Genomic DNA, 57,671 nt, shown 5'->3' on the forward strand with positions numbered 1-57,671 from the left:
AAGTTATTGACTTCAGGTTTCACTCGATTCTTTAAATCTTATTTTGTGCTGTACAACATTATGTCAATGTACGTGTTGTTTCTTCTTGCAAGAGCACTTATCGTCTCATTTGCGGGTGCAAAGGTACGGCGTTTTTTTAATTCTGCAAATTTTTTAGCACTTTTTTTTCAAGTTTTTTTGAGGAGAATAGTTAAGTGGTTGGAAATCAATGGTTAGGGAGATGAAGATTTTTTGGCAGATAGCGTGATTTATGCCCATTATAGCTTATTATCACTGTATGAGGCATACTAAAAAAGTGTATTTTGTAGGCTATAGCACATTACTTTTCTAGCTCTTTAATAGTTTCAGTATTAAAAAGCGCGTGTCCTCTTTCTTCTAAGGTTGCAACAATACTGCGTATTTTCTTTTTTAACGCTAAGGGGAGTTTGTAATAAGAGCGATCTATTTGAGTATGTCGCCCATCATCTAAACTAGAATTTTGATGACGAATGGCTGTTTTTTTTCCTAAGTAGTAAATAATGAATTTGAGTCGGTTTTCTTCGTACAGTTCTCCGTACTGAGATTCTGTACCATATAGTACAATAGGGTCTACATAGCCATCGTTATTCAGGTCGGTAAGGCTTATATAGCGCGTATAGAACCACATTGCTTTTTCAGTATCATTAATAGCATCTGTAATTGTCCAGAGCACTTGGGGCGGTGTTTCTTCTTTTAGAAGCACGTTGAAAGCTTTTATAGAGGTTGCCTTATCAGGGTTGGTATTATTTTCAGAAATGATAAGATACTGCTTACCCAATCTATCTTTAAAAGCATACACTTTCCTGATAGGGAATGTTACCCCTATTTCTTTAAGCGTTTCGTAGGGGAAAAGCATTTGTACTTGTTTGTCTGTAAGAAGTGTTGCTCCTGAAGGGTCTGTTTGTGCTTGTAGTGATAAGAAACCAAAAAGCAAAAGTAGATAAAGATTTTTCATAAAAAGTAAACGAATTAAAAAAGCTGCTCCATTTTGCAGAAGCAGCTTTTTTTATTTATTGTTTTTTTGTCATTAAACCACTCCTTGGTCAAGCATAGCGTGCGCTACTTTCATAAAGCCTGCTATGTTAGCCCCTTTCACGTAGTTAATATAACCATCTTCTTGTCCGTATTTTAGACAAGCGTTGTGGATAGACTCCATAATATGGTGCAATTTAGCATCTACTTCTTCAGCTCTCCACGCAAGGTGTGCTGCATTTTGGGTCATTTCAAGACCTGAAGTAGCTACCCCTCCTGCATTCACCGCTTTACCTGGGGCAAATGGCAATTTAGCATCTTGGAAAGCTTTGATAGCTTCTGGTGTACAACCCATATTCGATACTTCTGCTACCAATTTCACACCGTTAGCGATAAGCATCTTCGCATCTTCTTCGTTCAATTCGTTTTGGAAAGCACAAGGCAAAGCAATATCACAAGGGATTACCCACGCTTTTTTACCAGCGGTAAATTTACTTTCTTTTGCAAATTTCTCAGCAAAAGGAGCTACGATATTGCGGTTAGAAGCGCGAAGCTCTAATAAATAGTCTATCATTTCGTGAGTCATACCATTAGGCACTTCCACACAACCATCAGGACCTGACAGACCAATCACTTTAGCCCCTAACTGAGTAGCTTTTTGCGATGCTCCCCAAGCTACGTTACCAAAGCCCGATACTACCACGCGTTGTCCTTTAAGGTCTTTACCAAGTTTTTTAAGCATATGGTCTACGAAGTAAAGCGCTCCATAACCAGTAGCTTCCGGACGGATAAGAGAGCCTCCCCAGTTAATACCTTTCCCAGTAAGTACTCCTGTGTTGTACTCGCGAGCCAATTTTTTGTACATTCCGTACATATAGCCTATTTCGCGACCACCTACACCCACGTCTCCGGCAGGTACATCGGTATCAGGACCTATATGTTGCCATAGTTCAAGCATAAAGGCTTGGCAGAAACGCATAATTTCAGCGTCCGATTTACCGGTAGGGTCAAAGTCTGAACCTCCTTTAGCGCCCCCCATAGGTAGCGTAGTAAGAGCATTTTTGAAAGTTTGCTCAAAGCCGAGGAATTTAAGCATCGATAGGTTTACAGCTTTATGGAAGCGGATACCTCCTTTGTAAGGACCTATGGCAGCGTTAAATTGCACGCGGTAACCGAGGTTGCTTTGTACTTCGCCTTTGTCATCTACCCAATCTACGCGGAAGGTAAAGATGCGGTCAGGCTCTACGATGCGTTCCACAATTTTAGCTTTAGCAAATTCAGGGTGCTGATTATACACCTCTTCTACCGACTCAAGCACTTCGTGTACTGCCTGTAAGTACTCTTTTTCTCCTGGGTGTTTAGCCTCCAAAGAGGTCATAATTTTTTTTACATCCATAATATATTAATTCGTTATGTAATTATTTGGTTATTTATACTAATGAGCGACAAAGGTAGTTAATATTATTGAACCGCGCAAAGAAAACGAAAGAAATTTTTATAAAATATTTTTATTTCAAAAGAAAATGAAGTTTTTACCTAACATACAAAAAACCATTTTGCCTTTCTATCTTGCCATTTTTGCTGTAACTAACTACATAGAAATAAGTGCCGTGCAACGCTTTATTATTATTTATAAAGTTTTTAATATTAGCATATCCTCTAAACCAATCACCATTTTTGCCATAATCCTTGTTCTCATATACTTTCAAGCCCATTTCATCAAAGATAAGAAGATGAATAGGCGTAGTAACATCTACCCCCTCTACTGCAAAATAGTTCTGAGGGTTAGCTGACGAAACTCCGTTATAGATAACGACCCTCTTTTCTGGCTCTTGCGGAAGTGGATTAGGCTGGGGCTCTGGTTTAGGTTCTGGTTTAGGTTCTGGTTTAGGTTCGGGCTTAGGTTCGGGCTTGGGTTCTGGTTTAGGCTCTGGCAATTCTGCTTTCTTTTTAATTTTAAAACCACCATTAGGCACTAACTTCCCGTTAGATGTTTTATAAGGAGCCACATTGGTAGTAGCAAAAGCTATATGGTCTATCACCTCTACCTTGATAACTCCTGCGGGAAGTTGTATCTTCTTTTGTTTGCCCCATTCTACAGTACCGACCTCTATATTAGGGAGGGTAATCTCGCAACTACCATCGTTTTCGGTGCTTTCCACCAAAGTATATTTAAAGGTTTTCCCAAAATCATCAGAAAGAAGAATGCGCACTTTGCTATTCGCATCAAAGAAATTAGGGTCTACTTGCCAGTTTAGCGTGAGGGAAGCGCCCCCTTCATACTCATCATTCATTCCATTAGTGATAGCGAAAGTCTTACCCTCTGCAATAATCACTTTTACAGTCACCATATCGTAATTCACAAAGTGCTGAGGCGCAGGATTCGAAGCCGCTAACCAAAAAAGGTGTTCACCTTTTGCATTTGTGCGTGTGTAGTTTATAAATCCACCCAAATCACTGTATTGGGTCTGAAAAGTAATAGGTTCTTTACCCGTTTTCCCTTTACGAGTGAGGAACTTAGGGTCATTTACGCCTGCCTTGCTGGTCAGTTGCGCTGTGTAATAAATCGGAATACCATTAGTATTAGTCGCATTGATATAGAATTGGAAGTAAGTATCCTTAGGAATTGTATAAGTTTCTTGCAACTTAGTGCGGTTTATCGTAGGGAAAGAACTTTCAGTTTTGATGCCGTAGGCGTAATTGAAGTTACTCACATCATTCCCATTGCGGTTTACTAACTGAGTGCGTTCAGGGTCTTTAAAATAAGAGCGATTGACAATCCCACCGCGTATTTGATAAGCTGTAGGCAGCGAAAAGAAAGCCCCATCAGGAAAATTATTGCTATAGCCCATTAGCGATTGACCATAAGCGGGCTCTGTATAGAGAGAGTTACCCGAATAAGCATTCTTAAAAGTGTGGTCGGCGCCAAATAAGTGTCCTATTTCGTGGGCTATGGTAGCATTGTCAGCTATTGCCGAAGCCCCTCCTTTTCGTATAAGGCGGAACCCTCCAGAAAAGAAAGCAAGCCCCGATAAGGTGGAATCAGTTCCAGGCGCAATCACTATTCCCAAATCATATTGTTTATCGCCTATAAGTTCATTTATTTTTTCAGTAGAATTTTCAATAATATCTCTTCGCGAAGTTTGGTCGTATAGCTGCTTCGTAGCCTCCTGAATAATAAGCCGGTCATTAGCCACTATACTAAATTTTACCCCAATATCACGTACATACACCTCATTGAGAAAAACTTCAAGGTTAAGTAAAAAATCTTTTACTTGTTTTATATCACTGCTGAAAGTATTAGCGAAGTCGTGATAATCAATAAGTACTGCCAACCGGTAGAGATACAAGATACCCTCAGGGTCGTTAGGCATTATAGAAGTAAGAGAGGTAATAGGACGAGCTGTGTGGCTGCTTTGAAGAGAGGTGCCACATTTATTATTAGGGTTGTGGTGAAAGCGTACCTTTGCCGATAGCTCACCTTGTGGAGTGCTTGTCAGTTGGTAAGTCGTGCCTTCCCATTGCAAACTGCCAGAAGCCTCCTTGTTAGGGTGTATTACCAAAGTGGCGACAAACTGATTTTGGTAGTAACCTACAAAGGTATGGATACCTTTATTTTGCTGCGAGTTCTCCCGTTCTTGCCACTCCAAAGTAAGAGTTTCATCAGTAGGGAGAGCTATATTCCCACTTAGGGTCGATTGTGCATAAGTTGTCTGTAAGCTAAAAAATAGCCATAAAAACAAGAGGTGGATAATGTGTTTCATTGCAAAAAAAAGCCTCCACACTTTCACGCGGAGGCTTAGTATTAACTTTAAAAATCTAATATTATGACCTTATTACGATTACAAAGCTACACGTTTGAAGCCAGTAATTTCTACGTTTTTAGATTTTACAAAATCTGAAACTTTTTTGCTTTCGTCATAGATATACACTTGGTCAAGAAGAGCTTTCTCTTGGTCAAGGGTAGTGTTATCAGAGATAAAGCGTTGTATTTTACCAGGAAGGATTTTATCCCATATTTGTTCAGGTTTACCTTCTGCTTTTAGTTCAGCTTTAGCATCAGCTTCAGCTTTAGCTAATACTTCAGCAGTAAGCTGAGCGTACGATACGTACTGAGGTACGTGTTTTAGCGGTTTGCCCAAACGGTGTAGTTCTTCGTTTTCTTTTTCAATAATAGCGATACGAGCTTCAGTTTCTTTAGCTATATACTCAGCGCTAAAGTCTTTGTATGAAAGAGTTTCAGCACCCATAGCAGCGATTTGCATCGCTAAGTTTTTACTTACTTCAGCAGCATCAGCGATAGCGCTTGATAGACCTACGATAGCAGCAATCTTATTACCGTTGTGAATGTAAGAACCTACAAAAGGAGCTTCAACTTTTTCAAAAGCACCAAGTTCTATTTTCTCACCTATCACACCAGTTTGCTCGATAAGTTTCTCAGCTACGGTGATACCTTTATAGTTAATAGCAAGAAGTTCTTCTTTGTTGTTTACGCCAAGAGCAAGTTCAGCCAAATCTTTAGCAAGAGCTACGAAATCAGCATTTTTAGCTACGAAGTCAGTTTCGCAGTTAAGCGAGATGATAGCACCTACTGTATGGTTTCCGTTTACTTGAGCGATAACAGCACCTTCTTTAGAATCGCGGTCAGCGCGCTTAGCAGCTACTTTCTGACCTTTTTTGCGCAATACTTCTATTGCTTTATCAAAATCGCCTTCGGCTTCTATAAGGGCTGCTTTACAGTCCATCATACCAGCACCAGTGGCTTGTCTTAGTTTATTTACGTCTGCGGCGGTAATATTTGCCATTTTATTAAAATTTTAATGTGAATGACAAATGACAAATTTATGGTTTGTCATTTGTCATTAAGTAATTATTCATTAGTTTCTTTTTCTGCTGTAGCGGTTCTATTAGCAAGACCTTCATTCACAGCTTCAGTGATGTATGAAAGTACTTTGTCGATAGATTTTGAAGCATCGTCATTAGCAGGGATAGCAAAATCTACCTCACGTGGGTCAGAGTTTGTATCTACCATTGCAAAAATAGGAATGTTTAATCTTTGAGCTTCTTTTACAGCAATGTGTTCGCGTAGGGTATCAACCACAAAGAGGGCACCTGGTAAGCGCGACATATCGGCTATCGAACCTAAGTTCTTTTCTAGTTTTTCTCTCAAACGTTCTACGTGTAGTTTTTCACGTTTTGAAAGGGTATCAAAGGTACCGTCTTTTTTCATTTTGTCGATTGACGACATTTTTTTCACAGCCTTGCGGATAGTCACAAAGTTGGTAAGCATACCACCTGGCCAACGTTCTGTGATGTAAGGCATTTTCACTGATGTAGCTTTTTCTGCTACTACATCTTTAGCTTGTTTTTTTGTGGCTACGAAAAGTACTTTCTTGCCAGAAGCTACTATCTTCTTAAGCGCTTCAGCAGCTTCTTCTATTTTAGCAGCGGTTTTGTAAAGGTTTATTACGTGTATACCGTTGCGTTCCATATAGATGTAGGGAGCCATATTAGGGTTCCATTTACGCGTAAGGTGACCGAAATGTACGCCTGCATCTAATAATTCTTTAATTTCTATGTTATTTGCCATTTTTGTTTTTTAAATAGTTTACGTTCCTACAGCGTCAGCAATGGCTTGGAGAGGCTTTTCTTATCTGATAAACAACCGCCTGAGCCATTTGGATGCTAAACTAAGGAGCAAATTTAATTTTGAATTTTAAATTTTGAATTAAGAACTCAAAATTCATAATTATCCTAACGTTTAGAGAATTGGAATCTCTTACGTGCTTTCTTCTGACCGAATTTCTTACGTTCTACCATACGAGGGTCACGAGTTAACAGACCTTCTGGTTTTAGGGTAGCGCGGTTTTCAGCGTCTAATTGGCAAAGCGCACGTGCTATAGCCAAGCGAGTTGCTTCTGCTTGTCCAGTGATACCTCCTCCGTATACATTTACCTTCACATCATATGCGTCTTCAGCTCCAACTAAAGCAAGAGCTTGTTTCACTTTATACTGAAGGGTAGGAGTAGTAAAATAATTGTTAAGTTCGCGTTTGTTTACGGTTATGGTACCGTTGCCTGCTTTTAGGTAGATACGCGCTACGGCGGTTTTTCTTCTACCGATAGTGTGAATTACATCCATTATTTAAGATCGTTTAAGTTAATGGCAGTAGGCTGTTGTGCTTCGTGTTTGTGCTCAGTGCCTACATACACTTTTAGGTTACGTAATACAGCTGCACCCAATTTTGTTTTAGGCAACATACCTTTTACAGCTTTTTCAATGATACGTTCTGGGTGTTTAGCTAGTAGGTCTTTCACGCCTACTGTGCGTTGTCCGCCTGGATAGCCAGTGTGGCGAAGATATGTTTTATCTTCCCATTTGTTACCCGTAAGGTTGATTTTCTCAGCATTTACAACTATTACGTTGTCGCCGCAATCAACGTGAGGGGTGTATTCAGGTTTATACTTACCGCGAAGTAGCTTAGCCACTTTAGAGGCAAGTCGACCCAAAGTTTGTCCGTCAGCATCTACCAAAACCCACTGTTTGTTTACAGTAGCTTTATTGGCAGAGATGGTTTTGTAGCTTAATGTGTCCACTCTTTGTGATTTTTATTATAAATTAAACATTCCTTTTAGTGCCAACAAAGGGCACTCCTATTTTTAGGGCGCAAAAGTACAACTTTTTTTTGAAACAGCAAAAAAAATTAATTAACAAATTTCAAAATCGCCAAATTGGCAAATCGGCAAATCGACAAATTAGCAAATTAGCTAATTGGCAAATCAAAACTTATTTTGCTCTATAATTTCTTTGTTAGCGCATAAGTAAGTCAGCCAAATATAATCAAAAAGATGTTTTTTACCATTGTGCTTCCCTCTATTTTTCTTTTGCTTAGCAAGGTTCACTATATATTTATTAGGCATTTCTGGCTGAAAGGTCAAAACGCCTTCTTTGTTGGTAATACCAGTAATGCTTTTATCTACTGAAAAATCAAAGGTAACTTTCTCTTTCTTTAGTCCTCTTTTTTTGTAGAAGGCTCTATACTCCTGTGCGTCTCCTTTAGCGGGAGCCACCCCCAATCTAAAAAACGACTTATCACCCAAGACAACCGTTTCAGTCAGCGGTTTCGTACTCACAAAAGCAACGGACTGATACCTCAAGCGCATCCTTTTGTATACTTTAGCCACCAAATGATTAATATTCAATTTGTAAACGCCCTCTTCTTCTACCTTAAAATGAGCGTAATAACACCATTCTGACTGCTTCTTTTCCAAAACAGTCTCTTTCCCCGAAGGGGAGATGAGTGAAAGTGAAAGCGTATTCAAGTCAGAATACCATTTAGCGGTAGGTGTAGGCTTATTGGTTTCATTCGGTTCACCGAAGAAAATGCGCACCTCGTGCCAATCGCCTATCTTTGCCTCTGTGTTGGTTTCAATCCAAATAGCGTGTCCCATAGCCTGCTGAGCCAGCAGAGCTAGCAATATCCATAAATACCTCATTTTCATATTAAAAATTTTCATTATCACTTAATTTATATCTAAAACTAGGATAGCCTCCTTTTAGTCTTTCATTCACATAGTCATAAAACTGTATTTTCACAAACTTACCTTTAGCTGTTTTCAGCAAGTAAACCTCATTTCTATTTTTGTATTTCCCTCCACTGATGTAGGTTACATAAAGCGAAGCCTCTTGAGAGAAAGTACCTTCTTTTTTAGTTTCAACGTTTTTTACTACGTCCCAACCGTTTAGCGTTCCTATCGCATCTACTTTATAGCCTGTGGGAGGAGCTATAACCACCTTATCCCAATCTGTTTTTTTAGTGTTAATAGCACCCCCCTTTCCTTTGCCGGAGGTACCGCTATTGGTTTTCACATACCAGCGTTGGAAAGCTATATCCCACGTAAGGTCAGTTTCAGGCGAACTCACCTCTACAATAGCTCCTTTTTCAAGCGAGTAATACACCCATTTTTCATACGATGTCGCATTTAGCATCTTTACATCATTGGTAACAGACAAGGGTTCTGCCTCATCTTTTTCTTTTTTACAAGCAATCAAACTCAGACTGCCCACTACTGATAAAATAAATACTTTGTAATTCATAGTTTTGTTATTTGAGTGGGCAAAGGTATAAAATATTTTTAGATAAACCTAAAAATAAAGTTTTAATTTATATTAAATTATTTTTAACGATATTTAAATTATAGAGAATTCAATATAAGATACATAGTCCATTATGATGTTCGTGTATAAGCTCCCCCTTTGAAGGAAGTCCGCGAGCTGGCGCAGCGGAGTATGTGTAAGGAGGGGGGTACATATACACTTAATAATCAATATATTATAACAAAATCTTATATACAGAAGACTTCATCACTACTAACACAAAAAAACACTGTTTTATCAGCCTGCAACAGCCTCTTAAAACAGTGTTTTTTATTCTTTTTTAATCTTCTCATCGACAAATCGCCAAATCGACAAATTGGCAAATCGGCAAATCGCCTTTTTTCTCCAACTGACGGAGCTTTTTGATGTGTTTTGCTACTGCTTCGGTCATATTATTTGTCAATTTAATTAGTTGTGTAGATGCCCTTTTTATAATCCAAAAATAGCTAACTTGATGGCAATAAGCCTTTGGCTTTTAATTCATTTATTCAGCTTCTGAGACTTCTTGAAAATCATCGTCATCATCATAGGAAGTGTAATCCCATTCTAAGCCAAAGTTTTCCATAGCGTCTAAAAGAGTATCAAATAACTTTTGTTGAGTGCTACCTGTAAAAATAGCAGTGGCTCGGTTTGAGTCTTGATGTATGGCAAGGGTAATGACTATTTGAAAATCGGTATCGGTAAAGGTGCGTTGTCCTTCCCAACTGAGAGAGGTGAGTTCGGTATATTGTTTTTCTATATGGGCAACTGCTCCTGTGGGTACTTCAAAGTCTTCCATTTTCCAACCGCCCATTGCATTAGCATTGTAACGCAAGCCTCCCATCACACCGTTGTAAATAGCTATGTACAGCCAAAAGTCCGAGAGACTTTGAGTTTCTTGTATCCAATTGGGGTCGGTTTCGGAGCCGTAATTACCCCAAACGGGTGGATTAGGGTTGGTTAAATCTTCTTTGCGGATAGCCCACATCACTACTCCTTGGTTTTCTTCACAAAAGCATAAGTAATCGCCTGCAAAATACAATTGCTGAGGTGTTGCCAACGAGTTATAGGATTGGTTTATACTTTTGGTTGCCCCTAACTGTAGGTAATACGCTCGGAACTCCTCAGGCAAGGTGATGCACAAGCGTTTTTCAGCTTTTAACAACTGTGCTTCCGAGAAGCCTTTGCAGTCCTTGGGTGTGAGATTGTATAGTTTTTTAATGTTTTCCATATTAATATTTCAATAAATAAAAGCCCCATATCATATTGCTAAACTCTCCTGCTACAAAGCTGTGTGTCTCGCCGTTTATCACTACTTCATAAAGGGTAAAAGATTTTTCGGCGTGGTAGAGAGGGTCTGTTACTTTTACATATTCTCCCGTTTCTTGCCATTTGTAGTCAAATATATTTACGCCAAAGAGTTTTACCTCGCCTTCTACTCCCGAGGTTTCAAACTGCCACGTTTTTTGCTTGAATAATTTCATTCTTTAATTATTTTTCTACCTATAAAATTCATTTGAAAGCTATCTTTTTCTTTAGTGAGTATAAGCTGTTGTTGCTCAAAGAACATTAAGAGTCTTTCGTTTTCTGGTAATGTGAATTTGCTTGCTATCTCATTGTTCTCTAATGAAAACTTACAAAAAGTATTTGTTTTTTCGTAACAATCCATTAAAAAGAGATATTTTTCATCTTTAGAAAGCTTAAAATCGTCAAATTTTATATTGAAAGGGCTTAAATCATAATCTTTATAAGTGCCATCGGGAGCCATTTTACGGATAATGGATAGAAGTTTTCTGTTGTTATCACATAAATTCATATAAATATTGCCTTTACTGTCTTTTACTACAGACCTATAAGGGGCAGTATTGAAAAGTATCTCTATTTTATCTTTTACCAAATCGTAACGTTGTATTGCTGTAGGCGCATAGATAAGGAGGTGGTTATCATCTTCAAAATCAAGAGATAAACACCCCTCCACCTTGGTTACTTTTCTTTTTTTAGTGCCTTCAATACAATTGAAAGCAAAGAGATTTTTATCAGCTGAATTCATCAAGAAAAAAATAGGCTGATAATTAAAAGCCATACAGCTAGCGGTTTTAGGGAAATTCTTATCATATATATCGGTGATAAGCAGGTTTTCACGTTGTATTCTTAACAAATAGTCGTCAGATAGAACTAATATGAATTGTGTATCGGGAGTAAAGTATATTTCCTTAATATTATTTTTTAAAGATACAGAAGCTTCTTCCTCACCTGTAGCAAACGACAAGCGGCGTAGATGTGTATATCTTCCATAATCATCTTCGGCTCCACCCCCTACATAAAAGCAATTAGGGTTAAAAGGGTCGGCTATAGGGGTAATATTAAAAGCGGACGATTGTTTAAACTGTTTCTTCCAAATGATTTCTGTTTGCATAGTAAAACTCTGATGAATATTTCCCTCTTCTCTTTATTTCTCCAATCTTCAAAAAACATTTTTTCTCATCTTCAAATCGCCAAATCGCCAAATCGCCAAATTGGCAAATCACCTAATTGGCAAATCGACTAATTACTTCCGGAAAATGCTGATACTCTAATTGGTGTATTTTTTCAGCCAAAGTATCAGCAGTATCGGTGGGGAGTACCTCCGTTTTCGCTTGGAAGATAATATTCCCCTCATCGTAATGCTCATTTACGTAGTGAATAGTGATGCCACTTTCCTTTTCGCCGTGGTCAATCACCGCTTGGTGCACATAGGCGCCATACATACCCTTACCGCCGTATTTAGGTAACAGCGAAGGGTGTATGTTAATAATCTTATCAGGGTAAGCCTCAGTCAGGTACGCAGGCACTTTCCAGAGGAAGCCCGCCAATACTATAAGGTCAGGCTGCAAACTTCTAACGATGTTAAGCACTATATCCGAATGGTAAAACGCCTGCCTATCGAATACTATCGAGGGGATAGCCAGCCGTTTGGCACGCGCTAGCACACCCGCTTGCGGATTGTTAGATAGGATAGCCTGCACTTGTGCAGTACCTTTTTCAGCGAAATAAGTAGCGATACGTTCGGCGTTAGAGCCCGAACCAGACGCAAAAACAACTATTTTTAGCATTTTTTATAGGGGTTAGTTAGGGTTAGTGTCATTTATACAAAAGTGCTTTTTCGTATAAATGATAGAGTCCTCATTTATACAAAAGTGCCTTTTCGTATAAATGACAACACTATTTAAGAAATAAATTTAATAACGGTTCATTAATATAGTAACTAGTTTTCCACTTCTGAACTTTTGTCAGATAACCTTCCTTTGTCAGTATTTCTAAGTACTTACGCGCTGTTTGATAACTTACATTCAAATCAGCCTCTAAAAACTCAATTTTAGTGTAAGGGTTTTTAAAAAGGTTATTAAGCAAATCCTGACTATATACTTTAGGCAAGTTAGTACGTAGGCGTTGTTTAGTTTGCTGCATCAGTACTTTGATGTTTTCTACCAAACTTATAGTTTCAATAGCCGTTACTTCTACTCCTTTTAACAAGTACAATATAAGCGTTTGCCAGTCACTGTCAGTTCTTACCCCTTGCAAAGCCTTGTAATAATCGTCTTTGTGCTGAATAATGTATCTACTGAGGTATAGTACGGGTAAGTCTAAAAGACCCTCTAATACCAAGTACAAAATATTGATGATACGCCCTGTACGCCCATTACCATCATAAAAAGGGTGAATACTCTCAAACTGGTAGTGAATAATAGCCATCTTAGTAAGTGGGTCAAGGTCTGAGAAATCTGGGTCGTTAATAAATTTCTCTAAGTTTGCCATAAAATTTTGTATCTCATCTTTGTCTTGAGGTGGAATATAGACTACCTCATTCTTGCTGTTGATGAGTTTTGTACCAGCTTGTGTTCTAAAACCAGCTTTATTTTCTTCTAACTGCTCCTGAATAAGCAATATATGTTTATTGAGTAGTAATTTCTGATTGCGCACAATCTCAAAGCCCATTTTCAAACCTTTGGCATAGTTTACTACCTCTTTGCTGGCAGGGTTTGTTTCTATCATAATATGCTCTTTATAGAGGTCATCGTGGGTAGTAACGATATTTTCTATCTCGCTACTACTCTTCGCCTCTTGCAGCGAAAGCGTATTAATAAGTATTTGCTCATTCGGAATAGTTTTAACAATCCCTTTGAGTTCTGCCAGATGTCGGTGCGAAAGCGATAGCTGCTTAAGTACTTCGCGAGTTTCTATTTCAGAGGGTGGTGGCAGTAGTGCTAAAGTAAAGTTATTTATCATATATCAGCTAATTTTCTAATTGACAAATCGGCAAATCACCTAATCGTCTCATTAGTTCTCCTACTCTCTCATAGATAGCCTGATAGGGCAGTTCTTCTTTACCTATATATATAAGAGCCAAAGCACAAGGCTGCTTAGGGGGCGGCAGCAAATGCTTTTGCAAGCGGTAACACTCCCGAATAAGGCGTTTAAGCCTATTCCTATGCACTGCTCGCTTAAACTGACGCTTAGGCACACTTATCAGCAGCTGATAGGGCGCCTCCAAGGCAGGCATGGGCGCATAAAGCAACCGCAGCGGATAGCTACTTAAGCTATCCGCTTCGGCAAAAAGCTGCTGTATATGAGTGCGTTTGCAGAGTTTTTCTCTTTTAGGAAATGTATACAAAATAGAAAACTATTAATAATCGGCAAATGTACTACATAATTAGCAATTTAGCAAATTAGAAAAAATTTCTACCACCACCTACCCTATACAAATGATATAGGAACGATATAGGAAGAGCGAACGATAAGTGAAGGATAAGCGAAAGATGAGCGAACGATAAGCGAAGAATCGACGAAGTACAAACATCTACTAACCGACTAAAAAATAGAAAAATATACTTCTACCGCCTTTTTTAATTTTTGCTTATTAAATAGCTGTCTTTTTAGCCCCTGCTGAAATATATTCGTAACAAAAAAATATTTAATACTGATTATCAACACTTTAAAAATACAACTTTACATATAAAACTATCAAAAAATCATTTACATTTTTGACATATTAGCAACATTTTGCAGTATTATAACAGAAACACCATACCATTTTAACAATTTCATTACATTATCAGCAAAACCTCTTGTATAGGTTACTTTTGCTATAATATCATAGGCAGTATGAAAAAAAATTCTTTTTATATTTGCATTGTAGATATTTTTTATTTAGTTTTGCCCCCGTTAATAAAATAATAGTAATAGCGATGAGACAAAAACTGACGTATGTACTGCTATGGGTGCTATCGGCGGTAGGACTTTCCTATGCCCAAGAGCTCACCATCACAGGGGTAGTAAAAGACAGCGATGGCACTCCACTACCCAGTGCCTCTGTAGTTGTTAAAGGCACCTCTCACGGGGTAGCTACCGACTTAGATGGTAAATATTCCATCAAAGTCCCTAATAACAAAACGGTGCTCGTTTTCTCTTCTTTAGGAGCTAAAACCGTTGAACGCACTGTTGGTGCCAACAAAGTAATCAATGTTACCCTTCAAGACGAAGCGCAACAGCTCGAAGGGGTAGTGGTTACCGGCTACCAAGAGTTCGACCGTTCTAAATTTACCGGTAATGCCCAAACCCTCAAAGCCGACAATATCAAAATGGACGGCGTTGTAGACGTAGGGCGTATGATTGAAGGTCGTGCAGCCGGTGTAAACGTACAGAACATTTCAGGTACTTTTGGTACTTCACCTAAAATCACCATTCGTGGGGGTTCATCTATCTTTGGCGATACCAAACCGCTATGGGTAGTCGATGGGGCTGTACAAGAAGAGGTAGTACCGCTAACCTTCGAACAGCTCGCCTCTGGTGATGCTTCTACCTTAGTAAGCTCAGCTATCTCAGGTATCAATGCCAACGACATCGAGAGCATCGAAATCCTTAAAGATGCTTCAGCGCTTTCACTCTATGGGGCACGTGCGCTCAACGGTGCAGTGATTATCACCACCAAAGGGGGCAAACGCAATATGAAAACCCAAGTGAATTACCAGTTAGAGGAATCAGTGCGTATGGTGCCTACCTATAGCCAGTACGACATTATGAACTCTCAAGAGACAATGGACGTATACCAAGAGTTAGAGCGCAAAGGCTACTTCTCACTCTCTTCACACACCCAAGGCCGTTATGGTGGGGTATACAATATTATGTACCGCGCTATCGATACTTACGACCCTGCTACAGGCAAGTTTTTACTCGAAAATTCCGATGCAGCGCGTGCAGCTTTCTTGCGCAAATACGAATACGCCAATACCGATTGGTTTAAAACCCTATTCCGCCCTTCACTTACCCAAAACCATACCGTGAGCCTTTCTGGTGGAGGCGAAAACGCTTCTATCTATGGTTCAATAGGTTTCTTTGCCGACCCAGGTTGGACAATAGCCGACCGCGTACACCGCGTTACAGGTAACTTAAAGACAAGTTATACCCTTTCTCCTAATGTGAAGATAGGAATCCTTACCCAAGGTTCTATCCGTACTCAAAAAGCACCGGGTACTTTTGCTCGTTCAGAAAACACTGTTAGTGGGGGTTACGACCGCGATTTCGATATCAACCCTTTCAGTTATGCGCTCAACACCAGCCGCACTTTGCGTCCGTATGACGATAATGGCAACCTCGAGTACTACCGCTATAACTACGCTAAGATGAATATCCTTAACGAGCTAGCTAATAACTACATCGACCTGAATGTTATCGAGTTAAAACTACAAGGCGATTTAGAGATAAAATTGGCTAAAGGATTAAAATATAACTTCTTAGGGTCTGTGCGCCACGTAAAGAGCAGCAGCGAACACTCTATCACCGAAGATTCTAACGTGTCAAATGCTTACCGTGCTGCCGAAACTACTATAGTAAGACAGCAAAACCCTTTCTTATTCACCGATCCTAACGACCCAGAAGCTATTGCCAAAGTAGTAATGCCTGAAGGAGGTATCTTTAAGCTAAGCGAAAACAACTTGCAAAGCTACTATTTCCGTAATGCATTAGAGTTCAAAAGACTACTCAAAGATGTACACGACATAAAGATATTCTTAGGGCAAGAGTATCGCCATACCGACCGCGATAATAATAACTTCACAGGTTATGGCTATCAGTTCAACCGCGGAGGCACCGTTTTCACCGATTACCGTGCCGTACAAAAGGCTATTGACGAAAGCAACCCTTATTATGGCAAATCATACACCAAAGAGCGTGGTATAGCTTTCTTCTCTCAAGGTACTTACACTTACGACAACCGCTACGTATTGGCAGGTACACTCAATTACGAAGGTACTAACCAATTAGGCCGCAGTCGTTCAGCGCGTTGGTTACCTACGTGGAATATCAGTGGCCGTTGGAATGCTAGCAACGAGAAGTTCTTAGAAAACAATAGCACCATCTCTAACCTTGCTTTCAGAGCCAGCTACGGACTTATCGCAGGCTTAAGCCCTGCAAGTAATGCCTTGCCTATCTTCAGAAATGCCGTAATGGAGCGTTACAGAAGTGGCGATAAAGAAAGTGCTATCCGAATCTCTTCTTTGCAAAACAGCGAGCTTACTTGGGAAAAAGTATATGAAAGCAACCTAGGGCTTGAATTAGGGCTATTCAAAAACCGCCTCAACCTTTCTGCCGACATATACCAAAAGAACTCTAAAGACCTGATTGACTATGTAAATACTTCTGGTATCGGGGGGCAACGCATTAAGTTAGCCAACAATGCCTCAATGGTAACCAAAGGTATAGAGTTGGCATTAGATACTAAAAACATCAAAACAGACAACTTTAGCTGGAGTACCGGTATCAACTTTGCCTATTTCAATCAAGAAATTACCAAGCTTTCCGATGAGCCTAACGTTTACAACTTAGTACGCGATTTAGGAGGAAATGTATTAGGAGGCGCGCGCAATACCCTTTACTCATACGATTTTATCGGTCTTAGCGATAAGGGAATGCCGCTCTTCAACCTGTTAAACGGCAGTACAGCTTACCAAGATATTAACTTCCAATCAATTACTAATATCTTAAGCTATCTGAAGAAAGAAGGAGCTGTAGAGCCTAACATCACCGGAGGTCTTTCTAACACCTTCCGTTATAAAAACTGGGAACTCAGCGCCCTTATCACCGTACAAGCGGGTAATAAGATACGCAAAGCGCCTCAGTACAGTGTTGATTATAATGACCTAAGCGTTTTCCCTAAAGAAATGCGCAACCGTTGGGTAGCTGCTGGCGATGAGCAAACCACTAACATCCCTGCTATTCCAAGCAAGAGAACCATTACCGAATTAGGCGAAAACACTCTCCGAAGAGTGTATAACGCTTACAACTATTCTTCTGCAAGAGTAGTAGATGGTTCGTTTGTTCGTATGAAGAGTATAAGCCTTTCTTATACTTTTGGAAAAGAGGTACTCGATGCTTTACGCGTTAGCAACTTTAGCTTACGTTTGCAAGCTACCAATCCTTTCTTAATATATGCTGATAAAGACCTCAACGGACAAGACCCTGAGTTTTTCCGCTCTGGTGGGGTTGCTTACCCTGTTACTTCTCAGTATACATTCACTATCAATCTCGGAATTTAAAAAATGCTAACAATGAAAAAGATATATATACCTTTAGTAAGTTTAAGCTTATTTGGCTTAAGTTCTTGCGATAAATTTTTAGATGAATTGCCTGACAACCGTACTGAAATAGACACGGTCGAAGAGGTTCAAGAGCTGTTAGTAAGTGCTTACCCTAACGGACTATATATGGATATAGCCGAAACTATGAGCGATAACGCTAGCGATAAGGTTACCCTACCCGAATCAAGCCCCCTCAACACCGACTTGTATACTTGGAGAGGAAGCAACGAAACCACACGCGATACCCCAGTATTCTATTGGACAGCCGCTTATAATGCCATCGCTTCTGCTAACCAAGCCTTAGCGTCACTCGAACAGATGAAAGGAGGCAACACTCAAAAATTTCTAAAAGGCGAAGCTTTAGTAGCGCGTGCTTATGCTCACTTTATGTTAGCATATTTGTGGTGCAAACCTTTCAATCCAGCTACAGCGGCTACCGATTTAGGCTTACCTTATGTTGATAAGCCCGAAACTGTAGTGTTTGGCAAATACAAACGCATATCGCTCGAGGCTTTTTATAACGCTATCGAAAAAGACCTTAATGAGGGCTTACCTTTGATTGACAATACTAAGTACAGCAAACCCAAATTCCACTTTACTAAAGAAGCGGCTCACGCTTTTGCCACTCGTTTCTACCTATACAAAGGTGATTGGGATAAAGTTATCGAGCACGCCGACGCGATTTTGGGCAGCAATCCTCAAAGCAAATTGCGCAATGAAAAGGTGCAACAAAAGTCCCTTACAGCTTTGCAAAAACGCGAACAAAACAGCAGCAGTGCCGAAGTGTCTAACCTGTTGATAGCGGGCGTACTCTCTCAGTATCAATTCAGACAGACTTCTAACAAATACGGTATGACTTACGACTTGATGAACAACCAAATTATCAATGCGCGTACTCACCCATTAAATTTAAGTTGGGCTTATACCGTATATGGTGCTACTGTCAATAACCAAAACCTGCTAAAATTCCAACCTTATTATACTGATATGAATGTATCAGCAGGAACAGGTGTCCCTCATACTATGGTTACCCTACTATCGTATGACGAAGTTATCCTAAACCGTATGGAAGCCTACTTGATGAAAAACGAATACACTAAGTTCTTAGATGATCTAAAAGTATTCTTGCCTGTCAAAACAGAAGCTGACTTCAATAATAGCCGTCTTACCGAGAGTGTGATAGAAACCAAATACAACGGCAAAGGCACTGATCTCGACCCTGCCTATACTCTTAACTCTCGCCAACGTGTATGGTTAGCTTGCTTGTTAGATTTGCGCCGTGTACAATTCGCTTTCGAGGGGCTCCGTTGGTTCGATAACAAACGCCTCGGTATGAAGATTACCCACCTCAAAGATGGGGCTACTATCGAGTTACCTAAAAACGACCCAAGACGCGAACTACAATTGCCCGACTACGCTATAAAGCAAGGGCTTACCGCTAACCCAAGATAACAAACTTATAAAATAGCAACTATATGAAAAAGATATATATATTAGCAATGACTGTAGCACTAACTACAGCTTGCCAAAAAGAAAAAGCACTCGATACCGAAAAGAGTGTAATCGAAGAGCCAGCAGCTCATACCAAAAATAATATTGAGCAGTATATATATGATAGTATCCAAAAACCTTATAATGTAGGAGTACTTTATAAGTTTGTAGATAATGATTTCAGCAACGAAAATCAAAAAAAGTATCTTTATCCCGCTACCGAAAGCAATGTTATACCCATACTCAAAAAGCTAAAAAGAATATGGATAGACCCTTACAACAGAATAGCAGGCGAAGACTTTATCAAAGGCGCTGCTCCTCGGCAAATATCTCTTGTCGGTAGCTGGTTAGTAAATGAGGAGAATGGTACTATCACCTTAGGTTTTGCCGATAGCGGTATGAAGATAGCCCTTTTTGGGGTAGATAAAATAGACCTAACCGACCGCGATAGAGTGCGCGAGTACTTCCATACTGTGCACCACGAATATTGCCACATCATCAATCAGAAAAAGCCTTATAGTGATGAGTTCGCTAAGATTACCCCTACAGGCTACACGGCTGTGTGGAACAACCATACTGATGCCGAAGCCTTAGAATTAGGGTTCATCAGCGCTTACGCTCGTGCTAATAACATCGAGGACTTTGCCGAGATGACCGCTCATATGCTTATAATGGGCAAAACTGCTTGGGATACCAAAATAAACGCTATCACCAGTGCAACTGCAAAAGAATCTTTGCGCAAAAAAGAGGCATTCGTAGTGAATTATTTCAAAAGCGAATGGAATATCGATTTCTATGAACTACAAGCTGAAGTACAACGTAAAATACAACAGTAATGACTATGAAAAAATTATTATTCCTTTCTATACTCGTTCTTTTAGTCAGTTGCCAAAAGAACGAACCTAACGATGTCTTTGGCAAAACGCCCTCTGAGCGTTTTGAGCAAAGCCAAAGCGAATTGCGCGCTGCCCTTACGGCACCTCAGCAAGGGTGGAAGTTAGCCTATGCCACCAATAAAGAGAAGTTCGGTACTTTCAATGTCCTAATGAAGTTCTCTGCCGAAGGCACCGTCACTATGACCTCTGATATAGGGGGTAGCTACACCCCTACCAATAGCCAGTACACCATACAAGAAGCACAAGGTACCCTATTGGTATTTTCAACCTATAACCATATTCATAAGCTGGGCGACCCTCAAAACCCAAGCGATTTGAATGGTAAAGGCTTAGAGGGCGAATTCCAATTCATCTACTACGGCAAAGAAGGCGACAAACTCAAGTTCCGTACCCAGCGAAAAGATACCGAACAGTTTGTGTATTTCGAGCCTGCTACTGCCAATGATTGGGCTAATGTAGAAACGTGGGGCGAAAATATCAACCTCATCGAAGACAATGCCGATAATTATTTCTTTACCGTTAGCAATACCGCTACCAGTACAGGCTATGAAATGAGCTTTGCACACCGCTTCCTAACGTTAAAATCAATTACAGGGAATGAAACAGTAAAAGCCAATGTGGTGCCTACCGATAACGGAATCGCTTTTGAGCCGGCTCTTAGCCTTCTCGGCAAAAACTTCACCGGTTTAGTCAGAGATAACAGCACAAACCCTCCTACCTATAAGGCTACTGTCGAGGGTACTACTGCCAAGCTAAGCTATTCATTAGTGCCACCTCAAGAGCTTATAAACGATGATTATAAGCATATTAACACCAGCATATCAGGTTTAGTGATAGTGCCAAACCCTATGGTAAACCATCCTTTGATGTCTGATACGTTCAAAGAACTTCTCGAGCTCGGAGGGGGTAAAACCTTCGCCATCTTTAGATTAGATTTCGAAGATGACGGCACTTGCTCTATACAAGTAGGATACAAGTTCGACGGCGATAGCAGAAACTCTTGGATTTACCTCGATTGTAACTATGAGCTTAACAACAAACGCTTGTATTTAAACAATCCTACCCCTCTAAACGTACAAAACAGTTGGAGACGAACTCAAAATGCAGCTATTCTTGCCAAAGGTAGAGTTCTAATACAAAAAATATTAGACCTCGGGGCTGGAGGCTTCTATGTGAAGAGTAGTGGTACCTACTCAGGCTATAAACTCTACAGATTACAAAGTTTTAGCGCCCCTGAGTACATCGCACCATTCCTCGGTATAGATAAATAATAGCTTTTATAACCTTAAAAAATTATTGCTATGAAAAAAATACTATTCTTAGCTGCACTTACCCTACTGGCAAGTTGCCAAAAAAACGATGACGACACCTCTCAAGATGAGGACAGAAAAGAGCAAAATAAAGCCTTACAAAACGAGCTTACTAGCAATAAAGACGGCTGGAAACTCACCTATATAGCCGAAGATGGTTCTACAGGGGGCTATCAGTTTTTGATGAAGTTTGGCGATGACGGTACCGTTACTATGACCTCCGACATCTCATCAACTACTACCCCTACAGCTACTAGCTACAGCACCCAAGAAAAAAATGGGGCTCTTGTATTAAGCTTTATAGGGCAAAACTACCTCCACCAATTAGCCGATGCCATCAAAGGCAACGCCGCTAATGGTTTATCGGGCAAGGTATACCAATTTCAATACGCAGGCAAAGAGGGCAACAACCTCAAGTTTCTAAACCTATTGAAGAGCAGCAAACCTACCCTTGTTTTCGAGCCCGCTACCGCTAATGATTGGTCAAATATTGATACTTTCGTTGCTAACCTCAACCCTATAACAAAACTTACTGACTATTACTATCTAAAGGTAACAACGGCCACACAGTCAGTTACCTATTACAATGTGAGTTTTGATAGCAGAGTCTTAGCCCTAAAGGATACTAACATCAAAGCCCCTGTAGCAGCTACTCAAGAAGGTATCGCTTTCTTAAGCCCTCTTACTATCGAAGGCAAGAGCTTCACCTCGCTTACCCGCAGTGGGGGTACCGTTACTCCTACCTACAGTGCTACAGTCGATGGGGTTACCGCCAGCTTATTCTTTTCTTCAATAAGCCCAGAGTTCTTAAGTTCTAATGATTACAGAGATATCAATACAAGCATCGAAGGATTGTCTATAATGACGCAACACTTCAAAAACAATAAGTTTATGTCTAAAACTTTCTATGAAGATGTTTTAAAGGTAAATAACAGCATCGACTTGTTTATGCTTAAAATCAACTTCGTAGATGCAGGAGAATGCGAAATACAAATAGGTCATATTTTCGCCGGAAGCGGTTTCTCTATCATTCAAGTAAATTGCGAATATGAGTTGAAAAACAATCGTCTTTACCTCAAAAACTTAGATAGCCGATTAAGATCAAGCAATGCCACTGCTTGGAATGACGCAAAGAATGCTGCCGTTTTAGAGAAAGCAAAACGCGCGTTAGGGGCTGTATACAGCTTGGGCGTACAAGGCTACTATATCAAGAAAAAAGATATAGTTATCGAACCTCTTACCGACAACCCTGTATATTACCTACAAAGCCACGAGTATCCTTTGTATACCTTCCCTGCTTGGGGAGTACCTCTATAGCATATTTACACTATGAAGAAGATTTTATTTTTATTTTTTTTAGCAACCTTTGTTAGCTGCCAGAAGAACGAACCCGAAGACCTCTTTGGCAAAACACCTGCTGAACGTTTTGAGCAAAACAAAAACGAACTCCTTGCAGCCCTTACTGCCTCTGAGCAAGGGTGGAAGCTCTCCTATTTTACTAATAGCGAAACATTCGGGGGCTATACCTTACTGATGAAGTTCGACCGAAACGGAAGGGTCGAAATGACCTCCGATATAGGCGAAGAGTTCACCTCTACCCAAAGTCAATATACTATACAAGAGGCGCAAGGCACCCTATTGGTATTCTCTACCTATAACCATATCCATAAGTTGGCTGACCCTCAAAACCCAAGCGATTTGAATGGTAAGGGTTTAGAAGGCGAATTTCAGTTCATCTACTACGGCAAAGAGGGCAATAAGCTCAAGTTCCGTACCCAGCGCAAAGATACCGAACAGTTCGTGTATTTCGAACCTGCTACCGCCCAAGAGTGGAGTACTATGCAAAACCTTTGGGGAAGCATAGAGGCTTTAGAGAGCGAACCCATTAGGCACTATTTCAAAGTAACCGCTAATGGCAATGTCGAGAATTACAGCCTATCACTATCGCATAGGTATCTAACCCTTACCTCTACAAGCAATAGCGGCAAAGTGCTAAAAACAGGCGTACTCCCTACTACTGAAGGACTCAAATTCAATCCTCCATTAGAGATTGAAGGCAAGACTTTCACCGAATTGCCTTGGGACAATAATGCCTCACCTGCGCGCTATATTGCTACCGTCGAGAACGTTACTGCTGAGATAAGGTTCACCCGTAACCCTACCCCCGATCAGCTCAGCAACGACTATGCCGAGCTCAACAATATCAGCCAGTTAGTGCTGCTCAACAGCTATGTAAAAGAGGCGCCACAAACCTCTGACCTATTCTATAACACCGTGTTCAAAATCGATGATACTAAGTCTTTTAGCCGCATCGACATCATTTTCCAAAGGGGAATTTGCGGTATCTTTGTAGAATACAATTTTAATGGTACAGCAGCAAGTCTTTATTCGGTATCTACCTTTTCCCTAAGAGACAAACGCCTCTTTATCGACACCCCGCTAAGAGACCTAAGCTCAAGCAATATGGCTATTTGGCAAGCTGCCGAAAACAGTGCTATTTACGCCAAAGCTCAGCAAGCCATCTATGCTATCTTAGCCCTTAGCCGCAACGGACTGTATGTGAAGAACCTACAAACCAAATATGGTAACAGATTCGACACCTACCTATTCCAAAGTTATAGCTTACCTATCAAGTTCCCTGCTATTGCAGTTCCTAACAGATAATCTTTTAAACCTTATTCAAAATGAAGAAAATACTTACCTTTTTATGCGCTGCAGCCCTTGTAGCTTGCGGCAAAGACGATAAAGGAGGAGAGAACCCCACTCCTACCCCCCACTATGACAATCTAAGCGTGGCTACCAATACGGTTAGTTTCACTACCCTTAGCAGCACCCAGTCGGTAGGCATTACCGCAGGTTCAGGTAGCTATACCGCCACCACGGCACTACCTATCGTTAGTCTAGAGGTGGTAAGCAATACGCTACAGCTCACCAGCGTAGCCACCGGCACTACTACCGTAACCGTAGTCGATACCAAGAGCCAGCAAAAAGCTGAAATAACAGTAAGCGTAAAAGCACTCTATAGTGTTGAGAGTGAAACCATCACCCACTCCGATCGCCACAATTTTGCTGACGACACCCATTTGGTGCTTACAGGTGTAAAAGCCGTAGGCGACAACGTGTTCAAAGGTTTTGGCGAGTTTATCTCTGTCACTACCAAAGGCGTAGAGACTTTTGGCAATAATGCTTTTCATAGCTGCCAACAGGTAGAGTACATCAACCTAGAGGGAGTAAAGAGTATCGGTATAGGAGCCTTTCAGTCTAATGCTTCAGTCAAAACAGTTACTATCACAGGGGTAGAGGGCAGTCCGCTAAAGATAGGCAAAGAAGCCTTTGCTAATTGTGCCGAACTAAAGAGCGTTAGCCTACCTGTTCAAACTACTGAGATAGGAGCTAGTGCCTTTAACTTTTGTCGTCAGTTAGCAAGCCTACGTATCGCCGCTACAGAGCCTCCAAAAGTATTCCGCAACACCTTCCCTAGTAAAGTAGCAGGCGCTAACCGAGTGCTATACGTCCCTAAAGGAAGCAAAGCCAAATACGAAGCTGTAGCCTTTTGGAAAGACAAATTCAGCAGCATCGAAGAAACCGATTTTTAAATACAAAATCCAACAGACCAAAGACGAAGCCATACTTTTAGCTTCGTCTTTTTTTTGCCTCTCGCATTTCGTCTTTTGTCTTTAGTTTCTCGTCTTTAGAATATTTTTCTTTCACCCCTCCCCTATACAAACAATATAGGAAGGATATAGGAACGATACAGGAAGACTGAAGAATAACCGAAAAAACCACCCAAGTACAAACGTCTACTAATCCGCCTCAAAGCAGAAAAATATACTACGCACAGCATTTCACTTTCTCCCCTTTGATAATTTTTTTATTGAATTATTATTTGCCAATTCATTTTTATTTTGTATCTTTGTAGGGCAAAAAACAATTGCACCATTCTAATAACTAACAACCAATTATGAACGAAGTTTCTTTAATAGGCTATCACGGAACAGATTTTGCTAATACTCATACAATACTTAGTGACAATTACCAAATATCAGAAGGAGATACACACTGGTTGGGAGATGGCGTTTACTTTTTCGTAGAAAGTGTGCTTACTAATGCCGAAAAAGCCATTGAGCTCGCTGAAAAATGGGCTATTGCCCAGTCTTGGGATAACGATACTAAAAAGTATAAGTATAACCAATATACCGTTATGGCCTCTAAAATAGAGGTAAAAGAAGAAAACTTTTTAGACTTAACCACTGCCGATGGCATAAAAACATTACTTTATTTAGCAGAGAATTTTCTGCATTTGATAAAGAATGTGCAAAGAAATAGAAAAAGGGGATTAAAATTCTATGACGGACTTTTACTAAACTGGGCAAGAAAAGCTAACATCTTTTCTTTTGATGTAATAAAAGGTAATTTTTACATTAAATTTAAAAATGAAAGGGTTAATAAAATTGAACTTAGAACGTGCAACTGCACTATTTGTTCTGTTTACAACCCTCAAAAACACATTAAGTTCAACAAAATAATAAAAAAAGGAGCAATAGTATGAAATTTTCAGAAGTAAAAGAAATAATAGATAGATACTTCAGTCAAGCAGACCCCGAAGAGCTTTATAATTTAGCTCTTTCTTGCGGGTTTGAAGAAGTCGATATAGAAGAAGGTGATATGGAGGAAGACGATGTTAATAGAAGAATTGACGAAGTTGGTGACCTCCCTTATTACCGCAAAATAAGCGAAGACCATAGCAAACTCTTAGCAAGCTAATAACTAACGACTAATAACTAAAAAAAACTAATATGAAACAAAGAGTCCCCGTATCACAGATTATGAGCAAGGAGCTTATCACCCTTACTCCTACGCAATCGCTTTACGATGCCGAACGCCTTTTCAAGAAGCACAACATTCGCCACATTCCAGTAGTCGAAGGCGATAAAATAATAGGCATTGTTAGCTATTCCGACCTTTTGCGCATCAGTTTTGCTGATATGACTGACGGCGAAGACGAAGTAACCTCAGTAGTGTACGATATGTACACCATACCACAGATAATGGCTAAAACTCCTCTGACGGTAGCCGCCGATACCTCTATCAAAGAAGTAGCCGAAATCCTTGCCAAACAGAGCTTCCACTCTATACCCGTAGTCGAGAATGGAAAACTCGTAGGCTTAGTCACCACCACCGACCTTATCAAATATTTATTAGAACAATACTAAAAAATTGATGAACGAGCTTACCCTACACTTAGACGTCAACCCGCAGCTTTTTTATGGCGAAGACGATACCAATATCAACCATATACGTACCCTCTTCCCTAAACTCAAAATAGTAGCCCGAGGCACCAAACTTATCGCTTTTGGCGAAGAGCACCTTTTAGCTGACTTTCAACAGCAACTCGAAAAACTCATAGCCTACACCACTAAGTACAATCGCCTCGACCACCGAGCTATTGATAGTATCCTATCGACCACCGAGAGTGAAAATAGCGAAAAAGAAAGCGAAACCGACATTATTGTGCACGGAGTAAACGGCAAAGTAATACGCCCGCAAACCAAAAACCAAGTCAAATTGGTCAGTCTAATGCACAAAAACGATATGGTTTTTGCCATAGGACCAGCCGGTACGGGCAAGACCTACGTAGGGGTAGCCTTGGCGGTAAAAGCGCTAAAAGAAAAACAAGTAAAACGGATTATCCTAACCCGTCCTGCAGTAGAGGCGGGCGAGAATTTAGGCTTCCTCCCTGGCGACCTAAAAGAAAAACTCGACCCCTATATGCAGCCCCTTTACGATGCTTTGCGCGATATGATACCTCACGAAAAGCTCAACGCCTTCATCGAAGCTGGCATTATCGAAATTGCGCCCCTTGCCTTTATGCGCGGACGTACGCTCGACAATGCTTTCGTAATACTCGATGAAGCGCAAAACACCACCCACGCCCAGATGAAAATGTTCCTTACCCGTATGGGGCGCAATGCCAAGTTTATGATTACGGGCGACCCTGGGCAGGTAGACTTACCGCGCAAAGTATCATCAGGTCTCAAAGAGGCAATGCTCATACTGCAAAATGTAAAAGGAATTGCCTTCCTACATTTAGACGATAAAGATGTGGTGCGTCACCCTTTAGTACGTAGTATCATCGATGCTTATAAAACAGCTGAAAACAATCAATAATATTGATATAATAATTTTTTCTTTCGTTATGCTTGCTTTTTATAAAAAAAGCGCTATCTTTGCGCTCGGAAAGAAAAATTAAAGAAAATCAATGTTATGGATTTAATTCTAAGTGTACTACCTATTGTACTACTTATTTACCTAATGGTAAAGCGCAATGCTTTGCCCTCATACGTAGCCTTGCCACTAATTGCGGGCTTAGTATACATTATTCACCTTACTTATTTTGACGGCTCGTTTTTAGAATTAAATGCTAACTTTATATCAGCTATTATTTCGGTAATGACCCCTATTACCGTTATTTTTGGGGCGGTACTTTTCAATAGAATGATGGAAATGACAGGAGCAATGGACGTATTGCGCCGTTGGTTGGGTAATATCAGCCCAAATCCTGTAGCCCAACTGATGATTATAGGCTGGGCATTCGCCTTTATGATTGAAGGGGCAAGTGGTTTTGGTACACCTGCCGCTATTGCAGCCCCCCTATTAGTGGGCTTAGGTTTCAAACCGCTACAAGTAGCTATTTTGGCGCTTATTATGAACTCTGTGCCAGTATCATTTGGGGCAGTAGGTACCCCCACTTGGTTCGGCTTTGGCGAGCTTATTAACAAAGGGTATATAAACGACGGGCAGCTGTCAGAAATCGGGCAGATTACCTCAGTAGTGCATTTGTTCGCTTCGCTAATAATACCTATATTAGCTTTGCGCGTTATCGTATCGTGGCAACAAATACGCCAGAACTTATTGTTTATCATCATCAGCATACTAGCTTGTACATTGCCTTATGTAGCCATCGCGTGGTTTAACTACGAGTTCCCTTCTTTAGTAGGAGGGGCTATAGGGCTATTCATCTCAGTAGGCGTAGCTAGCAAAGGCATTGGGCTATCAAAAGTAAAAGAAGAGAGCGAGGTACATCAAGAAAAAGTGAGTACTCCTCAGTTGCTAAAAGCCCTCTTCCCTACTGCCTCGCTTATTATTATTTTGGCTATCACGCGCATTCAGCAATTGCCATTCAAAGCTATGCTCAATGATAGTTCAGAGCTTTTCAGCCTCCATTTAGGTTACCTTGGTAACTTCCACCTCAGCAAAGGACTTATCTTCTCACTCACCGATATTTTCACCACCACACAAGCGGCAAGCTATAAGATGTTGTACGTACCAGCACTTATTCCTTTCGTTATCACGGTGCTTATTTCTATCCCTATTTTCTCTCTGAAGTGGAAGAACACTCAGAGTCTATTCACAGCCAGCTTCAAGCAAGTACAAAAACCATTTTTAGCCTTAGTAGGGGCACTTATTATGGTGAATGTGATGCTAATGGGGGGTGAGAACTCAATGGTGCAAATCATAGGTAGAGGGTTAGCCAGTGCTACAGGCGAGTATTGGACGATGTTTGCCTCTTACCTCGGAGCCATAGGGGCATTTTTCTCAGGTTCTAATACCGTATCCAACCTTACTTTCGGGGCAGTGCAGTACTCTGTAGCCAATGCTACAGGCATATCAGTACCGCTTATTTTAGCCCTACAATCAGTAGGAGGAGCTATGGGTAATATGGTGTGTATCAATAATATCATAGCCGTTTGCTCAGTATTGGGCATAGACAAGGCCGAAGGACGCATCATTAAAACCACGGCAGTACCGATGTTCATCTACGGGGTGATAGCCGCCCTAGTAGCCTACTTAGTCATTCCTCTATTATTCTAAATATTTTATTAACAACAAAGAAAGCGTTGCTCTGTGATAGAAGCAACGCTTTTATTTTTATTTTGTTATTTACTAAAAAAGTAGTACCTTTGTCCTTTGTAAAAGGCAACATAATTTTGAAGTTTTTGGACAGAGTTATGTGAAATGTCATATTATCTCAGGAAATACAACAAGAGATATACTTCGGAAAATAGGATATATCAAGAGTCCTTATTTTGAAGAGATAAAGAAAAAAGTTATTAAGGCTATTTTTTAATGAATATGGCAAAAACAAGATATTTTATCGTGATACTATGGGTAGCTTTTTCTTTTGCAATGCGAGCCCAAACCAAAGTTATCGACCTGAAAAGCGATGAAGTAAAACAATTCCCTTTATGCGAAAATGCTAATCTTACTTACGAAAAAGGAGAAGATAAACGCCTGTTTGCCAATTGTATTGATAGAAAAGTAATGCTTGCTTTCTCATACCCAAAAGAGGCTATAGAGAAAAACATTCAAGGTAAGGTATTAGTCCATTACCTCATTGACAAGAATGGCAAGATTATTGTAGAAAAGGTAGAAGGAGAAGCTATCTTGGCAGCTGAAGGCAGACGCATCTTTGAATCCTTGCCAACATTTAGCCCTGCTAAAAATCATAACAACGAACCCATAGCCGTAAAGGGCATATACCCTATCAATTTTAAATTGCAACAATAATATTTAATTTGGTAAATTATGAACGCAAATGCACAATATATTAAAGATGCTCAAGGGAATGATATCTTAGCCGTTATTCCCATAGAAGCCTATAATGAATGGCGTTTTGAAAAAGCCGATTTAAATAACACTCAAGAGATTACTGACTGGCAAAAAGAGATTTTAGATGAAAGTCTAAGAGAATTAGAACTTACTGATGAAGCAGAAGATTGGGATGTATTGAAATTTAAAATCAAACAGAGATATGGCTTCTGATACATTCAAAATCAGTAAAAAAGCAGAGGAAAATCTGTTGAAAATATTAGATTATTATACTGATATTGATGAAACTCTTGCTAAACGTTTCTTTGAAGAAATTAGCAAGTGTTTTGAATATATAAGAGACAACCCTTATCTATTTGCTAAGCGATATAAAGAAATTAGAGTTTGTTTTACTAAAGTATTCCCTTATGGCATCTTTTATATAGTAAGGATAACTCCTAAAAGAAAAATTACAGCGATTACAATAATAAACATTCTACATACAAGTAGAAGAGTGAGGTATAAAGAATAAAAACCGTGAGTAAAGAACATTTAAAACAATTAGAAGCTGAAAGTATTTATATAATGCGCGAAGTAGCAGCGCAGTTCGAGCGTCCTGCCCTACTGTTTAGTGGCGGAAAAGACTCTATTACCCTTGTACACTTGGCTATCAAAGCCTTTGCCCCAATGAAAATACCTTTCCCTTTGGTGCATATCGATACAGGGCATAACTTCCCTGAAGCACTACAATACCGCGATGCTTTGGCCAAACGTATAGGAGCCGAGCTTATTGTACGCCAAGTAGAAGACACTATTAAAGCTAAAGGACTGACAGAGCCCAAAGGCAAGTTTGCTTCGCGCAATTGGCTCCAAACCCATACATTATTAGATACCATCGAAGAATTTCACTTCGATGCCTGCATAGGGGGTGCCCGCCGCGATGAAGAAAAAGCACGTGCCAAAGAACGTTTCTTTTCCGTAAGAGACGAGTTCGGTCAGTGGGATCCTAAGCTACAACGCCCTGAGCTGTGGAACATCTACAACGGACGCATACAGAAAGGCGAAAACGTACGTGTATTCCCTATCTCTAACTGGACAGAGTTGGACGTATGGAGCTATATCGAGCAGGAAAATATCGAACTTCCTTCTATCTATTTTGCCCACAACCGCGAGGTTATTGAGCACGAAGGCAGACTAATAGCAGTATCCCCTTTTATACAAATAGATGAGAGTGATACTATCCTTACCAAGCGCGTACGCTACCGTACTGTAGGCGATATGACTTGTACAGCGGCTGTAGAGAGCAATGCCGCTACCCTACAAGAGGTAGTTTCCGAAATCACAGCCTCTCGCATTTCAGAGCGTGGCGAAACCCGTATAGACGACAAAGTAACAGAAGCCGCTATGGAAGACCGCAAAAAAGGCGGATATTTTTAAAGAGTATAGAAAACAAATAAAACGTTATACCAATGAAAAAGATTAAACTATTATTGTGGAGCACCGTAGTAGTTACACTTAGCGCTTGCAGCAGTTCCTCTCCAGAAGCCTTAGAAGGCAGTTGGCAGCTAACCCATATCGATGGCAAACCCGCTGCTACGGGTACCGTATTACAACTAAACCTAAAGGACAAAAAGGTAAATGGCAATGACGGCTGCAATACCTTTATGGGTATGATTGAAAAAGCTACGGACAAGGAGCTTATTTTAAGTGACTTGGCAACCTCTCTAATGTTATGCGAAAATATGGAGCAACCTGACTTATTTCACGCTGAAATACAAAAGGTAAAAGCTTACCATATAACACAAAAACAATTAGTGCTCTTAGATGCACAAGGACAAGAGCTTTTAACATTTGAAAAAAGTACCCAAAGATAAAGATAATAATCTTAATCTTTGATAATGTTGAATTAGTAGTATGTACTTAACTTAACGAAATACGGGTAATACCCGTATTTCGTTTACTATAAATATGGTTGATAAGTAAATCTAACTGGAACTTATCTACTACTATCATCAGTTCGGGTTCTTCACAGTCGAGTTTGCACTCTTTCATTAAATAGTCACGGTAGTCTATAGCAGTGGTTTTGCTTGGGGGTACTAGTATGGCTTTGAAACCTTCGTTTTGTATCTGTAGCAGCTTTCTCAATAGGTAGATTACACTTGTAGCAGTAGTGGCATAACTCGCACTATTTACCGCTAAAGCCAATAGCAGTTGCGAATATTGACAGCTCGCGTATGCCATCGTTGCCTGCAAGGTGAGAGGGGTTAAGACCTAAATTGAGGAAACTTTATTGTTCACTCATCCTTCGCTTGAGCTATATAATTCTACACAGATATTTTCTTGTTTGTTTGGTTTAATTGACAAGATATCCTTATATTTGCTGCCGAAAAACACATACTTATGAAGTATTTATATCTGTTTTTAGCTTTTTTATGCATATCACAAGGGCAAGCGCAGCTCAAAAGTTACCATTATCGTCAGGAGCTACAAGGGGTGCAACCCAACCATTGGCATCAGCTTTCCCTACCGAGTACCGTCTTTCAGCACTTAGAGAGCGGCTATGACGACCTGCGTATTTATGGCGTATCGGCTACCGACACTATCGAGGTGCCCTATAGTATCGATAAGACTAACTATATCAATACTGAGTCGCGCACTTCATATACCGATAGTGTAGCCCAAAAGCTATCAGTGCCTTTCAATGTACAACAGCTCAAAAAAGAGAAGCAAACCCTTATCAGCATTGCGCTACCCCATACGTTGCGGCTCTCCAAAATAGCTTTTACTATCAATGCCAACTACGATTATTTCAGAAAAGTAAAAGTGCTCAAACGCTATAGCTCTTCGCAAGAAAGTGACCCTTATTATGAGGACAGTACCTTGCTTTTCTCTGATGTGCTCAGCTCTAAAACGCCCAATGCGTTCTACTTCCGCACCCAACTCATTAAATATATACAGATAATTATTGATAATGCTGATAATCAGCCCCTACCTATAGATGAGATAGTAGTCAGTGCAGTGCCTTATACCCTCAAGGCGCGCTTTGGTAGTGCCGACTATACCTATTATTTGGCTTATGGCAAAATGGGAGACTACGCTCCTGTGTACGACATCACCTATTTCCCTAAAGATATTCCTACCCACCCTACTAGTGTCACTTTTGGCAAAATCACCGACCAGCAATCTCTTGCTACAGTCCCTCATACGGCTACCCCTACTACTCAAAAGACAGACAACAAACAGTTGCTTTGGTGGGTAATGGGCGGCATAGTAGTCCTTATTTTTATTTTTGCTACGAAAATGATAAAATCGCGTTAATTATCAATTCTTAGTTGTTTATTGTCAATTTTTTTGTATTTTTGCCGGACGTTTTTACCAAGAACATTCATAAGAACAGATGACTCCTATATATAATCAACTATTAATTCCTTTTATCACAGCGATGGCATTGGCTATCACTATGGGGGGGAGTGGTACAGCACCTGCATTCTCGGCTGCTTACGGGGCTAATGTTATCCGCAAGTCGATTATCCCAGGGTTATTTGGTATAGTAGTGTTTGTAGGGGCGTTTTTGGCAGGCAAAAAGACAGCAGGCACTATGGGTAGTGGCATTTTGCCATCGGAGTATATGACCTTTATGGTCGTATCGATTGCCTTGTTTTCTATAGCTGTTACAATGCTGATTTCTAATATATCAGGCATACCACAGTCTACCAGCCAAGCTGCCGTATTAGCTTTGGCAGCCCCTGCGGTATATTTCGGTAAGCTCGATACGCAAGTGCTTTTTGCTGAGATTATCCCTGCGTGGTTCATACTGCCTGTTATATCCTATTTTTTGAGTTATTTCTGCGGAAAATACATCTACCAGCCTATGCGGCGACGCGGACTTACCATACAGCGCGCTCAGAATGAGAACAGAAAGCATATTTGGGATATAGTGTTAGTGGTGATGGCTGTCTACGTATCATTTGCGATAGGGGCTAATAACGTAGCCAATGCGGCAGGCCCTCTCTACACGATGACTATCAACGAGCTCAACATACGCGAGAGCGACCATATAGTTATACTGATGCTTGCCACTCTTGTAGTAGCACCTTGTTTTGGTATAGGGGCATCGCTTTTCGGACATAAAATATTAAAGAACACTGGTAAAGAGATTATTCTTTTTGGTAAGTTCGAAGCGGTAATTATCGCTTTTATATCGGGTAGCTTACTGCTTCTGGCATCACTCATCAAAGGGATACCTACCTCTTTGGTACAGGTGAATGTAGCAGCTATATTGGGGATAGGTGTTGCCAAAATGGGGCATAAAAATATATTCAGAAAAACGCAAGTGAAGCGCTTTTTCACTATGTGGATGATAGCCCCTATTATCTCTTTTTTCTTGTCGCTATTGCTCATTTTTTTGGCTGATATGCTCAAAATGCTCTAATAGAAGACTTAAAGAATTGTTAAAATGTAGCGTATTTTGCTTTAGTTACTCAAGAAAAATGCGAGGCAAAATATAATTGTATATAGCTGATTTACAGCCGTATAAAACAAAGTTTGTAAAAAAATAATATTAAATATAGCGTTAAAATAGTGAAAGGAAGATACTATATTAAAAAAAAGTAGTATCTTGCGCCCGAATTTTTATGCTAACAAGTGTTTTTACTATGAAAAGAAGTTTATTAAAAGTTCCTGTTTGCTTGGCTCTTACTGGCTTGCTATTAGTAGGCTGTGGAGGCAAGAGTAAAGGTGATAAGAACATCTCTAGTGCGACTGGTTGGAAAATCAACGCCAAAGAGGGAGGGTTCCAGTATAATACTGACTTTAAAGACCAAGAAACAGGACCAGGACTTGTGTTGATAGAGGGAGGTACCTTTACAATGGGGCAAGTGCAAGACAACGTAATGCACGATTGGAACAACATTCCTACCCAACAACACGTACAGTCTTTCTATATGGACGAAACCGAAGTAACCAATAAGATGTATATGGAGTACCTCGATTGGTTAAAACGCGTTTTTCCTCCAGAAGAAGAGCAATATAAGAACATCTATAAAGGTGCTCTTCCTGATACATTGGTATGGAGAAGCCCTCTAAGTGCTAACGAAGCAATGGTGGCTAACTATTTGCGTCACCCTGCTTTTGCTGAATATCCTGTAGTAGGGGTAAATTGGGTACAAGCAGTGCAATTTAGTGCTTGGCGTACTGACCGTGTGAACGAGGCTATCCTTTCACGCGATGGTTACCTTGCTAAAGATGCTCGCTACCAAGTAGATGCTACTAGTACTTTTAGCACAGATACTTACCTAAACACTCCTTCACAAACCTATGGTGGTAAAATACAAGGAGAAATGGGAGGTAAAAAAGCTAGTGGTAAAGACGGACAAATGACTTATGCTAAGCAAACAAGTGGTATCTTACTACCTGAGTACCGACTTCCTACTGAAGCTGAGTGGGAATACGCAGCCAAGGCTCTAAATGGTATCCGCGAATACAACTCACTACAAGGTCGTAAAAAATATCCTTGGAATAGCCAATACACTCGCTCTACTCAACGTAGAACACGTGGTGAGCAAATGGCTAACTTCAAACAAGGTAAAGGTGACTACGGTGGATTAGCTGGTTGGTCTGATGATAAAGGTGATATAACAGTAGCTGTTAAAACTTATCCGCCCAATGACTTTGGTTTGTATGATATGGCTGGTAACGTAGCAGAATGGGTAGCTGACGTATATCGTCCTATCATAGATGATGAAATATCAGACTTCAACATCTATCGTGGTAACGTATATATGAAACACGCTATAGGCGAAGATGGTAAGCAAGTAGTAGTTACCCCTGAGACTATTAAATACGATACTCTTAGCAACGGAAAGATAATAGCTCGTAACCTTCCTGGTAACTTAGCTACTGTACCAGTAGATTCAAACGAAACTTACCTACGTTATAACTTTACGCACTCTGATAACCGTAGCTATAACGATGGTGATAAAGCCTCTACACGTAAGTTCCGCAACCAAAATGATTTAGGCTCTCCAGGTTCAGAGTATACTAACTCTATGTACAACGCTCCTAAACCTAAAAAACCAGGAACCGAGCTTAACGGTAAGGATTACGATACTTCTAACGACCGTACCTCACTTATTGATGATGAAGTACGTGTATTTAAAGGAGGTTCTTGGAGAGACCGCGCTTTCTGGATTGACCCAGCACAACGCCGTTACTTACCTCAGTATATTGCGACAGACTATATCGGATTCCGCAATGCTATGAGTCGTGTAGGTTCAAAATCTAAGACAAATCATCGTACTCCTCGTGGATAACGAATAAAAAATTGATACATAAAATTTGAAAACGCTGCAAAATGATTATATTTGCAGCGTTTTTTATAAATATAAAACACGAGAAATGAAAGAACTTTACCAGCGATTTATAGCTTCAGCAGGCGTTTGTACCGATACGCGCAAGATAGTTCCGAATAGTATTTACTTTGCGCTGAAAGGGGCTTCTTTTGATGGCAATACCTTTGCGGCAGAAGCATTAAATAAGGGGGCTGCATTAGCTGTGATTGATGACCCTGCCTATCAGATAGATGAGAGAACTCTATTAGTGCCCGATACGCTTTTAGCACTTCAAGAGTTGGCTAACTATCACCGTCGAACACTCAAAACCCTCATCATAGGTATAACGGGTAGTAATGGCAAAACTACTACTAAAGAGCTCATTAAGTCAGTGTTGAGCGAGGCAATGCAGGTAGTGGCTACTGAAGGTAACCTTAATAATGCTATAGGGGTACCGCTAACCTTGCTCTCTATCAAACCTGAAACCGATATAGCTATTGTGGAAATGGGCGCTAACCACCCACACGAGATAGCAGACCTTTGCCGTATTGCTGAACCTGACTATGGGTATATCACTAGCATAGGCAAGGCACATTTAGAAGGCTTTGGCTCTTTTGAAGGTGTCATCAAAACAAAAGCAGAACTGTACGACTACCTAAAGGCACACCAAAAGACTATCATTTATAATGCAGGCGACACCTTGCAGCAGTCATTAGTAGAGGGCTATGCCAATGTTTATAGTTTTGGCACAACCGATGAGGTGAATGTACCGGTAGCGTGCGTAGCAGTGCAGCCTGTGAGTATATGTTTTAGCGAGGGGGCAGTATTGCAAACGGAAGAACCAGCTACTAAAGACCTCCCTTATATAGATACAACTATCAAAGGTTTTTCAGGGGCAACAACAGCTGTTTCGCATCTTATGGGCAGTTATAATTTCAACAATATAGCAGCGGCTGTAGCTTTTGGGCGTTATTTCAGACTGCCTGCAACTGCAATTAAACGAGGGGTAGAGAAGTATGTTCCTCATAATAATAGAAGTCAGTTAATGGTGTGGGGTACTAATACGCTACTGCTCGATGCCTATAATGCTAACCCTAGCAGTATGGCAGCGGCTATACATAATGTACTGACGATGCCTAACTTCACTAAGAAAGTGCTTATTTTGGGCGATATGTTCGAATTAGGCGACTATGCTGCTGCTGAACACCAACAGATAGTAGATAGTATCACCCCTCACCAATGGGAAGGCGTTTATTTAGTAGGTCAGCATTTTGCACAAACTAAGAGTCCCTATGCGCAGTATGAAACTTTTGAGGCATTTCAAGAAGCATTTAAGCAACTCACTTTTACCGATAGCCTCATCCTCATCAAAGGCTCAAGAGGAATGGCTCTTGAACGGTTAATAACAAATGGTTAATTACAGATAACAAAAAAAGGCTGTCCGAAGTTTTGGACAGCCTTTTTTTATTGATAAATTTTACTGATTGTGTTTCTTGATATAGTCGATGATTCTTTCAGTTAGGTTGATATGGTCGAGACCGCTTACTCCGTGAGCGTGCATAGGGTAGAAAAACATCTCGATAAAGTCATTCTTGCTAATCGATTCTTTAGTAAGGCTCATTAGGTGTTGAGGCACTACTATATCATCTACACTACCGTGAATAAAAAGCAAAGGACGTTTAAGTCCGTCAAGGTATTTACCTACACGACTGTTTTCATACCCTTCTGGGTTTGTTTGAGGGGTATCCATATAGCGTTCGCCATACATTACTTCATAATATTTCCAGTCAGTAACGGCTCCCCCCGCCACAGCGGTGCGAAATACTTCAGGGTGACGAGTGAGTAGGCTCGAAGCCATAAACCCTCCAAAGCTCCAACCGTGTACTGCTATACGATTTGCATCGACATAAGGCAAGCTCTTCAGATAAGCTACTCCTGCCAACTGGTCTTTTATCTCATAATCTCCTAAATGGCGGTGTATAACGCTTTCAAAAGCAAAACCGCGATTTTCACTTCCTCTGTTGTCGAGAGTAAAGACAATATACTGGTCGTTTTGAGCAAAAGCTGATAACCATAGGTACGAACCTACTCCCCAAGAGTTTTTAACTTCCTGAGCGTGAGGGCCTCCATACACATATATAAGTACAGGGTATTTCTTCTGAGGGTCGAAGTTCTGAGGTTTGTGCATTTTGGCGTAGAGAGTAGTGCCATCGTCTGCTTTTAGGGTGAGTAGTTCAGGAGTGCCTATAGCAAAACCTTCTAACGGATTAGGAGCCGTTAGCAATCGTTTGGCACTTCCTTTTTCAGTATTGATAAGGTCGATATTCTTAGGGATGCTTATGCTCGAATAAGTGTCTAATAAGTATTTTCCGTCAGAGCTTAATTGCACTTTGTGTGTCCCAGCGGTAGTGGTGAGGGCTGTTATTTTCTTAGGATTTTTGAGGTTTATTTTTAGGCATTGTTTCTCGCGAGGGTCTGCCCCTGTTCCTACGATAAAGAAGTTTTCGCCTTTGCTGTCGAAACCTAAAATATCTTGTACCACCCAGCGGAAATGAGTGAGCTGTTTTATCAGTTTTCCATTGGTGTTATAATGATATACATTCATAAACCCGTCGCGCTCGCTAAGCCATAAAAACTCATCGTTAGAGGTAGGCAAGAAGACAGCTGGATTTTCTGGTTCTACCCATTTTGGGTTGCTTTCTTCAAAAATAGTATTCACTTTTTTACCTGTAGTAGCATCATAGCGGTTTAGGGCAAAGTGATTTTGCTCGCGGTTTATTTCAGCTAAAAGGAGGTACTTTTCATCAGGACTCCACGCGAGGTTAGTCAAGAAATGTTCATCTTTAGTATCAATATCTAAATAGATAAGTTTCTTAGTTTGCAGATTATACACCCCTACTGCGGCCTGTTCGCTACCTTGTCCTGCCATAGGATATTTGATAGCCTTGAGGGCAGCAGGGGTAGTGGTAATATCTACCAAAGGATAGTCGGCAACGCGACTTTCATCTTTCTGATAAAAAGCTAACAAAGAGCCTTTAGGCGAGAAGAAAGTACCTTTTTGGATGCCAAATTCATTTCTATGGATAACCCCTCCAGCAACGATATTGGGGTCAGTAAAGGCAGTAATAGCTATTTTAGGGTTTGTTTCGTTAGCTATATACAGATTGTTTTTCAGAGTATAAGCTATAGATTTGCTTTTAGGATCGTAGTCATTGTTTGCAGCCCCTTCAGGCAGACTGATTTCAGCTATAGTCTGTTGGGTGTGATAGTTATATCGCTGGTATTTATTATCAACTGCTAACACAACTTCATCTTTATCAATATACTCAATAGAAGAGTAAGGTGCTGCCCCGAAAGAGGTTATTTTTTTACCCTGCACATCGAAGACTTCGTAAGCAGTATCGCTGGCATAGAGATAGTGCTGAGTGCCATTCACCCATTGTAGATATCTAAGGGTTTCGGGTAAAAGACTACGGTAACCCATTGGTTGGCTATCATCTCTGACAGCGTAATAGATAGCTTCAGCTACCGAAAGCGGGCGGTTTTGAGCCCAAAAGGGGAAAATAAGCAGCGAAAATAAGGCTGCCGACAGTAATTTTTTCATAATGATAAACTGTTAATTAACAGAGGCAAAGGTACGTAAAAGATATTATTATGCAAAAAAAATATAAATAAAATTTGCACATATCAAATATTAGTATTACTTTTGCGCCGTCTTAAAAGATAAAGACAGGGTCTCATAGCTCAGCTGGTTAGAGCATCTGACTCATAATCAGAGGGTCGTTGGTTCGAGCCCAACTGGGACCACCATAAGGGGTAAAGAAAAGGCTATCGCAAATATGCGATAGCCTTTTTTAATTAGTGTTTTGCCTACTTTTCTTCGTTCATTGTTCGCTTATTGTTCGCTTATTGTTCGCTCATCCTTCGCTTATCCTTCGGTGAGGTAGTCAATTTACTGATTTGCTTATTTGCTAACTTCTAACTACATTTGCGGCACTTTTAAGAAACTTAAAAAATGAACTTAACACCTGATTTAGAAAAACGATATACCACCGAACAGCAGTCAGCCCTTGAGGCACAACGTTTGGCTCAGCAGATTGCGTTTGCTCCTATTGCGTTTCAAGTGTCGCGGTTAATGGTAAAACTCGGCGTTTTTAGTGTCTTATCAGAAACTTCTGAAGGGCTCACTCTCACCCAAATAGCTGAAGCTACTAAGTTGAGTGCTTATGCGGTGCAAATACTCTTAGAAGCCTCTTTATCAATAGGCACAGTGATAGTGCACAATGACCGCTTTTTGCTAACCAAAGCAGGTTGGTTTTTACTGCGCGACAAGACTACGCAGGTGAATATGGACTTTGTGCAAGAGGTGTGCTACTTAGGGTTGAACCATTTAGAGGAGGCTCTTATAGAAGGCAAACCAGCAGGTCTAAAAGTCTTTGGTTCTTGGCCTACTATCTACGAAGGACTTTCAAAGTTGCCCGCTGAGGCACAACAGAAATGGTTTGCTTTTGACCATTATTATTCCGATTACTCTTTTGCCGATGCCCTAAATCTCATTTTCAAAGAGGAAGTGCATACCCTCTTAGATGTAGGTGGCAATACGGGACGCTTTGCGCTGTGCTGTGTTGATTTCAATCCTAAAGTGCAAGTGACCATTATGGATTTGCCCCAACAACTCAGCCTTATGCAAGAACATATAAAGGGCAAAAAAGGAGCAGACCGTATTTATGCTTACCCTGCTAATCTACTAGACCCTGCAGTGCCTTTCCCTACAGGTTTTGATGTGATATGGATGAGTCAGTTTTTAGACTGTTTTTCGCCTGAAGAGGTAACAAGCATACTAAAGCGTGCGGCGGCGGCGATGACTGCTGATAGTAGCTTGTATATACTCGAAGCCTATTGGGATAGGCAGCAGCACGAAACAGGAGCTTATTGTCTAACTCAGATAAGTGTGTACTTTACAGTTATGGCAAACGGCAATAGCAAGATGTACTACTCTCAAGATATGATAGATTGTGTAGAGAAAGCAGGATTAAAAGTAGAGGCTATTTATGACCACCTTGGTAGTGGTAATAGTCATACACTTTTTAAAGTGAAACGATAAGAAGATATATACATCTATTATTCTGATTATTAGTTAGTTATACATATTGAATTGTTATTTTTTTACAAAAGTATTATTATAATTATGAAATATGCACTAAAGTATGTATCTTTGTCGCAAATTTTTTTATAATACCGATAAATGAATATAGCAGTTATTGGTACAGGCTACGTAGGTTTAGTGTCAGGTACTTGTTTTGCTGAAATGGGTAATAAAGTAACTTGTGTGGATGTAAATACTCAGAAGATAGAGAAACTTAAACAAGGTGTTATTCCTATTTATGAACCTGGATTAGAAGAAATGGTACTGAGCAATATAGCTCGTAAAACGCTTTTCTTTACCACTGATATTGCTGAAGCTATTAAAGAGGCTGAAGTAGCTTTTATAGCGGTAGGTACCCCTATGGGTGATGACGGTTCAGCCGACCTGCAATACGTGCTTTCGGTAGCCCAATCTATAGGCGAAACGATGCAAGGTGAACTTATAATAGTTGATAAATCAACCGTGCCAGTAGGAACTGCAGATAAAGTACGTGCTACTGTGCAAGCCGCTTTAGACAAACGCGGAGTGAATTATAAATTTCACGTGGTGTCAAATCCTGAGTTCTTGAAAGAAGGTAAGGCTATTGAAGATTTTATGAAGCCTGACCGCGTGGTTATAGGAGCGGATAGTGAATACGCTTTCAAGAAGATGAAAGAGCTTTACAATCCGTTTTATATGCAAAACGACCGAATGATTACAATGGATATTCGTTCGGCTGAGATGACTAAATACGCTGCCAATACAATGTTGGCTACCAAAATATCGTTTATGAATGAGATAGCTAATATTTGTGAACGAGTGGGCGCAGATGTGAATAAGGTACGCATTGGTATAGGTTCTGATAGTCGTATAGGCTATAGTTTTATCTACCCAGGGTGTGGTTATGGGGGGTCTTGCTTCCCTAAAGATGTATTAGCTCTTAAGAAATTAGCAGAAGAAGTTGGCTATAAAGCAGAACTTATAGAGTCGGTAGACAATGTAAACAATCGTCAGAAGTACATTATAGCTCAAAAGGTGATAAAGCGATATGGTGAAGACCTCACAGGCAAGACTTTTGCCGTTTGGGGTTTGTCATTCAAACCTGAGACTGATGATATGCGCGAAGCTCCTGCTATCTATATTATTAAGGAATTGGTAAAACGAGGAGCTACGATACGAGCCTATGACCCTAAAGCGGTACACGAGGCGAAGGTATGCTACCTAAAAGACGTACCTGTAACCTATGTAGATAGTAAATACGAAGCCCTAAAAGATGCCGATGCTTTACTACTATTGACTGAGTGGAAAGAGTTTCGTATGCCTGATTTTGGAGAGATAGCTAAGCTATTAAAAGAGAAGGTAATCTTTGATGGTCGCAACCAATACAATGCTTTTGACCTGCCGAGTAAGGGATTTGAATATATACAAATAGGTGTCTAAAAAGGAGTGAGATGAAAATATTAGTAACAGGAGGAGCAGGCTTTGTAGGTTCGAACCTTTGTGAAGCTTTAGCTAAAGACCCTAATAATGAAGTCTATTCATTAGACAACTATTTTACAGGTAGTCGGGATAATCACGTAGAGGGCGTTACCTATATAGAAGGTAGTACCGAACATATTTTTGAATTGATTGACTTTGTACCTAACCTTGTATACCATTTAGGAGAATATTCGCGTGTAGAACAAAGTTTTGGTGATATAGATAAGGTGTTGCTATTCAATAAGATAGGCACCTTAAAAGTATTGGAGTTCTGTCGCAAACGCCATTGTAAGTTAGTATATGCTGGGAGCAGTACTAAGTTTGGTGATGGGGGATTAGGAAAAGACCAGAGTCCGTATGCGTGGAGCAAATCGTCTAATACTGAGCTTATAAAGAACTATGGCAATTGGTATGGATTAGAGTATGCTATTGTATATTTTTATAATGTATATGGTAAGCGTGAGATACGTACAGGCAAATATGCCACTCTTATTGCGCTTTTCACCGAAAAAATGAAGAAAGGAGAACCCCTGACCGTAGTAAGCCCCGGTACGCAACAGCGCAATTTTACCCATATAGACGATATAGTTGATGGATTGCTATTAGTAGGACAAAAAGGCAAAGGTGATGGGTATGGCATTGGTAGTCCTGAGACTTATACGGTATTAGAAATTGCTCACTTATTTGGAGGTGAGATACAGATGCTACCAGAGCGAAAAGGCAACCGTATGACTGCTGAAGTAGTTACTAAAAAAACAGAAGCGCTTGGCTGGAAAGCTAAGAGACATATAAAAGAATTTATTGAAGAGGAAAAACATTGTCTATAATATATTTTGAACCAGTATACTATATATTTAAAAAATAATAAATCTTATACTTGCGATGAGAATACCTCTTTGCTAAGAGCTGCTTTAGAAAATGATATTAGCTTAGAGTATTCGTGTTTTGAGGCTCGTTGTAGGAGTTGTAGAGTGAAAGTGCTTGAAGGAGAGGTAGAGAACCTACAAGATGAACAAGTACTTACCACTGAAGAGAAAGCCGCAGGCTATGTGCTGTCGTGCAATGTAATACCCCGCTCTGATATAAAATTAGCAGTAGAGGATTTAGGAGTAAAGCTGCCTAAACCCCAAGTGAGTCCTTGTAAAATAAGCAGTATTGCAACTGTTACCCCTAATATTGTAGAGGTAGTGTTGCGTTTGCCTCCTAAGGTAGATTTTCAGTTTTTAGCGGGGCAATATGTAGATATTATCAGAAATGGACATAAGCGCAGCTATTCTATTAGTCATAGTCAGTGTGAAGGCAACCAACTAAAGCTCTTCATTCGCAATTATGAAGGGGGACTATTTAGCAACTATTGGTTTAATGAGGCTAAGCCTAATGATTTGCTTAGAGTAGAGGGGCCTTTAGGCACTTTCTTTTACCGACATAATGAAGAGTGCACTGATATAGTATTATTAGCTACAGGTACTGGTATTGCACCTATAAAAGCCATTTTAGAACAGCTGCAAGCCAGTCCGGAATTATTAGTTAATAAAAAAGTGTGGCTTTTGTGGGGAGGAAGAAAAAAAGAAGACTTATTTTGGAAGCCTGATTTTACCTTTGCTCATTTTGAATATATACCCGTATTGACTCGTGAGGACGACTGGCAAGGAGCAAAAGGGTATGTGCAAGAGATAGCTTCAGCACAGGCTATCAGTTGGCCTACAGCACAAGTGTATGCTTGTGGTAGTGAGGCAATGATACAAAGTGCTCAGGAACTTCTCACTAAACAAGGATTAAAAGAAGAAAATTTTTTCGCTGATGCATTTGTTGCAGGCAAATAAGTGATTAATTTTCAAGCAATAAGTAGATTAATTTTTATGAAAGCAGTAATTTTAGCAGGTGGTCTCGGCACACGATTGAGTGAGGAAACAGCCTTGAGACCTAAACCAATGGTAGAAATAGGAGGAATGCCTATCTTATGGCATATTCTCAAAATATATTCGCACTACGGCATCAATGAATTTATCATTTGTTGTGGTTATAAAGGCTATATCATCAAGGAATATTTTGCTAATTATTTTTTACATCAATCGGATATTACTTTTGATATGGCAAACAATGAGATGCACGTACACCAAAAACGCGCTGAACCTTGGAAAGTTACTCTTATTGATACAGGTGAGCACTCTATGACGGGGGGGCGCCTTAGAAGGGTATTGCCTTATATTGAAAATGAAGAAGCTTTTTGCTTTACTTATGGCGACGGAGTAGCTGATATTGATATTGCTAAATTAGTAGCTTTTCATAAAGCACACGGTAAGGAGGCAACCCTTACAGCAGTCTATCCCCCAGGTAGATTTGGAGCTTTGGATATAGTAAATAATCAGATTATGAAGTTCCAAGAAAAACCGAAAGGAGATGGAGCACTTATTAATGGAGGGTTCTTTGTACTATCACCTAAAGTAATAGAGCGCATAAAAGGAGATAGCACTATTTGGGAACAAGAACCGCTAAAAGGCTTAGCCACAGACGGACAGTTGATGTGTTATAAGCACGAAGGCTTTTGGCAACCAATGGATACACTCCGTGATAAAACGCTTTTGGAAGAATTATGGCAAAACAACAAAGCACCTTGGAAGGTATGGCAATAGGAAAAGTAGATACTCATTTTTGGAAAGGTAAACGTGTATTTATCACAGGGCATACGGGCTTTAAAGGTTCGTGGCTATCGCTTTGGCTACAACAAATGGGTGCTGAAGTAAAGGGATTTTCGTTAACTCCACCAACAAATCCGTCTCTTTTTGTTGAGGCTAAAGTAGCACAGCAGATGCAGAGTGAGATAGGCGATATTCGCGATTTTAGCAAACTCTCGGAGAGCATACGTACTTTTAACCCCGATATATTGCTACACTTGGCAGCACAGCCTTTGGTAAGGCTTTCGTATAAAGAGCCTATCGAGACTTATAGCACTAATGTGATGGGGACTGTGAATGTGCTCGAAGCTTCGCGCTATGCCTCGCACTTAAAAGCGATAGTAGTAATTACTACTGACAAATGTTATGAAAACCGCGAATGGGAATGGGGCTATCGTGAAAACGAACCTATGGGCGGTCACGACCCTTATAGTAACAGTAAAGGTTGTGCCGAATTGGTAGTTTCGGCTTACCAACGGTCGTTTTTTCACACCCCTGATACAGCAGCTGTAGCCTCGGCACGTGCAGGTAATGTGATAGGTGGTGGAGACTGGGCTGAAGATAGATTGATACCCGATATTCTGCGCGCTTTTGAGAAACAGCAATCGGTAATTATTCGCAATCCGCTATCTACTCGTCCGTGGCAACACGTATTAGAACCTCTTTCAGGCTACTTAGTATTAGCACAACGTTTGTGGCAAGATGGGAAGGCTTTTGCTGAAGGTTGGAACTTTGGGCCTAAAGACGATGACTGCCAACCTGTGCAGTGGATACTTGATAAGATGGTACATTTCTGGGGAGATGGAGCGCACTATGAAATAGACAAAAGTGAACAACCCCACGAAGCTAACTTTCTGAAACTTGACTGTTCGAAAGCTGCAATGCGCCTAAAATGGCACCCAAAATGGCGATTAGAGCAAACCTTGGAGCAAATAGTTCATTGGCACCGAGCATGGCTAGAAGGAGCTGATATGCAGGTAAAATGCTTGCAAGAAATAGAGAAATACAATAATTAAAACTAACAACAAAAAACACTATAATATAAATGACTTTAGACACCATTAGGCAAGAAATAGCTCAATTAGTTGAAAAATATGCCCAAGAGGCTTACAAACCGAAACCTTTTGAGGGGGGTACTACTGTTATACCGCCTTCAGGTAAGGTATTGGGAGCCCAAGAACTAAAAAATATGGTGGATGCCTCGCTTGATGCTTGGCTTACCACAGGACGTTTTAACCGTGCTTTCGAAGAAAAATTGGCTGCCTTTTTAGGAGTAAAATACTGTATTACGGTAAATTCTGGTTCTTCGGCTAACTTAGTAGCCTTTAGTGCACTTACTTCTCCTAAATTAGGCGAACGTGCTATTAAAAAAGGTGATGAGGTAATAGGTGTAGCGGCAGGCTTCCCTACTACGGTGAACCCTATAATTCAGTTTGGGGCTATACCAGTATTTGTAGATGTAGACTTACACACACATAATGTAAATGCTGACCTTATAGAACAGTCCATTACTCCTAAAACAAAGGCGATAATGCTCGCCCATACCTTAGGGAACCCTTTCAACTTAGAGAAAATAAAAGCCCTTTGTGAGAAATATAACCTTTGGCTTGTAGAAGATTGCTGCGATGCTTTGGGTGCTACCTATAACGGACAAAAAGTAGGTACTTTTGGTGATATTGCTACCCTAAGTTTCTATCCAGCTCACCATATCACAATGGGTGAAGGAGGAGCCGTATTTACTAACAATGCGGAGCTAAAAACTATAGCTGAGTCTTTCCGCGATTGGGGACGTGATTGCTATTGTGCACCAGGTTGTGACAATACTTGCAACTGCCGCTTTTCGCAACAACACGGCGATTTGCCTTTTGGTTACGACCATAAATATGTGTATTCGCACTTAGGTTACAACCTAAAAATCAGTGATATGCAAGCAGCCTGCGGCTTGGCTCAGTTAGACCGAGTAGAGGAGTTTATAGAAAAACGCCGTAAGAATTTTGCTTATCTAAAAAATAGATTGCAAACACTTACTGACTTTTTATATCTGCCAGAGGCAACCCCTAATAGTGACCCTTCGTGGTTTGGTTTCCCTATCACCCTTAAAGAAGAATCAGGTACCGCACGGGTAGATTTGCTCCGTTTCTTAGACCAGCATAAGATAGGTACGCGATTGTTGTTTGCGGGTAACCTTACTAAGCAGCCTTATTTTAAAGGAGTGGAATACCGTGTAGTGGGAGATCTTACTAATACTGATATTACAATGAACCAAACCTTTTGGGTAGGTATTTATCCAGCTTTAGGAGAGGAACATTTAGAGTATATTGCTGAGAAATTAGAAGAATATTTTGGGGTGAATTTTTAGCAGTTACGGCAGGTAAGCAGATTATGAGAGTACTTTTAACAGGAGCGACAGGTTTTTTGGGGAGCCATTTGCTAAAAGCATTGGTAAGTAAGGGTTATGAAGTAGTAGTACTCAAACGCTCTACCTCTGATATGTGGCGTTTAAAAGGTTTTGAAAACGCTTTTAAAAGCTATGATATAGATCGTGTGCCCTTGCAAACGGCTTTTGAAGAGCAGCCTATAGATATTGTTATTCATACGGCTTGGGCAGGAGTAGCTTCAACTGACAGAGGTAATTGGGAAATACAAATGGAAAACTTTTATTTCTCTAAAAAACTGATAGACTTATCTGTATTATTTAATATAAAGAAAATAATTTGTCTAGGTTCTCAAGCAGAATACGGAAATTATAATGAAAAGGTAAATGAAGATTTTTTACCTACTCCGATAGGTGCCTATGCCTCTGTAAAACTATTTACATCTCATTATCTCAGAAATATAGCTCAGGAGCATCATATAAGCTGGTATTGGATAAGGGTTTTTTCGATAATAGGTGAAAATGAGACCCAATCTTGGCTACTCTCTCAAGTGATAAAGAGTTTATTAGTAAACAATAGTATTGAACTTACAGAGGGAGAACAGTTTTATGATTATATGTATGTAGCTGATTTTGTTGCAGCAATAGAAAAGATACTTAATAAACATAGAGATGATTCAGGAGTTTATAATTTATGTACAGGAATTCCAATAAAAATAAAAGATTTATTGTGTTTAATAGCTGATAAATTAGGGAAAGATAAACAATTATTGAAATTTGGAGCAATTGCTTATAGACCAAATCAAAATATGTTTATGGTAGGGAATCCTCATAAATTTGAGAAAACTTTTGGAATTCATAATTTACAACCTTTGTCAATTATAATAGATAAAATTATAAACTCATATATATGAAAGTAACTCAGTATATAGCAAGATTTCTGAAAGATAAAGGTATTCATACTGTCTTTGAACTACAAGGAGGAATGATTACTCGCATTATAGATGCCCTTAATCAGGAAGGGGGTATAGACATAGTGAGTATGCATCACGAACAAGCTGCTGCAATGGCTGCAGACGCTTATGGCAGAATTAAAAATAAGCCAGGAGTAGCATTAGCTACAAGTGGTCCTGGAGCAACAAATCTTCTTACAGGGATTGGTAATTGTTTTTTTGACTCTGTGCCAGCTATTTTTATAACGGGGCAGGTAAATACAAATGAACAAAAAGGAGATAAATCTACTCGACAAATAGGATTCCAAGAAACGGACATAGTGGCAATGGCAGAAGCTATTACAAAGAAGGCTTACGCTATAAAGACAAAAGATGAAATACCTAATGTTTTTGAAGAAGCTTATCAGATAGCTATGTCAGGCAGACCAGGCCCTGTGTTAATTGATATCCCTATGAATATCCAAAATCAAGAAATAGAAGATGCTCTTGTAGAGAAACCTTTTCTTGAGAAAAATCTTACTACTTGTGATGATTTTATAAATAAATATATAAATACATTAAAGGTCAGTAAAAAGCCTCTTTTATTAATAGGAAGAGGGATTCGTGCGGCACAAGCGTCAGAGCTTTTTAAAAAATTTATTGCTAAGTTTCAAATTCCTGTAGTAACATCATTACTAGGAGCAGATGTTTTACCTTATACTCACCCTCTTAGAGTTGGTTTTATAGGTACTTATGGAAACCGATGGGCTAATTATGCTTTAGGAAGTTCGGATGTATTATTAGTGCTTGGTAGTCGCATAGATTTAAGACAAACAGGAGCGGATATAGAAGCTTTTAAACAAGGGAAACAAATATTTCACGTAGATATAGATTCTGCTGAACTGAATAATAGGTTTACAGATACTATAACTCTTAACACTGATTTGGTAACTTTTTTTGAAGAAGTACAAAAAATAGATTATTCTTATTGTTTACCTATAGATTGGAATGCAGAAATCAAAGAAAAAAGAGAGGCATATGATGATATCTTAGAGTTGAAAAATGTAAAGGGGATTAATCCTAATCGATTTATGCATCAACTTTCAAAGGGCTCTTTTAAAGCTAAGGGTTTCACTACTGATGTAGGTAATAACCAAATGTGGAGTGCACAATCATTAGAACTCAATGGAGACCAACTATTTCTTTCGTCAGGAGGAATGGGAGCAATGGGATATTCTTTACCAGCAGCAATAGGAGCCTCTATAGCACTAAATAAGCAACCTATGGTATGTATTTCTGGCGATGGAGGTTTTCAAATAAATATTCAAGAATTAGAAACAGTAAAGCGGAATAATTTACCTATTAAAATAGTTATATTGAACAATCATTGCTTAGGGATGATTAGACAATTTCAGGATAGTTATTTTGAAAGTCGTTACCAATCTACTGTTTGGGGATATAGTGCGCCCGATTTTACAGCCATAGCTCGCGCTTATGGCATAGATAGCTTTTCAATAGAAAAAGAAGAAGATATTAATATAGGATTAAATAGAATGTGGGAAGATGCCAATGCTCCGTTTTTGTTAAATGTAAATATTAATATACACACAAATGTATATCCTAAAATGTTGTTTGGAAATCCTTTAACTAAGATGGAACCTACCATAGAATAGATGAGACTTATTAATAGACTTTTAAATACATTAGGAATAGATAGAGCAATACTCTATACTAGTTCTGCAAGAATTATTCAAGCAGGAGGAGGAATTATAACTCTTTTATTAATTGCAAAGTTTTTAACTAGTGAAGAGCAAGGTTATTATTATACTTTTGGAAGTATTTTATCTATGCAGATATTTTTTGAATTAGGATTTAATGGAATCCTTACTCAATATGTTGCTCATGAAAATGCAAACATCAAATCTTATATTAAATCTGATAATGATGATGAAAGAAGATTTCAATCAAGATTGTCTAGTTTATTGCATATCTATATAAAATGGTATTCTTTCTTATCAGTATTGGCTCTTATAGTACTATTAATATCTGGATTTTATTTTTTTAATAATTTTGACAATACAGATAAAATACAATGGCGATTTCCTTGGGTCGTTCTAACAATAAATGCTGTAATTACCTTTTTCTTTTTACCTTTGCTCTCAATAATAGAGGGATTAGGGTTTGTAAAAGAAATTGCAAAATATAAACTTGTATATCAATTTATTAATATGTTCTTGCTTTGGGTATTTCTATCTGTAGGAGCTAAACTTTACTCTGCTTCTTTTGCAGGCATATGTTCATTTTTAGTTTTAATAATATTAGTTTGGAAAAAGTTTAGAACTACTCTTATACAAATATGGAATCTTTTAGGTGAAGAAAAAATAAGCTATAAATTAGAAATATTCCCTTATCAATGGAAAATGGCACTAAGTGGAATAAGTGGTTTTTTCATTTTTCAATTATTTAATCCTGTAGTTTTTGCTAATGAGGGAGCTGTTGTAGCGGGACAGATGGGAATGAGCCTAACACTTCTCAATGCTATTCAGAACCTATCTATGAGTTGGATAAACACTAAGGTATTTTGCTTTTCTGAATTAATAGCATTAAGAAGATATTTTGAGCTAGATAGAATATTTAATAAAGTATTAAAACAATCTGTTTTTATAAATGGATTTTTATTAGCCTTAGTATTTACAACTATTTTTATTTTTCGGGAAAGTAATATTTATATAAAAAACATTAACATTGCAGATCGTTTTTTAGACTATAGACCTATGTTTTTTCTAGCATTATCTTTATTCCTAAATCAATTTGTATTTTCTTGGGCAACTTATTTGCGCTGCCATAAAAGAGAACCCTATATGTGGTTATCTATTATTACAGCCGTTCTATGTTTACTCTCAACTTTCTTATTGGGCAATATTTTTGGTGTTTTAGGAATTACATTTGGTTATTTTATAATTACTGTTGGCACATTTGTAAGTGCATTTATTATATATTATAATAAAAAGAAGGATTGGCACTAAAATAAGTAAAATGAATTATCAACAAATAACAAATATTCCTTCTATTCCTATGAAAATAGGAAAGATAAAAGGAGCTAAAATAACAATAGCTATTCCTACTTATAAACGAGTTTCTTTATTAAAAGAAGCGATAGATAGTTGTTTATCTCAGAGAACAGAAATCCCCTTTAATATTTTAATTGTAGATAATGACCCTCTACGAGATTCTGAAACAGAACAGCTAATAGATTCATTTAATAATCAAAATATATCTTACTATAAAAATTCTGAAAATATAGGGGCTACGGGGAATTGGAATAAACTTTTTGAGTTGGCAGATACAGAATTTGTGACAATGCTACATGATGATGACTTACTTGAAGAAGATTATATCGAAAAGATGACCTTAATTATAGAAAAGTATAAATCTAACATTGATGCTATTTATACAGAAACGCGTATTTTCTCTAAGAACTCTTCTCTCTCTCGGAAACAGCCAAACATATTAAGAATTATAGAAATACAGCCTTTTGATTTACAATTTTACAATATATGTTCTATAATAGGTGCTTGTTTTAAACGAGAAAAGATTATTGAATTGAATGGATTTGACAATCATTATTATCCCCCTATTGACTATCAGATGCATCTAAACTTATCTAAACATAGTAATATAATTAAAATTATTAATTATCCTTTGACATTATATAGAATATTAGAAAATGATAGTATGAAAATGAGTACTATTTTTTCTATTAATGTAAAAGATCAAGAAATACAAAATTCTATTATTCAGAACTACCCTATTGTATATAAAAAGTTATTTCATATTTACCAGAAAAATAGAGAATTATTACATTATATAGGAACGAAAAGAGTTTTTGGAGTTAACAGTCCTGAGATAAATCAGAAAATAACAGAACTAAAAAACAAAATAACATTTATAGATAAATTAATTTTCTTAGGCTGGCGTGTTTTTATAAAGTTACATTTTATCTTAAAGCCTAAAACAACTATAAAACTATGAATATAGGTATTTTATACATAGCTACAGGTAGATATATTACTTTTTGGGAGGATTTTTTTAAAAGTGCTGAAAAGTATTTTATAACAAGTTCCACTAAGTATTATTTTGTATTTACAGATACCCAAACACCTGTTTTGGGAGAGGACACAGGAAGAGTAACTCGTATCCATCAAGAAAAATTAGGCTGGCCGTACGACACCCTTATGCGATTCGATATTTTTCTAAAAGCTGAAAAGGAGCTTGAGCAGATGGACTATATCTTCTTTTTTAATGCTAATATGAAATTTATAGAAACAGTTGACACTTCTTTCTTACCTATTGATAAGAATCTCTTAGGAGTAAAACACCCCGGTTTTTATATGAAAAAACGCCATAGTTTTACTTATGACACTAATCCTTCATCATTAGCTTGTATGAAGCCTGATGAAGGTGAATATTATTTTATGGGAGGACTGAATGGAGGTAAGGCAAGACATTATTTACAGCTCATACATACATTAGCAGAACGAGTAAAAAAAGATATTGACAACAATGTTATAGCATTATGGCATGACGAAAGTCATCTTAATCGCTACTTATTTGACCACAGAGAAGATGTGTTAGTACATCCTGAAGGGTACGGTGTACCAGAAGGAGACAGAAGAATCCCTAATGCTAAAATTATTATTCAGGACAAAAATCATTATCGCTTTGGCGGACATAAATGGCTAAGAGGGTTATCAGATACTAAAATAACTAAAACAGAATGGCAAATAGAAAATTTTAAGATAAGAAGTAAGAATATTGTTAAACAAATTATTTCCTTTTTTAGAAGAAAATGAAAGCAAATTATGTATTATTTCAGGGGGGATTAGGCAATCAGCTCTATCAATTAGCCTATACTGATTTTCTTAAAAGAAATGGATATAGTAATGTAAAACTAATTACTCCTTCTAATAAAAATAAAGGAGATACAAAAGATAAAAACAAAAGACCTTTAATCACACAACTTCCTGAAAAAATAGGAATAGATTGTGTAGATTTTGGGCATAAGTACTTTTACTCTTTTTTACAAAGACTGCCTAAGTTTCCACTTTATAAGAGCTTCCTGAGGAGATTAATAAATGTGGAAAAAGAGCCTCCTTATCAATGGGCTATTTTTCACCCTATAACAAGAGAGAAATATCGACTAAATATTCATATTGGTTATTATCAATCGAATCTGTATATTTCGGATAGTTTTAAGCAACAAGTTGCTAAAGTTATAGAAAGTTTATCACCTAATATTAAATTTTCTATTACAAATAACGATGTGGCAATACATATTAGGCGAGGAGATTTTCTTATAGGAAATAATGCTTCAGTTTTCAATAAAATAGAGTTACCCCACTATCTGCAGGGATTAACAATACTTTCAGAAAGAATGAATATACAGAAGGTATACATATTTTCTGACGATTTTGAGGCTATAAAAGAGGATATAAAAACTATAGCAGAAAACTACGAAGTGGTTTTAGTAGAAGGACAAAGTGTTTTAGCTGATTTTGCATTATTACAAAAATTCACAAACTTTGTGATTGGGAATAGTACATTTGCTTGGTGGGGAGCCATGCTTGCCAATGCCTCAAATGTAATAGTACCCAAAAAACCTTGGAAGATAGAGATGGAAAATATGAGTCCATATCCTGACAATTGGACAACAATATGAGCAAACTAATAACAGAGAATATATGGGCTTTGGTAGTGTTGTTAATAGCACTACCTGTACTTTTTTTACCTTTTTCTCCTATTGTCTCTTTTATTTTTGCTTTCTCAATGCTAGTTCTATTTTCAAGCTATAATCAGCAAGTTTTACGGGTAATATTTAGTCTTATAGGTTTCTTCTCATTGACTGTTATATATGCTTCAAGAGCTTATAAAGAAGAATTAGCAATGGACTTGTCTATATATTATGATACCTACAATCTGATATACAGAGGTTATTTTTTTGAAGCCTTATTACTATTTGGTAAGGGGGTAGAAGGGGGACTTATTGTTTTATATCGATTGTATATAGCTATTTTTGATAAACTTACTCCCTTTGATCTAGCTTTTTTTAATATGAATCTATGCGGAATAGGTTGTATTAGTTGGTTAGAAATATATGGGCTTAAGTATGTTGAAAAAAAATATAGGGGCATTTGTATGGCTTTTTTTCTTCTTTTTTTCTCAGTGCAAATGTCAGGCTTTTTACAAAGACAAGCTTTAGCTACTATTATTTTGCTATTTGCTATTTCACAGAAAAAAAGTAGAAATTTTTATTTACTTACGCTTTTGGCTACTTTTTTCCATATTACATCACTTGTTTTATGTGTTCTATTTAGGTATGTATTAAGAAAAGATTTTCATACAAATTCTTTCCTAAAAGTTTTTATAATAGTTCTTCTGTTTAGGGTTTCTTTTCCTTATATAGTACAACAGCTTATAGGTTTAGGGAGTATTATACCAGGAATGGAAAAACTATACCAATTTTCAGAAATCAGTTTTTCTATAGCCTCTGCAAGATATGCTATTCTTGTAATACTTTTATTAATTATTAATGTGTTCTTTTATAAGAAGATAAATAGTTATTGGAAGAAATTTATTATTGTATCTTGTGTTTTTTACCTGATTTTTTTAGGAATTCCTCTTTTTTCTGAAAGAATATTTTTTATTCTACTTTATTTGTATGGGTATTTCTTGTTCGTAAGTATGAAAGAACTTTCGATAAAAGTAGCGGTATTTTTCTCTTTTGTTTATTTATCTTTATTTGTAGTTGAAAAATTGAATGGATTACAAACACTATATGACCCCTTTTGGCAACGCTATCCTGTTTCTAGTATAGTTCCTTTTTATTATTTTAATCCGAAGTTATTATGATATCTGACATTCCTTTAGTAACGATTGGTATACCAGTCTATAATTCCGAAAAATTTTTAGCACAAGCTATAAGCTCTGTGCTTAGGCAATCTTACTCTAATTTTGAACTCATTATTACCGATGATGGTAGTACAGATGCTTCAGTTTCTATTGCTCAGAGCTTTAAAGATGACCGCATCAAAGTAATTGTAGATGGTCAAAATAGAGGAATATCCTATAGGCTTAACCAACAAATAGAGTTAGCTAATGGATTTTTTTTCGCTCGAATGGATGCTGATGACATAATGCACCCTAAACGTATAGAAGAACAAGTACGTTTTATGATGGAGCACCCTCAGACAGATATAGTAGGCACCGCTGTTTGTGTAATTGATGATAATAACGAAATTTTAGGTTATCGGAAAGCCTCTCATAAAAAGACACAAGCTGAGGCTCTACAAGGAGCAGTCTTTGTACACCCTTCTGTACTTGGCAGAACCAGTTGGTTTAAACAGCATCTTTATAAAGAAGAATTTATAGGTATGGAAGACTACGAATTATGGATTAGAACTATAGAAAAGTCTTCTTTTGCTTATATAGACGATATACTATTATTCTATAGAGACCCTCTTAAGTTTAAACTTAAGACTTATTTGTTTAGGCAAAAACAATTACGCAACTTTTTTAGAAATGAAGGAAAAAAATATGAGACATCTTACGTGTTAAATAAGTTAGTCTTAATTTCTTATTTAAAAAGTGTTATAGCAAGGTTATCATCTATTTTAAATGTAGATAAATTAGTAATTAAAAAACGTAATATTCGTATTGAAACTTATGAAGTAGAAAAAAAATTACAACATATTTTATCCTTTTATAAAAATATCAAATCATAAAGAATCATGAAACACAAGATGTTTATTACAAGTACAGTACCTCAATTTTTTCTTTTTTTTAAAGGACAAATAAATGTTTTAAAAAATCTCTTTGATATTACATTAGTATCAAGTGCAGGAGAACAGTTAGATCAAATAGCTTCAATTCATAAAGTTGATAAATGTGCTATAGAAATAGAAAGAGAAATCTCTATTTTAAAAGATTTTAAAAGTCTATTTTCTCTTATCTCTTTCTTTTATAAACAGAAACCTTTTATTGTTTTAGCAAATTCTCCCAAAGCCAGTTTACTTTCTATTATAGCAGCTTATCTAACTAATGTTCCTCATAGAATATACTATGTACATGGGCTACGTTACCAAACAACTAAAGGTTTCAAAAGAAAGTTATTAATGTTTATGGAACGTATTACTTGTTTGCTTGCAACAGAAGTAATTGCTGTCAGTTATGGAATGAAGAAAATTCTCTTAGAAGATAAAATTACCAGAAAAGATATCTCTATTATATGGAATGGCAGTGTAAATGGAGTAGATACAGATTTTTTTAATAGAGATAAAGTAGAAGATATTTATGTTAAAAATATCTCTCCTAATGATTTTGTTTTTGGTTTTATAGGAAGAATTGTTAAAGATAAAGGTATTGAAGAATTAATAAATGTATTCAAAAAAATTAAAAATATCCACAATAATATAAAACTCCTTATATTAGGAGAAATTGAACTTCATAATTCTATTTCAAAAAGCACACAAGAATATATTTTAACAGATAAAGATATTATCTATGTAGGAAGGCAATCAGATGTAAGACCTTTTATAAAAAAGATGAATATCTTAGTTTTACCTACCCATCGCGAAGGATTTGGGATGGTTGTTATTGAAGCTGGAGCTATGGAAGTTCCTGCTATTGTTACAAATATAGATGGTTGTAGCGAGACTATTGAAGATAATAAAACAG

55 protein-coding genes and 1 tRNA gene (1 of these 56 running past the window's edge) are annotated in these 57,671 nt (G+C 38.6%); 39 read left to right on the forward strand and 17 right to left on the reverse strand.

Annotated features, from left to right (window positions below):
* On the forward strand, nt 1-216 hold a 216-nt coding region (locus tag C8P65_RS12175; protein WP_211305898.1), incomplete at its 5' end, for a hypothetical protein.
* Nucleotides 217-319: 103 nt separating this feature from the next.
* Here C8P65_RS12175 and C8P65_RS09335 read toward each other — a convergent pair.
* The 15 genes from C8P65_RS09335 to rnpA form a co-directional block, all read right to left on the reverse strand.
* Nucleotides 320-973, reverse strand: a complete 654-nt coding sequence (locus C8P65_RS09335; protein ID WP_107782571.1) for a M949_RS01915 family surface polysaccharide biosynthesis protein — start codon at nt 971-973, stop codon at nt 320-322.
* A 72-nt stretch (nt 974-1,045) separates the two neighbouring features.
* The gene (gene gdhA / locus C8P65_RS09340; RefSeq protein WP_107782572.1) at nt 1,046-2,386 is read right to left on the reverse strand and encodes an NADP-specific glutamate dehydrogenase; all 1,341 of its coding nucleotides are present in this window, start codon (nt 2,384-2,386) and stop codon (nt 1,046-1,048) included.
* Nucleotides 2,387-2,522: 136 nt separating this feature from the next.
* A complete protein-coding gene (locus tag C8P65_RS09345) occupies nt 2,523-4,754 on the reverse strand; it encodes a zinc-dependent metalloprotease family protein (protein WP_107782573.1) in 2,232 nt (743 codons plus the stop codon).
* 78 nt (nt 4,755-4,832) lie between these two features.
* A complete protein-coding gene (tsf, locus tag C8P65_RS09350; protein ID WP_107782574.1) occupies nt 4,833-5,795 on the reverse strand; it encodes a translation elongation factor Ts in 963 nt (320 codons plus the stop codon).
* 65 nt (nt 5,796-5,860) lie between these two features.
* A complete protein-coding gene (rpsB, locus tag C8P65_RS09355) occupies nt 5,861-6,580 on the reverse strand; it encodes a 30S ribosomal protein S2 (protein WP_009390757.1) in 720 nt (239 codons plus the stop codon).
* Nucleotides 6,581-6,744: 164 nt separating this feature from the next.
* On the reverse strand, nt 6,745-7,131 hold the full coding sequence (rpsI, locus tag C8P65_RS09360; protein WP_009390760.1) for a 30S ribosomal protein S9: 387 nt from the start codon (nt 7,129-7,131) through the stop codon (nt 6,745-6,747).
* Nucleotides 7,131-7,586 (reverse strand): 50S ribosomal protein L13, encoded by a 456-nt coding sequence (rplM, locus tag C8P65_RS09365; RefSeq protein WP_009390763.1) that lies wholly within the window; start codon nt 7,584-7,586, stop codon nt 7,131-7,133. Before rplM ends, rpsI begins: the two co-directional genes overlap by 1 nt.
* A 183-nt stretch (nt 7,587-7,769) precedes the next feature.
* A complete protein-coding gene (locus tag C8P65_RS09370) occupies nt 7,770-8,486 on the reverse strand; it encodes a hypothetical protein (protein WP_245887382.1) in 717 nt (238 codons plus the stop codon).
* A gap of 7 nt (nt 8,487-8,493) precedes the next feature.
* On the reverse strand, nt 8,494-9,087 hold the full coding sequence (locus tag C8P65_RS09375) for an HmuY family protein (protein WP_107782576.1): 594 nt from the start codon (nt 9,085-9,087) through the stop codon (nt 8,494-8,496).
* A 544-nt stretch (nt 9,088-9,631) separates the two neighbouring features.
* Nucleotides 9,632-10,357, reverse strand: a complete 726-nt coding sequence (locus tag C8P65_RS09380; RefSeq protein ID WP_107782577.1) for an SMI1/KNR4 family protein — start codon at nt 10,355-10,357, stop codon at nt 9,632-9,634.
* Between the two features lies 1 nt (nt 10,358).
* On the reverse strand, nt 10,359-10,610 hold the full coding sequence (locus C8P65_RS09385; RefSeq protein ID WP_107782578.1) for a hypothetical protein: 252 nt from the start codon (nt 10,608-10,610) through the stop codon (nt 10,359-10,361).
* Entirely contained in the window at nt 10,607-11,542 is a 936-nt protein-coding gene (locus C8P65_RS09390) for a hypothetical protein (protein ID WP_107782579.1), read from the reverse strand. The genes C8P65_RS09385 and C8P65_RS09390 overlap by 4 nt, the downstream gene beginning before the upstream one ends.
* 112 nt (nt 11,543-11,654) lie before the next feature.
* Complete coding sequence (gene purN / locus C8P65_RS09395; protein ID WP_107782580.1) at nt 11,655-12,218, reverse strand: phosphoribosylglycinamide formyltransferase; 564 nt, start codon at nt 12,216-12,218, stop codon at nt 11,655-11,657.
* Nucleotides 12,219-12,327: 109 nt separating this feature from the next.
* Entirely contained in the window at nt 12,328-13,392 is a 1,065-nt protein-coding gene (locus tag C8P65_RS09400) for a Fic family protein (RefSeq protein WP_107782581.1), read from the reverse strand.
* 7 nt (nt 13,393-13,399) lie between these two features.
* Nucleotides 13,400-13,777, reverse strand: a complete 378-nt coding sequence (gene rnpA / locus C8P65_RS09405; protein ID WP_107782582.1) for a ribonuclease P protein component — start codon at nt 13,775-13,777, stop codon at nt 13,400-13,402.
* A 574-nt stretch (nt 13,778-14,351) separates the two neighbouring features.
* Between rnpA and C8P65_RS09410 the strand changes: the two genes are divergently transcribed.
* The 17 genes from C8P65_RS09410 (at nt 14,352) to C8P65_RS09490 (ending at nt 31,898) form a co-directional block, all read left to right on the forward strand.
* Entirely contained in the window at nt 14,352-17,696 is a 3,345-nt protein-coding gene (locus tag C8P65_RS09410; RefSeq protein WP_107782583.1) for a SusC/RagA family TonB-linked outer membrane protein, read from the forward strand.
* 3 nt (nt 17,697-17,699) lie between these two features.
* Nucleotides 17,700-19,190, forward strand: a complete 1,491-nt coding sequence (locus C8P65_RS09415; RefSeq protein ID WP_425430562.1) for a RagB/SusD family nutrient uptake outer membrane protein — start codon at nt 17,700-17,702, stop codon at nt 19,188-19,190.
* 23 nt (nt 19,191-19,213) lie between these two features.
* Nucleotides 19,214-20,065, forward strand: coding sequence for a zinc-binding metallopeptidase (locus C8P65_RS09420; protein ID WP_107782585.1), 852 nt, complete (start codon nt 19,214-19,216; stop codon nt 20,063-20,065).
* A 5-nt stretch (nt 20,066-20,070) separates the two neighbouring features.
* On the forward strand, nt 20,071-21,396 hold the full coding sequence (locus C8P65_RS09425; RefSeq protein ID WP_107782615.1) for a DUF4302 domain-containing protein: 1,326 nt from the start codon (nt 20,071-20,073) through the stop codon (nt 21,394-21,396).
* A gap of 30 nt (nt 21,397-21,426) precedes the next feature.
* Nucleotides 21,427-22,752, forward strand: coding sequence for a DUF4302 domain-containing protein (locus tag C8P65_RS09430; RefSeq protein ID WP_107782586.1), 1,326 nt, complete (start codon nt 21,427-21,429; stop codon nt 22,750-22,752).
* Nucleotides 22,753-22,764: 12 nt separating this feature from the next.
* Nucleotides 22,765-24,099, forward strand: coding sequence for a DUF4302 domain-containing protein (locus C8P65_RS09435; protein WP_107782587.1), 1,335 nt, complete (start codon nt 22,765-22,767; stop codon nt 24,097-24,099).
* Nucleotides 24,100-24,119: 20 nt separating this feature from the next.
* Entirely contained in the window at nt 24,120-25,031 is a 912-nt protein-coding gene (locus C8P65_RS09440) for a leucine-rich repeat domain-containing protein (protein WP_107782588.1), read from the forward strand.
* A 365-nt stretch (nt 25,032-25,396) separates the two neighbouring features.
* Nucleotides 25,397-25,984, forward strand: a complete 588-nt coding sequence (locus C8P65_RS09445) for a hypothetical protein (protein WP_107782589.1) — start codon at nt 25,397-25,399, stop codon at nt 25,982-25,984.
* Nucleotides 25,981-26,199, forward strand: coding sequence for a hypothetical protein (locus C8P65_RS09450; protein WP_107782590.1), 219 nt, complete (start codon nt 25,981-25,983; stop codon nt 26,197-26,199). The genes C8P65_RS09445 and C8P65_RS09450 overlap by 4 nt, the downstream gene beginning before the upstream one ends.
* A 32-nt stretch (nt 26,200-26,231) precedes the next feature.
* Complete coding sequence (locus tag C8P65_RS09455; RefSeq protein ID WP_009390802.1) at nt 26,232-26,648, forward strand: CBS domain-containing protein; 417 nt, start codon at nt 26,232-26,234, stop codon at nt 26,646-26,648.
* Between the two features lie 7 nt (nt 26,649-26,655).
* Nucleotides 26,656-27,603, forward strand: a complete 948-nt coding sequence (locus C8P65_RS09460; protein WP_107782591.1) for a PhoH family protein — start codon at nt 26,656-26,658, stop codon at nt 27,601-27,603.
* Nucleotides 27,604-27,699: 96 nt separating this feature from the next.
* Nucleotides 27,700-29,307, forward strand: coding sequence for an L-lactate permease (locus C8P65_RS09465; RefSeq protein WP_107782592.1), 1,608 nt, complete (start codon nt 27,700-27,702; stop codon nt 29,305-29,307).
* A gap of 261 nt (nt 29,308-29,568) precedes the next feature.
* Nucleotides 29,569-30,003 (forward strand): energy transducer TonB, encoded by a 435-nt coding sequence (locus C8P65_RS09470; RefSeq protein WP_170069096.1) that lies wholly within the window; start codon nt 29,569-29,571, stop codon nt 30,001-30,003.
* A gap of 18 nt (nt 30,004-30,021) precedes the next feature.
* Nucleotides 30,022-30,258, forward strand: coding sequence for a hypothetical protein (locus C8P65_RS09475; RefSeq protein WP_107782594.1), 237 nt, complete (start codon nt 30,022-30,024; stop codon nt 30,256-30,258).
* Nucleotides 30,248-30,556 (forward strand): type II toxin-antitoxin system RelE/ParE family toxin, encoded by a 309-nt coding sequence (locus tag C8P65_RS09480; RefSeq protein WP_095914068.1) that lies wholly within the window; start codon nt 30,248-30,250, stop codon nt 30,554-30,556. The genes C8P65_RS09475 and C8P65_RS09480 overlap by 11 nt, the downstream gene beginning before the upstream one ends.
* 5 nt (nt 30,557-30,561) lie before the next feature.
* Nucleotides 30,562-31,461 carry a sulfate adenylyltransferase subunit CysD gene (gene cysD, locus C8P65_RS09485; RefSeq protein WP_107782595.1) on the forward strand — a complete coding sequence of 300 codons (900 nt, stop codon included), beginning with the start codon at nt 30,562-30,564 and terminating at the stop codon, nt 31,459-31,461.
* 32 nt (nt 31,462-31,493) lie between these two features.
* On the forward strand, nt 31,494-31,898 hold the full coding sequence (locus C8P65_RS09490; protein WP_107782596.1) for an META domain-containing protein: 405 nt from the start codon (nt 31,494-31,496) through the stop codon (nt 31,896-31,898).
* 46 nt (nt 31,899-31,944) lie between these two features.
* On the opposite strand, the gene C8P65_RS09495 is transcribed toward C8P65_RS09490, so the two are convergent.
* Nucleotides 31,945-32,265 carry a hypothetical protein gene (locus tag C8P65_RS09495; protein ID WP_107782597.1) on the reverse strand — a complete coding sequence of 107 codons (321 nt, stop codon included), beginning with the start codon at nt 32,263-32,265 and terminating at the stop codon, nt 31,945-31,947.
* 159 nt (nt 32,266-32,424) lie between these two features.
* On the opposite strand from C8P65_RS09495, the gene C8P65_RS09500 reads away from it, so the two are divergent.
* The 4 genes from C8P65_RS09500 (at nt 32,425) to C8P65_RS09515 (ending at nt 37,770) form a co-directional block, all read left to right on the forward strand.
* The gene (locus tag C8P65_RS09500; RefSeq protein WP_107782598.1) at nt 32,425-33,342 is read left to right on the forward strand and encodes a hypothetical protein; all 918 of its coding nucleotides are present in this window, start codon (nt 32,425-32,427) and stop codon (nt 33,340-33,342) included.
* 79 nt (nt 33,343-33,421) lie between these two features.
* Nucleotides 33,422-34,456: an inorganic phosphate transporter gene (locus C8P65_RS09505; RefSeq protein ID WP_009388362.1), complete on the forward strand. Its 1,035-nt coding sequence runs from the start codon at nt 33,422-33,424 to the stop codon at nt 34,454-34,456.
* Nucleotides 34,457-34,679: 223 nt separating this feature from the next.
* A complete protein-coding gene (gene gldJ, locus C8P65_RS09510) occupies nt 34,680-36,335 on the forward strand; it encodes a gliding motility lipoprotein GldJ (protein WP_462675678.1) in 1,656 nt (551 codons plus the stop codon).
* An 85-nt stretch (nt 36,336-36,420) separates the two neighbouring features.
* Nucleotides 36,421-37,770: a UDP-N-acetylmuramoyl-tripeptide--D-alanyl-D-alanine ligase gene (locus C8P65_RS09515; RefSeq protein WP_107782600.1), complete on the forward strand. Its 1,350-nt coding sequence runs from the start codon at nt 36,421-36,423 to the stop codon at nt 37,768-37,770.
* 60 nt (nt 37,771-37,830) lie between these two features.
* Here the strand turns inward: C8P65_RS09515 and C8P65_RS09520 are convergent, their stop codons facing one another.
* Nucleotides 37,831-39,957 carry a S9 family peptidase gene (locus C8P65_RS09520; RefSeq protein WP_107782601.1) on the reverse strand — a complete coding sequence of 709 codons (2,127 nt, stop codon included), beginning with the start codon at nt 39,955-39,957 and terminating at the stop codon, nt 37,831-37,833.
* A gap of 129 nt (nt 39,958-40,086) precedes the next feature.
* Between C8P65_RS09520 and C8P65_RS09525 the strand changes: the two genes are divergently transcribed.
* The 17 genes from C8P65_RS09525 to C8P65_RS09600 all read left to right on the forward strand — a co-directional run.
* Nucleotides 40,087-40,163, forward strand: a tRNA-Ile gene (locus C8P65_RS09525).
* Between the two features lie 205 nt (nt 40,164-40,368).
* A complete protein-coding gene (locus C8P65_RS09530) occupies nt 40,369-41,457 on the forward strand; it encodes a FlxJ family methyltransferase (RefSeq protein ID WP_107782602.1) in 1,089 nt (362 codons plus the stop codon).
* Nucleotides 41,458-41,598: 141 nt separating this feature from the next.
* On the forward strand, nt 41,599-42,918 hold the full coding sequence (locus tag C8P65_RS09535; protein WP_107782603.1) for a UDP-glucose dehydrogenase family protein: 1,320 nt from the start codon (nt 41,599-41,601) through the stop codon (nt 42,916-42,918).
* An 11-nt stretch (nt 42,919-42,929) separates the two neighbouring features.
* A complete protein-coding gene (locus C8P65_RS09540; protein WP_107782604.1) occupies nt 42,930-43,784 on the forward strand; it encodes an NAD-dependent epimerase/dehydratase family protein in 855 nt (284 codons plus the stop codon).
* 6 nt (nt 43,785-43,790) lie between these two features.
* Entirely contained in the window at nt 43,791-44,780 is a 990-nt protein-coding gene (locus tag C8P65_RS09545; RefSeq protein WP_107782605.1) for a 2Fe-2S iron-sulfur cluster-binding protein, read from the forward strand.
* 36 nt (nt 44,781-44,816) lie between these two features.
* Nucleotides 44,817-45,590, forward strand: a complete 774-nt coding sequence (gene rfbF, locus C8P65_RS09550; RefSeq protein WP_107782606.1) for a glucose-1-phosphate cytidylyltransferase — start codon at nt 44,817-44,819, stop codon at nt 45,588-45,590.
* Entirely contained in the window at nt 45,581-46,648 is a 1,068-nt protein-coding gene (rfbG, locus tag C8P65_RS09555) for a CDP-glucose 4,6-dehydratase (protein ID WP_107782616.1), read from the forward strand. The genes rfbF and rfbG overlap by 10 nt, the downstream gene beginning before the upstream one ends.
* A 29-nt stretch (nt 46,649-46,677) precedes the next feature.
* Nucleotides 46,678-47,991: a lipopolysaccharide biosynthesis protein RfbH gene (gene rfbH / locus C8P65_RS09560; RefSeq protein WP_107782607.1), complete on the forward strand. Its 1,314-nt coding sequence runs from the start codon at nt 46,678-46,680 to the stop codon at nt 47,989-47,991.
* Nucleotides 47,992-48,014: 23 nt separating this feature from the next.
* Nucleotides 48,015-48,920 carry an NAD-dependent epimerase/dehydratase family protein gene (locus tag C8P65_RS09565; RefSeq protein WP_107782608.1) on the forward strand — a complete coding sequence of 302 codons (906 nt, stop codon included), beginning with the start codon at nt 48,015-48,017 and terminating at the stop codon, nt 48,918-48,920.
* Nucleotides 48,917-50,611 carry a thiamine pyrophosphate-binding protein gene (locus C8P65_RS09570; protein ID WP_107782609.1) on the forward strand — a complete coding sequence of 565 codons (1,695 nt, stop codon included), beginning with the start codon at nt 48,917-48,919 and terminating at the stop codon, nt 50,609-50,611. Before C8P65_RS09565 ends, C8P65_RS09570 begins: the two co-directional genes overlap by 4 nt.
* The gene (locus C8P65_RS09575) at nt 50,612-51,964 is read left to right on the forward strand and encodes a lipopolysaccharide biosynthesis protein (protein WP_107782610.1); all 1,353 of its coding nucleotides are present in this window, start codon (nt 50,612-50,614) and stop codon (nt 51,962-51,964) included.
* A 10-nt stretch (nt 51,965-51,974) separates the two neighbouring features.
* The gene (locus C8P65_RS09580) at nt 51,975-52,970 is read left to right on the forward strand and encodes a glycosyltransferase family 2 protein (RefSeq protein ID WP_107782611.1); all 996 of its coding nucleotides are present in this window, start codon (nt 51,975-51,977) and stop codon (nt 52,968-52,970) included.
* On the forward strand, nt 52,967-53,791 hold the full coding sequence (locus C8P65_RS12280; protein ID WP_245887384.1) for a family 6 glucosyltransferase: 825 nt from the start codon (nt 52,967-52,969) through the stop codon (nt 53,789-53,791). Before C8P65_RS09580 ends, C8P65_RS12280 begins: the two co-directional genes overlap by 4 nt.
* Nucleotides 53,788-54,657, forward strand: coding sequence for an alpha-1,2-fucosyltransferase (locus C8P65_RS12285; protein ID WP_245887385.1), 870 nt, complete (start codon nt 53,788-53,790; stop codon nt 54,655-54,657). Before C8P65_RS12280 ends, C8P65_RS12285 begins: the two co-directional genes overlap by 4 nt.
* Nucleotides 54,654-55,847, forward strand: a complete 1,194-nt coding sequence (locus C8P65_RS09590) for an EpsG family protein (RefSeq protein ID WP_107782612.1) — start codon at nt 54,654-54,656, stop codon at nt 55,845-55,847. Before C8P65_RS12285 ends, C8P65_RS09590 begins: the two co-directional genes overlap by 4 nt.
* Nucleotides 55,844-56,719, forward strand: a complete 876-nt coding sequence (locus tag C8P65_RS09595) for a glycosyltransferase (RefSeq protein ID WP_107782613.1) — start codon at nt 55,844-55,846, stop codon at nt 56,717-56,719. The genes C8P65_RS09590 and C8P65_RS09595 overlap by 4 nt, the downstream gene beginning before the upstream one ends.
* A gap of 6 nt (nt 56,720-56,725) precedes the next feature.
* Nucleotides 56,726-57,671 carry the 5' portion of a glycosyltransferase family 4 protein gene (locus tag C8P65_RS09600; RefSeq protein WP_107782614.1) on the forward strand. Its footprint extends 176 nt past the window's final position, so only the first 946 of its 1,122 coding nucleotides appear in the window; it begins with the start codon at nt 56,726-56,728; its stop codon lies beyond the right edge, outside the window.

The sequence above is a fragment of the Capnocytophaga leadbetteri genome (genome assembly GCF_003054025.1).
Lineage (GTDB): Bacteria > Bacteroidota > Bacteroidia > Flavobacteriales > Flavobacteriaceae > Capnocytophaga > Capnocytophaga leadbetteri.

Excerpts from the sequence above, each read along its gene's own strand:
- C8P65_RS09335 (WP_107782571.1), bottom strand. The coding sequence starts at position 973 with ATGAAAAATCTTTATCTACTTTTGCTTTTTGGTTTCTTATCACTACAA.
- gdhA (WP_107782572.1), bottom strand. The coding sequence starts at position 2,386 with ATGGATGTAAAAAAAATTATGACCTCTTTGGAGGCTAAACACCCAGGA.
- C8P65_RS09345 (WP_107782573.1), bottom strand. The coding sequence starts at position 4,754 with ATGAAACACATTATCCACCTCTTGTTTTTATGGCTATTTTTTAGCTTA.
- tsf (WP_107782574.1), bottom strand. The coding sequence starts at position 5,795 with ATGGCAAATATTACCGCCGCAGACGTAAATAAACTAAGACAAGCCACT.
- rpsB (WP_009390757.1), bottom strand. The coding sequence starts at position 6,580 with ATGGCAAATAACATAGAAATTAAAGAATTATTAGATGCAGGCGTACAT.
- rpsI (WP_009390760.1), bottom strand. The coding sequence starts at position 7,131 with ATGGATGTAATTCACACTATCGGTAGAAGAAAAACCGCCGTAGCGCGT.
- C8P65_RS09370 (WP_245887382.1), bottom strand. The coding sequence starts at position 8,486 with ATGAGGTATTTATGGATATTGCTAGCTCTGCTGGCTCAGCAGGCTATG.
- C8P65_RS09375 (WP_107782576.1), bottom strand. The coding sequence starts at position 9,087 with ATGAATTACAAAGTATTTATTTTATCAGTAGTGGGCAGTCTGAGTTTG.
- C8P65_RS09380 (WP_107782577.1), bottom strand. The coding sequence starts at position 10,357 with ATGGAAAACATTAAAAAACTATACAATCTCACACCCAAGGACTGCAAA.
- C8P65_RS09385 (WP_107782578.1), bottom strand. The coding sequence starts at position 10,610 with ATGAAATTATTCAAGCAAAAAACGTGGCAGTTTGAAACCTCGGGAGTA.
- C8P65_RS09390 (WP_107782579.1), bottom strand. The coding sequence starts at position 11,542 with ATGCAAACAGAAATCATTTGGAAGAAACAGTTTAAACAATCGTCCGCT.
- purN (WP_107782580.1), bottom strand. The coding sequence starts at position 12,218 with ATGCTAAAAATAGTTGTTTTTGCGTCTGGTTCGGGCTCTAACGCCGAA.
- C8P65_RS09400 (WP_107782581.1), bottom strand. The coding sequence starts at position 13,392 with ATGATAAATAACTTTACTTTAGCACTACTGCCACCACCCTCTGAAATA.
- C8P65_RS09410 (WP_107782583.1), top strand. The coding sequence starts at position 14,352 with ATGAGACAAAAACTGACGTATGTACTGCTATGGGTGCTATCGGCGGTA.
- C8P65_RS09415 (WP_425430562.1), top strand. The coding sequence starts at position 17,700 with ATGCTAACAATGAAAAAGATATATATACCTTTAGTAAGTTTAAGCTTA.
- C8P65_RS09420 (WP_107782585.1), top strand. The coding sequence starts at position 19,214 with ATGAAAAAGATATATATATTAGCAATGACTGTAGCACTAACTACAGCT.
- C8P65_RS09425 (WP_107782615.1), top strand. The coding sequence starts at position 20,071 with ATGAAAAAATTATTATTCCTTTCTATACTCGTTCTTTTAGTCAGTTGC.
- C8P65_RS09430 (WP_107782586.1), top strand. The coding sequence starts at position 21,427 with ATGAAAAAAATACTATTCTTAGCTGCACTTACCCTACTGGCAAGTTGC.
- C8P65_RS09435 (WP_107782587.1), top strand. The coding sequence starts at position 22,765 with ATGAAGAAGATTTTATTTTTATTTTTTTTAGCAACCTTTGTTAGCTGC.
- C8P65_RS09440 (WP_107782588.1), top strand. The coding sequence starts at position 24,120 with ATGAAGAAAATACTTACCTTTTTATGCGCTGCAGCCCTTGTAGCTTGC.
- C8P65_RS09445 (WP_107782589.1), top strand. The coding sequence starts at position 25,397 with ATGAACGAAGTTTCTTTAATAGGCTATCACGGAACAGATTTTGCTAAT.
- C8P65_RS09450 (WP_107782590.1), top strand. The coding sequence starts at position 25,981 with ATGAAATTTTCAGAAGTAAAAGAAATAATAGATAGATACTTCAGTCAA.
- C8P65_RS09455 (WP_009390802.1), top strand. The coding sequence starts at position 26,232 with ATGAAACAAAGAGTCCCCGTATCACAGATTATGAGCAAGGAGCTTATC.
- C8P65_RS09460 (WP_107782591.1), top strand. The coding sequence starts at position 26,656 with ATGAACGAGCTTACCCTACACTTAGACGTCAACCCGCAGCTTTTTTAT.
- C8P65_RS09465 (WP_107782592.1), top strand. The coding sequence starts at position 27,700 with ATGGATTTAATTCTAAGTGTACTACCTATTGTACTACTTATTTACCTA.
- C8P65_RS09470 (WP_170069096.1), top strand. The coding sequence starts at position 29,569 with ATGGCAAAAACAAGATATTTTATCGTGATACTATGGGTAGCTTTTTCT.
- C8P65_RS09475 (WP_107782594.1), top strand. The coding sequence starts at position 30,022 with ATGAACGCAAATGCACAATATATTAAAGATGCTCAAGGGAATGATATC.
- C8P65_RS09480 (WP_095914068.1), top strand. The coding sequence starts at position 30,248 with ATGGCTTCTGATACATTCAAAATCAGTAAAAAAGCAGAGGAAAATCTG.
- C8P65_RS09490 (WP_107782596.1), top strand. The coding sequence starts at position 31,494 with ATGAAAAAGATTAAACTATTATTGTGGAGCACCGTAGTAGTTACACTT.
- C8P65_RS09495 (WP_107782597.1), bottom strand. The coding sequence starts at position 32,265 with ATGGCATACGCGAGCTGTCAATATTCGCAACTGCTATTGGCTTTAGCG.
- C8P65_RS09500 (WP_107782598.1), top strand. The coding sequence starts at position 32,425 with ATGAAGTATTTATATCTGTTTTTAGCTTTTTTATGCATATCACAAGGG.
- C8P65_RS09505 (WP_009388362.1), top strand. The coding sequence starts at position 33,422 with ATGACTCCTATATATAATCAACTATTAATTCCTTTTATCACAGCGATG.
- gldJ (WP_462675678.1), top strand. The coding sequence starts at position 34,680 with ATGAAAAGAAGTTTATTAAAAGTTCCTGTTTGCTTGGCTCTTACTGGC.
- C8P65_RS09515 (WP_107782600.1), top strand. The coding sequence starts at position 36,421 with ATGAAAGAACTTTACCAGCGATTTATAGCTTCAGCAGGCGTTTGTACC.
- C8P65_RS09520 (WP_107782601.1), bottom strand. The coding sequence starts at position 39,957 with ATGAAAAAATTACTGTCGGCAGCCTTATTTTCGCTGCTTATTTTCCCC.
- C8P65_RS09530 (WP_107782602.1), top strand. The coding sequence starts at position 40,369 with ATGAACTTAACACCTGATTTAGAAAAACGATATACCACCGAACAGCAG.
- C8P65_RS09535 (WP_107782603.1), top strand. The coding sequence starts at position 41,599 with ATGAATATAGCAGTTATTGGTACAGGCTACGTAGGTTTAGTGTCAGGT.
- C8P65_RS09540 (WP_107782604.1), top strand. The coding sequence starts at position 42,930 with ATGAAAATATTAGTAACAGGAGGAGCAGGCTTTGTAGGTTCGAACCTT.
- rfbF (WP_107782606.1), top strand. The coding sequence starts at position 44,817 with ATGAAAGCAGTAATTTTAGCAGGTGGTCTCGGCACACGATTGAGTGAG.
- rfbG (WP_107782616.1), top strand. The coding sequence starts at position 45,581 with ATGGCAATAGGAAAAGTAGATACTCATTTTTGGAAAGGTAAACGTGTA.
- rfbH (WP_107782607.1), top strand. The coding sequence starts at position 46,678 with ATGACTTTAGACACCATTAGGCAAGAAATAGCTCAATTAGTTGAAAAA.
- C8P65_RS09565 (WP_107782608.1), top strand. The coding sequence starts at position 48,015 with ATGAGAGTACTTTTAACAGGAGCGACAGGTTTTTTGGGGAGCCATTTG.
- C8P65_RS09570 (WP_107782609.1), top strand. The coding sequence starts at position 48,917 with ATGAAAGTAACTCAGTATATAGCAAGATTTCTGAAAGATAAAGGTATT.
- C8P65_RS09575 (WP_107782610.1), top strand. The coding sequence starts at position 50,612 with ATGAGACTTATTAATAGACTTTTAAATACATTAGGAATAGATAGAGCA.
- C8P65_RS09580 (WP_107782611.1), top strand. The coding sequence starts at position 51,975 with ATGAATTATCAACAAATAACAAATATTCCTTCTATTCCTATGAAAATA.
- C8P65_RS12280 (WP_245887384.1), top strand. The coding sequence starts at position 52,967 with ATGAATATAGGTATTTTATACATAGCTACAGGTAGATATATTACTTTT.
- C8P65_RS12285 (WP_245887385.1), top strand. The coding sequence starts at position 53,788 with ATGAAAGCAAATTATGTATTATTTCAGGGGGGATTAGGCAATCAGCTC.
- C8P65_RS09590 (WP_107782612.1), top strand. The coding sequence starts at position 54,654 with ATGAGCAAACTAATAACAGAGAATATATGGGCTTTGGTAGTGTTGTTA.
- C8P65_RS09595 (WP_107782613.1), top strand. The coding sequence starts at position 55,844 with ATGATATCTGACATTCCTTTAGTAACGATTGGTATACCAGTCTATAAT.